This window comes from Acidovorax sp. KPB24-07 (assembly GCF_057543315.1).
In genome coordinates, this window is the sequence record NZ_BAAJYS010000012.1 from 1 (window position 1) to 40,456 (window position 40,456).

38 protein-coding genes and 2 pseudogenes are annotated in these 40,456 nt (G+C 67.2%); 14 read left to right on the forward strand and 26 right to left on the reverse strand.

What is annotated here, in order from left to right; genetic code table 11:
- Window positions 1-486: 486 nt before the first annotated feature.
- Window positions 487-4,666: pseudogene (gene hrpA / locus AC27IQ_RS03330) on the forward strand (ATP-dependent RNA helicase HrpA).
- 262 nt (window positions 4,667-4,928) lie between these two features.
- Here the strand turns inward: hrpA and AC27IQ_RS03335 are convergent.
- Both AC27IQ_RS03335 and lexA read right to left on the reverse strand, forming a co-directional pair.
- Window positions 4,929-5,051 (reverse strand): hypothetical protein, encoded by a 123-nt coding sequence (locus tag AC27IQ_RS03335; RefSeq protein WP_272569070.1) that lies wholly within the window; start codon window positions 5,049-5,051, stop codon window positions 4,929-4,931.
- A gap of 610 nt (window positions 5,052-5,661) precedes the next feature.
- On the reverse strand, window positions 5,662-6,336 hold the full coding sequence (gene lexA / locus AC27IQ_RS03340) for a transcriptional repressor LexA (RefSeq protein WP_284401200.1): 675 nt from the start codon (window positions 6,334-6,336) through the stop codon (window positions 5,662-5,664).
- 84 nt (window positions 6,337-6,420) lie between these two features.
- On the opposite strand from lexA, the gene AC27IQ_RS03345 reads away from it, so the two are divergent.
- The gene (locus AC27IQ_RS03345) at window positions 6,421-7,389 is read left to right on the forward strand and encodes an asparaginase (RefSeq protein WP_317357944.1); all 969 of its coding nucleotides are present in this window, start codon (window positions 6,421-6,423) and stop codon (window positions 7,387-7,389) included.
- A gap of 70 nt (window positions 7,390-7,459) precedes the next feature.
- On the opposite strand, the gene adk is transcribed toward AC27IQ_RS03345, so the two are convergent.
- The 6 genes from adk to AC27IQ_RS03375 form a co-directional block, all read right to left on the reverse strand.
- On the reverse strand, window positions 7,460-8,116 hold the full coding sequence (adk, locus tag AC27IQ_RS03350) for an adenylate kinase (protein ID WP_284412921.1): 657 nt from the start codon (window positions 8,114-8,116) through the stop codon (window positions 7,460-7,462).
- A 140-nt stretch (window positions 8,117-8,256) separates the two neighbouring features.
- Window positions 8,257-9,054, reverse strand: a complete 798-nt coding sequence (gene kdsB / locus AC27IQ_RS03355; RefSeq protein ID WP_284428473.1) for a 3-deoxy-manno-octulosonate cytidylyltransferase — start codon at window positions 9,052-9,054, stop codon at window positions 8,257-8,259.
- Window positions 9,051-9,233: a Trm112 family protein gene (locus tag AC27IQ_RS03360; protein ID WP_272547767.1), complete on the reverse strand. Its 183-nt coding sequence runs from the start codon at window positions 9,231-9,233 to the stop codon at window positions 9,051-9,053. Before AC27IQ_RS03360 ends, kdsB begins: the two co-directional genes overlap by 4 nt.
- A 19-nt stretch (window positions 9,234-9,252) precedes the next feature.
- Entirely contained in the window at window positions 9,253-10,314 is a 1,062-nt protein-coding gene (gene lpxK / locus AC27IQ_RS03365) for a tetraacyldisaccharide 4'-kinase (protein ID WP_487088192.1), read from the reverse strand.
- A gap of 5 nt (window positions 10,315-10,319) precedes the next feature.
- On the reverse strand, window positions 10,320-10,745 hold the full coding sequence (locus tag AC27IQ_RS03370; protein ID WP_284403947.1) for an ExbD/TolR family protein: 426 nt from the start codon (window positions 10,743-10,745) through the stop codon (window positions 10,320-10,322).
- Between the two features lie 32 nt (window positions 10,746-10,777).
- Complete coding sequence (locus AC27IQ_RS03375; protein ID WP_272569077.1) at window positions 10,778-11,407, reverse strand: MotA/TolQ/ExbB proton channel family protein; 630 nt, start codon at window positions 11,405-11,407, stop codon at window positions 10,778-10,780.
- Between the two features lie 375 nt (window positions 11,408-11,782).
- On the opposite strand from AC27IQ_RS03375, the pseudogene xseA reads away from it, so the two are divergent.
- Window positions 11,783-13,101: pseudogene (gene xseA / locus AC27IQ_RS03380) on the forward strand (exodeoxyribonuclease VII large subunit).
- A gap of 147 nt (window positions 13,102-13,248) precedes the next feature.
- Entirely contained in the window at window positions 13,249-13,830 is a 582-nt protein-coding gene (locus AC27IQ_RS03385) for a superoxide dismutase (protein ID WP_272569080.1), read from the forward strand.
- A gap of 97 nt (window positions 13,831-13,927) precedes the next feature.
- Here the strand turns inward: AC27IQ_RS03385 and AC27IQ_RS03390 are convergent, their stop codons facing one another.
- A complete protein-coding gene (locus tag AC27IQ_RS03390) occupies window positions 13,928-14,416 on the reverse strand; it encodes a DUF192 domain-containing protein (RefSeq protein ID WP_317357961.1) in 489 nt (162 codons plus the stop codon).
- Window positions 14,417-14,546: 130 nt separating this feature from the next.
- Entirely contained in the window at window positions 14,547-14,681 is a 135-nt protein-coding gene (locus tag AC27IQ_RS03395; RefSeq protein ID WP_372588240.1) for a hypothetical protein, read from the reverse strand.
- Between the two features lie 283 nt (window positions 14,682-14,964).
- Between AC27IQ_RS03395 and icd the strand changes: the two genes are divergently transcribed.
- Complete coding sequence (gene icd, locus AC27IQ_RS03400) at window positions 14,965-16,224, forward strand: NADP-dependent isocitrate dehydrogenase (RefSeq protein WP_487088196.1); 1,260 nt, start codon at window positions 14,965-14,967, stop codon at window positions 16,222-16,224.
- A gap of 128 nt (window positions 16,225-16,352) precedes the next feature.
- On the opposite strand, the gene AC27IQ_RS03405 is transcribed toward icd, so the two are convergent.
- From AC27IQ_RS03405 to AC27IQ_RS03450, 10 genes are all read right to left on the reverse strand, one after another.
- A complete protein-coding gene (locus tag AC27IQ_RS03405; protein ID WP_487088198.1) occupies window positions 16,353-17,672 on the reverse strand; it encodes a S8 family serine peptidase in 1,320 nt (439 codons plus the stop codon).
- Window positions 17,669-18,346 carry an anti-sigma factor family protein gene (locus tag AC27IQ_RS03410; protein WP_487088200.1) on the reverse strand — a complete coding sequence of 226 codons (678 nt, stop codon included), beginning with the start codon at window positions 18,344-18,346 and terminating at the stop codon, window positions 17,669-17,671. The genes AC27IQ_RS03405 and AC27IQ_RS03410 overlap by 4 nt, the downstream gene beginning before the upstream one ends.
- Window positions 18,347-18,355: 9 nt before the next feature.
- Window positions 18,356-18,934 (reverse strand): RNA polymerase sigma factor, encoded by a 579-nt coding sequence (locus AC27IQ_RS03415; RefSeq protein WP_284428466.1) that lies wholly within the window; start codon window positions 18,932-18,934, stop codon window positions 18,356-18,358.
- Between the two features lie 85 nt (window positions 18,935-19,019).
- Window positions 19,020-19,730: a TorF family putative porin gene (locus AC27IQ_RS03420; protein ID WP_284428465.1), complete on the reverse strand. Its 711-nt coding sequence runs from the start codon at window positions 19,728-19,730 to the stop codon at window positions 19,020-19,022.
- A gap of 27 nt (window positions 19,731-19,757) precedes the next feature.
- Entirely contained in the window at window positions 19,758-21,092 is a 1,335-nt protein-coding gene (locus AC27IQ_RS03425) for an enolase C-terminal domain-like protein (RefSeq protein WP_487088203.1), read from the reverse strand.
- A 49-nt stretch (window positions 21,093-21,141) separates the two neighbouring features.
- A complete protein-coding gene (locus AC27IQ_RS03430) occupies window positions 21,142-22,110 on the reverse strand; it encodes a 2-hydroxyacid dehydrogenase (protein WP_487088205.1) in 969 nt (322 codons plus the stop codon).
- A gap of 130 nt (window positions 22,111-22,240) precedes the next feature.
- Window positions 22,241-22,696 carry a nuclear transport factor 2 family protein gene (locus AC27IQ_RS03435; RefSeq protein WP_487088207.1) on the reverse strand — a complete coding sequence of 152 codons (456 nt, stop codon included), beginning with the start codon at window positions 22,694-22,696 and terminating at the stop codon, window positions 22,241-22,243.
- 103 nt (window positions 22,697-22,799) lie between these two features.
- On the reverse strand, window positions 22,800-23,711 hold the full coding sequence (gene kdgD, locus AC27IQ_RS03440; protein ID WP_272569093.1) for a 5-dehydro-4-deoxyglucarate dehydratase: 912 nt from the start codon (window positions 23,709-23,711) through the stop codon (window positions 22,800-22,802).
- Between the two features lie 42 nt (window positions 23,712-23,753).
- Window positions 23,754-24,725 (reverse strand): Bug family tripartite tricarboxylate transporter substrate binding protein, encoded by a 972-nt coding sequence (locus tag AC27IQ_RS03445; protein WP_272547750.1) that lies wholly within the window; start codon window positions 24,723-24,725, stop codon window positions 23,754-23,756.
- 153 nt (window positions 24,726-24,878) lie between these two features.
- The gene (locus AC27IQ_RS03450; RefSeq protein WP_487088210.1) at window positions 24,879-25,706 is read right to left on the reverse strand and encodes a FadR/GntR family transcriptional regulator; all 828 of its coding nucleotides are present in this window, start codon (window positions 25,704-25,706) and stop codon (window positions 24,879-24,881) included.
- 65 nt (window positions 25,707-25,771) lie between these two features.
- Between AC27IQ_RS03450 and AC27IQ_RS03455 the strand changes: the two genes are divergently transcribed.
- The 9 genes from AC27IQ_RS03455 (at window position 25,772) to AC27IQ_RS03495 (ending at window position 35,349) form a co-directional block, all read left to right on the forward strand.
- Window positions 25,772-26,584: an NAD-dependent epimerase/dehydratase family protein gene (locus AC27IQ_RS03455; RefSeq protein ID WP_487088212.1), complete on the forward strand. Its 813-nt coding sequence runs from the start codon at window positions 25,772-25,774 to the stop codon at window positions 26,582-26,584.
- 5 nt (window positions 26,585-26,589) lie between these two features.
- A complete protein-coding gene (locus AC27IQ_RS03460; RefSeq protein WP_487088214.1) occupies window positions 26,590-27,519 on the forward strand; it encodes an SMP-30/gluconolactonase/LRE family protein in 930 nt (309 codons plus the stop codon).
- Window positions 27,520-27,592: 73 nt separating this feature from the next.
- On the forward strand, window positions 27,593-28,564 hold the full coding sequence (locus AC27IQ_RS03465) for a TRAP transporter substrate-binding protein (RefSeq protein WP_487088216.1): 972 nt from the start codon (window positions 27,593-27,595) through the stop codon (window positions 28,562-28,564).
- A gap of 104 nt (window positions 28,565-28,668) precedes the next feature.
- Window positions 28,669-29,157 carry a TRAP transporter small permease gene (locus tag AC27IQ_RS03470; RefSeq protein ID WP_272569100.1) on the forward strand — a complete coding sequence of 163 codons (489 nt, stop codon included), beginning with the start codon at window positions 28,669-28,671 and terminating at the stop codon, window positions 29,155-29,157.
- 8 nt (window positions 29,158-29,165) lie between these two features.
- A complete protein-coding gene (locus tag AC27IQ_RS03475; RefSeq protein ID WP_487088218.1) occupies window positions 29,166-30,461 on the forward strand; it encodes a TRAP transporter large permease in 1,296 nt (431 codons plus the stop codon).
- 20 nt (window positions 30,462-30,481) lie between these two features.
- Window positions 30,482-31,582 carry a lactonase family protein gene (locus tag AC27IQ_RS03480; RefSeq protein ID WP_487088220.1) on the forward strand — a complete coding sequence of 367 codons (1,101 nt, stop codon included), beginning with the start codon at window positions 30,482-30,484 and terminating at the stop codon, window positions 31,580-31,582.
- 106 nt (window positions 31,583-31,688) lie between these two features.
- Window positions 31,689-32,744, forward strand: a complete 1,056-nt coding sequence (locus tag AC27IQ_RS03485) for an SMP-30/gluconolactonase/LRE family protein (RefSeq protein WP_487088222.1) — start codon at window positions 31,689-31,691, stop codon at window positions 32,742-32,744.
- A 26-nt stretch (window positions 32,745-32,770) separates the two neighbouring features.
- Complete coding sequence (locus AC27IQ_RS03490; RefSeq protein ID WP_317357991.1) at window positions 32,771-33,766, forward strand: Bug family tripartite tricarboxylate transporter substrate binding protein; 996 nt, start codon at window positions 32,771-32,773, stop codon at window positions 33,764-33,766.
- Window positions 33,767-33,969: 203 nt separating this feature from the next.
- Entirely contained in the window at window positions 33,970-35,349 is a 1,380-nt protein-coding gene (locus AC27IQ_RS03495) for a PQQ-dependent sugar dehydrogenase (RefSeq protein ID WP_487088224.1), read from the forward strand.
- 17 nt (window positions 35,350-35,366) lie between these two features.
- On the opposite strand, the gene AC27IQ_RS03500 is transcribed toward AC27IQ_RS03495, so the two are convergent.
- From AC27IQ_RS03500 to AC27IQ_RS03525, 6 genes are all read right to left on the reverse strand, one after another.
- Window positions 35,367-36,410: a phytanoyl-CoA dioxygenase family protein gene (locus tag AC27IQ_RS03500; protein ID WP_487088226.1), complete on the reverse strand. Its 1,044-nt coding sequence runs from the start codon at window positions 36,408-36,410 to the stop codon at window positions 35,367-35,369.
- A 16-nt stretch (window positions 36,411-36,426) separates the two neighbouring features.
- Entirely contained in the window at window positions 36,427-37,740 is a 1,314-nt protein-coding gene (locus AC27IQ_RS03505; protein ID WP_487088228.1) for a type II toxin-antitoxin system HipA family toxin, read from the reverse strand.
- A 20-nt stretch (window positions 37,741-37,760) separates the two neighbouring features.
- On the reverse strand, window positions 37,761-38,069 hold the full coding sequence (locus AC27IQ_RS03510; protein ID WP_272569110.1) for a helix-turn-helix domain-containing protein: 309 nt from the start codon (window positions 38,067-38,069) through the stop codon (window positions 37,761-37,763).
- Between the two features lie 133 nt (window positions 38,070-38,202).
- A complete protein-coding gene (locus AC27IQ_RS03515) occupies window positions 38,203-38,418 on the reverse strand; it encodes a YjfB family protein (protein WP_272569111.1) in 216 nt (71 codons plus the stop codon).
- Window positions 38,419-38,517: 99 nt separating this feature from the next.
- Window positions 38,518-39,930 carry a dihydrolipoyl dehydrogenase gene (locus AC27IQ_RS03520; RefSeq protein WP_487088231.1) on the reverse strand — a complete coding sequence of 471 codons (1,413 nt, stop codon included), beginning with the start codon at window positions 39,928-39,930 and terminating at the stop codon, window positions 38,518-38,520.
- Window positions 39,931-40,028: 98 nt separating this feature from the next.
- A partial coding sequence (locus AC27IQ_RS03525) for an IMPACT family protein (protein ID WP_487088233.1) occupies window positions 40,029-40,456 on the reverse strand: 428 nt, incomplete at its 5' end.

Here is a 40,456-nt window from a genome sequence, read left to right on the forward strand (position 1 = left end):
GGTGCCGCGCGCCGCCAGCGCGCGGGCCACCGGGTTGCGCGGCGGTGCGCTGGCTTCGAGGTGCAGCACCATCGGCTGCTTCATGCGGCGCAAGGCCTTGACCCGGCCTTGCTGGAAGGCGCGGGAACGTTTCTGAGCACTCATGTGCGATTCCTGAAAAGCAAAAAGCCCCGGCTGAGCAAGCCAGGGCTTTCGTGCGGCGCACCCCCATTCGAATGGGCGGGGGAGCGCAGCCACCTTGGCTGAAAGGTGTGTGAGCGACACGGTTCAGCCGGGGCGAGGAACCGTGTTCAGTGAGGGGGGGTGAACAAATAAGGCATGGAAAGACAGCTCCTGAAAGGTGCGCCGCAAGGGTGCTCGTTGCGGCGCTGGTGAAGCGAAGGCGCGATTATCGAAGCGGCTTCGCGGGCGTGGCAAGGCCTGCTGCGGCCCCTGGCGGCCCTTGTTGTGCAGGGCCAACGGCGGGCTCGGATAATGCAGCCCTTCATGACCGAATCCGCGCCTTCCTCTTCTTCCCCTTCTTCCTCCACCGCCGGGGCGCCCAGCGCGCCGTTGCGCATCACCTTCCCGCCGTCGCTGCCCGTCTCGGCGCGGCGCGACGAAATCATGGCGGCGATGCGGGAGCACCAGGTCATCATCGTGTGCGGGGAGACCGGCTCGGGCAAGACCACACAACTGCCCAAGATCGCGCTGGCACTGGGGCGCGGCAAATGCAACGCCGCGCCGGGACAGAAAGGCCAGCTCATCGGCCACACGCAGCCGCGCCGCATCGCCGCCAGCAGCGTGGCCAAGCGCATCGCCGAAGAGCTGCAGACCCCACTGGGCGACGTGGTGGGCTACAAGGTGCGGTTCCAGGACCGGCTGTCGCGCGACGCCTCGGTCAAGCTCATGACGGACGGCATCCTGCTGGCGGAGACCCAGACCGACCCGCTGCTCAAGGCCTACGACACGCTCATCATCGACGAAGCGCACGAGCGCAGCCTGAACATCGACTTCCTGCTGGGCTACCTGCGGCAGATCTTGCCGCGCCGGCCCGACCTGAAGGTGGTCGTCACCTCGGCCACCATCGATGCCGACCGCTTTGCCAAACACTTCGCCTTGCCGCGGCGCCTGCCTACCCGCTCCAAGTCCGGCGAGGGGCCGCAGGGCGATGCGGCGCAGGCAGCCGGGCCGCAGGGCGCGGAGCTGATTCCCGCGCCGATCATCTATGTGTCGGGCCGGACCTTTCCGGTCGAGCAACGCTGGCGTCCGTTCGAAGAGTCGCGCGACTACGGCCTGAACGAAGCCATCGCCGACGGCGTGGACGAGCTGTGGGCCGGCAACGCGGGCGGCGACATCCTCGTCTTCCTGCCCGGCGAGCGCGAGATCCGCGAGGCCGCCGACCACCTGCGCAAGCACCTGGCGCACCAGCCGGTGATGCGCAATGCCGAGGTGCTGCCCCTGTTCGCGCGGCTGTCGCAGGCCGAGCAGGACCGCATATTCGACGGGCACACGGGCCGGCGCATCGTGCTGGCCACCAACGTGGCCGAGACCTCGCTCACCGTGCCCGGCGTCCGCTACGTGATTGACGCCGGCACCGCGCGCGTGAAGCGCTACAGCTTCCGCAGCAAGGTGGAACAGCTGATGGTCGAGCCCGTCAGCCAGGCCGCCGCCAACCAGCGCGCGGGCCGCTGCGGCCGCGTGGCCAACGGCATCTGTATCCGGCTCTACGACGAGGCCGACTTCAACGGCCGGCCCCGGTTCACCGACCCAGAAATTTTGCGGTCATCGCTGGCCGGCGTCATCCTGCGCATGAAGTCGCTGCACCTGGGCGACGTGGCGCAGTTCCCTTTCATCGAGGCGCCTTCGGGCCGTGCGATCGCTGACGGCTACCAGTTGCTGGGCGAGCTGGGTGCGGTGGACGACTCCAATGAACTCACGCCGATGGGCCAGGAGCTGTCGCGCCTGCCGCTCGACCCGCGCGTGGGCCGCATGATCCTGGAGGCGCGCGAGCGCCAGGCGCTGGACGAGGTGCTCATCATCGCCAGCGCCCTGAGCGTGCAGGACGTGCGCGACCGCCCCATGGATGCACAGCAGCAGGCTGATCAGGCCCACGCCAAGTTCGACGACGAAAAGAGCGAGTTCAGCGGCTACCTCAAGCTGTGGAAGTGGATCAACGAAGCGCGCGGTGGCGCGCCCACCCTGCCGTCGGCGCGCATGCAGAAGCAGGCCGCGCGCAAGGGCGCGCCCTCGCAGGCCGTGCTGCCCGTGGGACAGCGCATGGCCGCGGCGGCCGTGGCTCCGCCGGCGGCCACCGAGGCCGCAGCGGCTGCGCCCACCCACAAGCTCAGCAACCGCCAGTACGAATCGCTGCTGCGCCAGAACTTCATCAGCGTGCGCCGACTGCGCGAGTGGCGCGACATCCACACGCAATTGCTGACCGTGGTGACCGAACACCGCTGGCGCATCAACGACCGCCCTGCCAGCTACGAGCAGATCCACCTGTCCATGCTGGCCGGGTTGTTGGGCAACATCGGCGTCAAGAGCGACGAGGACGACTGGTACCTGGGCGCACGCGGCATCAAGTTCTACAAGCACCCGGGCGCGCACCTGTCCAAGAAGCCCGGGCGCTGGATCGTCGCGGCCGAGCTGGTGGAGACCACGCGCCTCTTCGGCCGGGGCATCGCGGCCATCGAGCCGCAGTGGATCGAGCAATTGGGCGGGCACCTGCTCAAGAAGCAGCTGCTCGACCCGCATTGGGAAAAGAAGGCGGCCGAGGTCAACGCGCTGGAGCGCGCCACGCTGTACGGCATCGTCATCTACAACAACCGGCGGGTGAACTTCGGCAAGGTGGACCCTTATGCGGCGCGCGACATCTTCATCCGCGAGGCGCTGATCGGCGGGCAGTGGGAAACCCGTCTGCCTTTTCTGGCCGCCAACCACAAGCTCATCGCCAAGGTCGAAGAGCTCGAACACAAGTCGCGCCGACAGGACGTGCTGGTGGATGACGAACTGATCTATGCCTTCTACGACCAGCAGTTGCCGGCCGACGTGTGCAGCGGGTACAGCTTCGAGGCGTGGTACCGCGAGGCGAGCGCGTCGAAGCCCGACCTGCTCAAGCTGACGCGCGAAGAACTCATGCGCCACGAGGCCGCGGGCATCACCGGCAATGCCTTCCCGCGCACGGTGCGGCTGGGCGGCGTGGATTGCGCCGCGAGCTACCTGCACGAGCCGGGCGATGCGCGCGACGGCATCACGGTCACCGTGCCGCTGTTCGTGCTCAACCAGGTGAGCGACGAGCGCTGCGAATGGCTGGTGCCCGGCATGCTGCAGCCCAAGATCCAGGCCCTGCTCAAGAGCCTGCCGCAGCGCCCCCGCAGCCGGTTCGTGCCGCTGCCCGACAGCGCTGCCCGGCTGGCCGGGCTGCTCGGCACGCCCGAACGCTTCGGCCACGGCAGCCTGGTCGAGGTGCTGCTCAAGCAGGTGCGCGATGAGACCTCGCTCGACGTCAAGCGGGCCGATTTCAAGCTCGACATGCTGAGCCCGCACCTGTTCATGAACTTCCGCGTGGTGGACGAACACGGGCGCCAGCTCGGTCATGGGCGCAACCTGGGTGCCCTCAAGGCCGAATGGGGTGCGAAGGCGCGCGGCGCCTTCCAGGCCCTGGCAGGGCTCAAGCTGGGCGGTGATGCCAAGGGTTTTGAAGAAAAACAGGCTCCAGCGCAAGAAGTACTAGGGCATTCTGCTATCAAAAATGAAGCACCTCCCGCTGCAGCGGGGGGGCCGCGGCCCTGCGGCGGTGACGGCGCCGGCCGCTGCGGCCCGGCAGGCGCCCGCCGGCCAGCGCCACACCGCATGGACCTTTGGCGAGCTGCCCGAGCTGATGGAGATCCGCAAGGGCGGCCAGACGCTGATCGGCTTTCCCGCGCTCATCGACGGTGGCGATGCCGTCACCATCGAGGTGTTCGACGAGCCCGAACTGGCCGCCGCCCGGCACCGTGCTGGCCTGCGCCGCCTGTTCGCGCTGCAGATCAAGGACGCGCTCAAGTACCTGGAAAAGAACATTCCCGACCTGCAGAAGATGGCCGTGGCCTACATGCCGCTGGGCACGCAGGAAGAACTGCGCAGCCAGATCATCGACGTGGCGCTGGACCGGGCCTTCCTGCTCGACCCGTTGCCCACCGATGAGGCCGCGTTCAAGCGCCGGGTGGACGAGGGACGCGGCCGGCTCACCCTGATCGCCAACGAGGTCGCGCGGCTCGCCGGCACGATCTTGCTGGAGTACGCCGCCGCGGCGCGCAAGATCAAGGACACCAAGAACGCACCCGAAGCCGTGCAGGACGCGCAGCAGCAGTTGCAGCGCCTCATGCCCAAGGCGTTCCTGGCTGCGGCACCGTGGGCGCAACTGGCGCACTTTGCCCGCTACCTCAAGGCGATCACGCTGCGGCTGGACAAATACCGCGCCGATCCGGCGCGCGACGCCACCAAGCTGGCCGAACTGCGCCCGCAGGAGCAGCGCTACTGGCGCCTGGTAGCCGAACGCAAGGGCGCCGTGGATGCGCGCATGCAGGAGTTGCGCTGGCTGCTGGAAGAGTTGCGGGTGAGCTTTTTCGCCCAGGAGCTGCGAACCCCGCAGCCGGTGAGCGTGAAGCGGTTGGACAAGCTCTGGGCGCAACTCAACAGTTGAGGCCGGCAGCCAGGCTGCGCGGCGCTTCGCATCGACATCGGCACGGTGGGCGGCGGGGCACGGGGACCCATGGTGGAAGACTTGCCCAACCCTGCTCGGCCCCATTCATCGCGTAGCGGCTTCCCCCGAGCACCCACCAGGCACCCACCAGGCACCCACCAGGCACCCACCAGGCACCCACCAGGCACCCACCAGGCACCCACCAGGCACCTCCGGGTGCTTCAGGGTTGCCGGGCTTTGATTGCGGCTGGGATGTGCGGCCTCAATGCGGCGCCTGCAAGGCCGCCTCGGCCCGCACGAGGCGGTCCAGTTCCGCGCACACATCGGCCATGCGGCCGGAGATCAGCACGCGCGCCGCCGCACCGGGGCCGCGGCGATCCAGCACCCGCAGCGGGCGCGCAGCAGGCCGGGGGCGGCTGCAACCTGCAAATGCCCCACTGTCATTGGCGCTGGTGCTGGGCCATGACCGTGCAGACGGGGTTACCGCCAGTGTGGGGGGACATGCTGAAAAGGGCTGGTCGGGCGGTGCCTGCCGCGGCCGAACCACCACGAAGCGCCGTGGCAGGGGCGCGAGCGCTGGAGGACACGGCAGGCCCTCTGCCGCCGCAATTTCCAAGGCGGTGCATGGCAGCGGTTCGATGGCAGCCGGCCGCGTGGCGGACGGGCCGATGGCGTCGGCATGGAGGCCCGGGGTAACGGCATGCACCGTGCCTCTGCCGCTGGCGCCGCCGCCTGGCTGGCCTGCGACGGCCCTGCGGTCTTGGCGCGGAGGGCGGCAGGCGGGCGCGCGCAGCCACCGTGCCAAAGCATTCAGCGGTTGCGAAAAGGAAGAAAAAGCGAGCAGGGCAAATCCCATGTGAAAACTCCAGCGAAGTGCGAGGGGGTTGAACACAGGCAGGATTGCCGAGGAAAAACACACTGCCGCAGGGTTGGCTGACCAGGGCTTCTTGCCCCTGGCCGCCAGACGCCCGCCACCTGCGGCGGTGTGCAGCGGGCTACATCAGCATGGTGTTGCGGATCAGGCCCACTGCGAGCCCTTCGATTTCGAAAGGCTCGCCCGGATGCACGGTGATGACGGGGTAGTCGGGGTTTTCGGGCAGCAGCTCGATGGCGGTGGCCGTGCGGCGCAGGCGCTTGACGGTGACGTCGTCGCCCAGCCGGGCCACGATGATCTGGCCGTTGCGCGCCTCGCGGGTGGATTGCACGGCGAGCAGGTCGCCGTCCATGATGCCCGCATCGCGCATGGACATGCCGCGCACCTTGAGCAGGTAATCCGGCTTGTGCTGGAACAGGCTGCCCTCCACGCTGTAGGTTTGGTCGACGTGTTCCTGCGCGAGAATGGGCGACCCTGCCGCCACCCGCCCCACCAGGGGAAGCGACAGCTGCGACAGGCCCGGAATGGGCAGGTTGAACTGGGTGCCGCGGGCGGCATTGATGGAGCGCACCGTGTCGCTGCGCAGCCGGATGCCGCGCGATGTGCCGCTGACCAGTTCGATGACGCCCTTGCGGGCCAGGGCCTGCAGGTGCTCTTCGGCCGCATTGGCGGACTTGAAGCCGAACTCGGCGGCGATTTCCGCCCGGGTGGGGGGCGCGCCGGTGCGGGAGATGGCGGTCTGGATCAGATCGAGGATCTGTTGCTGACGGGCGGTGAGCTTGGGACTGTCGAACATGAGTGACTCCGGTGCTGAACGGATAGGCAGGGAGAGGCCTGTTTTTTAATCCAGTCACTGTATTTTTAACCAGTTTTTTGGAGCGTGCAAGTGGGCACAGGAAAAATCGTGGTGCTGGGCACCGGCGGAACCATCGCGGGCAAGGCCGCCAAGGCCGGAGACAACATCGGCTATACCGCCGGGCAGGTGAGCGTGGGGCAGTTGCTGGAGGCGATTCCTGGATTGGCGCAGGCGGCCCGTGGCCGGATCGAAGCCGAGCAGATCGCGCAGATCGACAGCAAGGACATGGATTTCGCCGTATGGCGGCAACTGGCCCACCGATGCACGCAGTTGCTGGCCGATCCCGATGTGCGCGGGGTGGTGGTCACGCACGGCACCGACACGCTGGAGGAGACGGCGTGGTTCCTGGACTCGGTCCTGGACACTGCCGAACGCCCCGTGGTGCTGGCCTGCGCCATGCGGCCGGCAACGGCGATCGCGCCCGACGGTCCGCAGAATCTGCTCGATGCGGTGGCGGTAGCGGCCACGCCCGGGGCGCGCGGGGTGCTGGCGGTGGTGGCAGGCACGATCCACACCGCGCGCGACGTGCAGAAAGTGCACCCCTATCGCGTGGATGCCTTCAGCTCAGGAGACGCCGGGCCGCTGGGCTGGGTGGAGGAGGGCGCGGTTCGCCTGGCCCATGGCTGGCCGGCCCCTTCGGTTCCGCGATTGGATGCGCTTCACCACATCGCCAACACTTACCTGTGGCCGCGGGTGGAGGTGCTCATGAACCATGTCGGCGCCGACGGCCGCATCGTCGACCTGCTGGTGCTCGACGGCGTGGATGGCCTCGTGGTGGCGGCGACGGGCAACGGCACGCTGCACCATGCCCTGGCCAAGGCGCTGGAGCGCGCGCACGAGAGCGGTGTGGAAGTGCGCGTGGCCACCCGCTGCCCGCTGGGCCGGGTGCTGCCCAAGCCGGGGGACGCCTTGCCCCACTCGGAGGGGTTGAGCCCGGTGAAGGCCCGGATCAGCCTGCTGCTCGATCTGCTCGCCCGGCCTCGGCGCCCCTGAAATGGCAACGCCCCGCAGAGGGCGGGGCGTTCCAGGCACGGCCGAGGTGCCGTGCGGGTTCAGTCGGCAATCAGCCGGCCAGTGCGGCCAGCGCGCGCTGGGTGATCTCTTCCACGCTGCCCGTGCCGCTGATGGCGCGGTATTTGGGAGCGCCGGCCGGATCGGCCTTGGCCCAGCTGGAGTAGTACTCCACCAGCGGACGGGTCTGGGCGCTGTACACATCCAGGCGCTTCTTGACGGTGGCCTCCTTGTCGTCTTCGCGCTGGATGAGGTCTTCGCCGGTCACGTCGTCCTTGCCTTCCACCTTGGGCGGGTTGAACTTGACGTGGTACGTGCGACCGCTGGCCGGGTGGGAGCGGCGGCCGCTCATGCGTTCGATGATGGCATCGAAGGGCACGTCGATCTCGAGCACGTAGTCGAGCTTGACGCCCGCGGCCTTCATGGCGTCGGCCTGCGGGATGGTGCGGGGAAATCCGTCGAACAGGAAGCCGGACGTGCAGTCGGGCTGTGCGATGCGCTCTTTCACGAGATTGATGATGAGGTCGTCGCTGACCAGCGCCCCCGCATCCATGACGGCCTTGGCCTGCTGCCCCAGCGGCGTGCCTGCCTTGACGGCGGCGCGCAGCATGTCACCGGTGGAGATTTGCGGAATACCGTATTTCTGGCAAATGAATGCGGCCTGCGTGCCCTTTCCGGCGCCGGGTGCGCCCAAAAGAATCAGTCTCATGGATGTCCTCTAAGTGTTGAATTCGGCTGGCGCCACTGGCCACGGGCTTGCCTCCGGCCCGGGATGCGGCGCTCTGATCGCGGGCAAGGATAGCACGCGGGTCCACGCGCTTTCCTGACACGGCGGGGACTCTGAAAACGCTAGGAAAACAGCGCTCGCACGCGTTCCAGATCCTGGGGGGTATCCACGCCGGGGCCAGGTGCCGAAGCGGTCACATGCACGGCGATGCGGTGGCCGTGCCACAGCGCCCGCAACTGCTCCAGTGCCTCGACCGCTTCAGTGGGCGCGGGCGGCAGGGCCGGAAACTGCCGAAGGAATGCGGCGCGGTAGCTGTAGAGGCCGATGTGGCGCAGCGGCGCATACCCTTGCGGCACGCCGGTGGCCGCGCCATCGGGCCCCTGCGTCCACCAGGCAGCGCCGGCATGGTCGCGTGCATGCGGAATGGGCGCCCGGCTGAAGTAGTGCGCGAGACCGCGCGCATCGAGCACGACCTTCACGACATGGGGGTTGGTGTAGTCGGCCAGCGTGCCGATGGCATGGGCGGCGGTCCCCATGCTGGCGTCCGTGCGGGCCGGCAGCAGGGCGGCCACGGCATCGATCAGCGCGGGGTCGATCAGCGGCTCGTCGCCCTGCACGTTCACCACGATGTCGTCGCCTGCCAGGCCCAGCTGTTCGCAGGCCTCGGCCAGGCGGTCGCTGCCGCTCGGATGGTCGGGCCGCGTGAGCAGGGCCTGCACGCCATGCGCCTGGCAGGCCGCGAGGATGCGGGCATCGTCCGCCGCCACGATGACGCGCGTGGCCTGGCTTTGCGCCGCGCGTTGCGCCACGCGCACCACCATGGGCAGCCCGGCGATGTCGGCCAGCGGCTTGTCGGGCAGCCGCGTGGAGGCCAGCCGCGCCGGTATCAGGATGGTGAAAGGCGTGGCGGGCGCGGTCACGCCTCCAGCTCCTCGTCCGTCAGGGTGCGTGCTTCGTTTTCGAGCAGCACCGGAATGCCGTCGCGCACCGGGTAGGCCAGGCGGGCGCTGCGCGACACCAGTTCCTGCCGCTCCCGGTTGAAAGTGAGCGAGCCCTTGGTGACGGGGCAGACCAGCAGTTCGAGCAGTTTGGGATCCATGGCGGTAGTGGCTTCGGGGTCAGTCGGAGGGCGATGATAGCGAGCGGCGTGCGGCAGCCCGCAACCGCTCGTCCAGCAGGGAGAAAAAAGCGCTGTCGATTTCCAGGTGCAGCGGCACGGCCAGCGCCTGGGGGTGGAGTCGCCACAGCTTGGTGGCATCTTTTTCGGTGCAAACCAGCGTCATGCCGGTGTTTTGATTGTCTTTCCAGCTATCAAAATCATAGTGATCGGGCAAGGCGGTGGTCCGCTGCAGCGTGAGTCCTCTTGCCCGCAGCATGGCAAAGAATTCCTGTGGCCTGGCGATGGCGGCCACGGCGTGCAACGGCCGGCCGCGCCACTGCGCCAGGGGCTCGGTGCTGCCGTCCGCACGCATGGCGTCCGGCCCGAGCGAGCGTCTCAGGGAGAATGCCGGCGATGTGCCGGCCGGAGCCGGTCCGGCATGGAGCACGCAGTCGACCTGGCGTGGCCAGGGTTCGCGCAGCGGTCCGGCCGGCAGGAGGAATCCGTTGCCCACGCCGTCGTCGTTGAACACGCAGATTTCGATGTCGCGGGCCAGCGCCAGATGCTGCAGGCCGTCGTCGCAAACGATCACATCGGTGCGGGGATGCTGTGCCAGCAGTGCGCGCGCCGCCTGCGCCCGGTGCCGCGCCACGAACACGGGAACGCCCGTGCGCTTCGCGATCAGCAAAGGCTCGTCGCCCACTTCGGTCGCGCGGCTGTCCGCGCACACTTCGCGGCAGTCGTTGGTGGACCGCCCGTAGCCGCGCGACACCACGCCAGGCTGCCATCCGCGCGCCACCAGATGTCGCACGATGGCCTGCGTGACCGGGGTCTTGCCCGCCCCTCCGGCGATCACGTTGCCCACGACGATCACCGGCACCGCCACGCGCTCGGCGCGCAGGAGGCCCAGCCGATAAAGCGCTCGCCGGATGGCTACCGCGATCCGATACAGACAGGACAACGGCCACAGCGCCCAAGCCAGCGGCCCACGCCGTTTCCAGGCCGCTTGCAGGGTGGATGCCTGGGTATGGGGGGCGGTGGAAGAGGGTGCAGAGGGCGGCTGCGGCCCGGCGGCAGCCATCGCGGCTACTTGCCGGCGCTGGCCGTGGACTGGGTGGCGAAGGTGATCTGCGACAGGCCCACGCGGCGCGCGGCTTCCATGACGGTGACCACCGCCTGGTGCGGTGAATTGGCGTCGGCACTGATGATGACGACGCTGTCCTTGCCGGCGCTGGCCGCCGCGGCCAATGCCTGGGCCACCACGTCCACGCTCTTGCCCTCGACCGCCAGCTTGTTGATGGCATAGCGGCCATCTGCGGCGACGGCCACGATCACTTCCTTGGGGTGATCGCGCTGCTGCTCGGCATCGGCCACGGGCAGCGTCAGTTGCAGCTCGGTGAACTTGCTGTAGGTGGTGGACAGCATCAGGAAGATGAGCACCACGAGCAGCACGTCGATGAACGGAATCAGGTTGATTTCCGGCGCTTCGGTGGGGCGGGAGCGAAAGTTCATGTCCGTTCAGCCGATGGGGTGTGGGCCATGATTCACTTGCGAAGCCGGCTGATGTGCCGCACGAACTGCTCGGAGGCCAATTCGAGGGTCAGCAGATAGGCGTCCACGCGGCTGCGGAAGTACCGCCAAAAGATCAGCGCCGGAATGGCCACGATCAGCCCGAACGCCGTGTTGTACAGCGCAATGGAAATGCCCTGTGCCAACTGGGCCGGGTTGCCGCCGCCGGACTGGCCGGCCCCCGCTTGGGAGCCGAAAATCTCGATCATGCCGATCACCGTGCCCAGCAGGCCGAGCAACGGGGCGGCGGACGCGATGGTGGCCAACGCACTGAGGTATTTTTCGAGGCGGTGCGCCACGGCCCGGCCGGAACTCTCCATCGCAGCGCGCACGTCGGCCTCGGTGCTCTGCGGATTGCTGTTGAGCGTCCGCAGGCCGCTGGCCAGCACCTCACCCAACGCGGAGTTCTGCGCCAACTGGTTCACCACATCGGGCGTGGGAACGGAGCGGGACGACACGGTGATCGCTTCATCCAGCAGCTTGGGAGGTGCGACCCGGGCGGTTTTGAGGGCGATGAAGCGCTCCACGACGAGTGCCAGCGCCAGGACGGAGCAGGCTATCAAAGGCCAGATCGGCCAGCCTGCGGCTTGTATGATCGACAGCAATTCTCTCTCCGCGCAGATGGAAGCAATCCGCGATTATGGCCCAGTTGACGTGGTGGCCCGTGGCGGAAAACGGCCGGGCGGCCCGGCGCGTTCTGCACCTTCGCATCCCCTGTCGTCACCCACATTTTCTGTGGATAACTTTGTGGGCAACCGGGCTGCGATGGCCCGCCAAGCGGCTCCAGCCCGTGAATTTGACAGATTGATGAAAAATAACGCACCAAAAAAAACGTTTGAAATCAAGGGGTTGCACGTATCTGCTAGCGATGCGCGGGGATGGGCGCCTGTGTACAGGGCCAATCGGCCATCCTCGCGCGCTGTGGACTAGTGCCTCCTGGCAATGGCCTGCAATCCCTTGCTCCATCGGTGTCTGAGGCCATGAACCTCGCAACGGCGCCACGTATCTGGCAGGTTGGGGCGCTATGCCGCGCCATTGCTGACACCCTGGAGGCCCGGTTCAATCCCGTGGCCGTGCAGGGCGAGATCACGGGCTTTTCGCGCGCGTCCAGCGGGCATTGCTATTTCACGATCAAGGACGGCCAGGGCCAGATCCGCTGCGCCATGTTCCGCCGTGCCGCCCTGTTGCTCGACTTCGCTCCGCGGGACGGGGAACTGGTCGAGTTGCGCGGCCGCCTGGGGGTGTACGAGGCGCGCGGCGATCTGCAGCTCATCGTCGAAAGCATGCAGCGGGCCGGCAGGGTGCCTTGTTCGAGCAGTTCCTGCGGCTGAAGTCGCAACTGGAGGCCGAAGGGCTTTTCGACAGCGCGCGAAAGCGGCCCTTGCCTTTGATGCCGCGTGGCATCGGCCTGGTCACTTCCCCGGGCGCGGCGGCCCTGCACGACGTGGTGACCGCCCTGCGCCGGCGCGTGCCGCACATTCCGGTCACGCTGGTGCCCGCGCTGGTGCAGGGCGCCAATGCGCCGGCGTCGATGCGGGCCGCGCTGTCCAAGCTCTACGCACTGGTGGACGCGGGCAACGGGGCGCAGGGCACGGCGTCCCGCCAGCCCCCGTGCACCATCGATGTCATCCTTCTGGTGCGGGGCGGCGGGTCCATGGAGGACCTGTGGGCATTCAATGACGAGCAGTTGGCTCGCACCATCGTCCAGAGTCCGGTGCCGTTGGTTTGCGGTGTCGGGCACGAAACCGACTTCACGATTGCTGATTTTTGCGCCGATCTGCGCGCACCGACGCCGACCGCCGCCGCTGAACTCATCTCCCAGCCACGGGCCGTCTGGCTGGGCGCCATCGATCTGTTGGCCGATCGCTTGTCGGACGGTGTTCAGGCGCAGTTCGATGTGCGCCATCAACGCCTGGACCTGGTGGCCCAGCGCCTGGGCCGGCCTTCCGGCCTGGTGGCGCGCCAGCAGACGCGTCTGGCACGGCTGGCGGAGCGCATGCGCCACAGTGTGCTACTGAAAATGCAGCGCCTGACTCAGCAGCAGCAAGCGCTGGAGGCACAGTTGCCGCAAACCCTCCAGCGGCGAATGGGCCGCCAGTCCGAACGGCTGGAGCGTGGGGCGCTGCGCCTGCAGTTGCTGGATCCGCATCTCGTCCTGCAGCGGGGCTATGCACTGCTCACCGATGCGCAAGGCCAGCCGGTGACGAAGGTGGCCCAGGTGCGGCCAGGCGACGCCGTCCGGGCGGCGTTGACCGATGGTGAGATCGATCTGCAGGTGTCACCGCGCCGGTTGCTGTGAATGGAGCGGCTGGAGCGCTTTTTCTGCCATTGGCCCTCGCCTACAGCAGGCGCTGCTATTACTTTCTACAATGCCCGTTCGGACCGCGCCAGCCCCTGGAGGGCAGTGGTCCCATTCCAAGAATTTCAACCCACGAAGGACTGCACCATGGAACATACCCTGCCACCGTTGCCCTATGCGATCGACGCACTGGCGCCTCACTACAGCCAGGAAACCCTGGAATACCATCACGGCAAGCACCACAACGCCTACGTGGTGAACCTGAACAATCTGCAAAAGGGCACGGAATTCGAGAGCATGACGCTTGAGGAAATCGTGAAGAAGTCCAGTGGCGGCATCTACAACAATGCAGCCCAGATCTGGAACCACACCTTCTTCTGGAATTGCATGGCTCCCAGCGGCGGCGGCGAGCCGTCCGGCGCCCTGGCCAATGCCATCAACGCCAAGTGGGGCAGCTATGCTGCCTTCAAGGAAGCTTTCGTGAAGAGTGCCGTGGGCAACTTCGGCTCTGGCTGGACGTGGCTCGTGAAGAAGGCTGACGGCAGCGTCGATATCGTGAACACCGGCGCGGCCGGCACCCCGTTGACCACGGCCGACAAGGCCCTGCTGACGGTCGACGTGTGGGAGCACGCGTACTACATCGATTACCGCAACCTGCGCCCCAAGTTCGTCGAAACCTTCTTCGACAAACTGGTGAACTGGAAATTTGCCGAAAGCAACTTCGCCTGAGCGTTCCGCGCCCAATAAAAAAACGGCCCTTTTGGGCCGTTTTTGTTTTGGCATGTCCCCTGTCCGTAAGGGCAGGCTTGCGGGCGTGCTCCGCCGGTCAGCGGCGGGCAAAGGGCGTGCCGGACAGTTTGAAGCCCGCCTTGATTCCCTTTTTCGAGAACCAGCCCTGGTTCATTTCCAGCACGTAACGCACCGGCTTCTCAGAGCAGTGAGAGTCCTCGGTCTGCGGCTTCATGTCCGCCAGATTGACGATGGTGCCGTCGTCCGCGACGAAAGCGGCGGTCAAGGGCAGGATCGTGTTTTTCATCCAGAAGCACTGGACGGCAGGCGCTTCGAACACGAACAGCATGCCTTCCTGCTGGGGCATCTCCTTGCGATGCATGAGGCCGATCTGCCGCTCTTGCGGAGACACCGCGACCTGTGCGTCGATGCGGTGCATGCCGGCACCCAGTTCAACGCGCTGCAGGTTCATCTGGGGTGATTCCTGGGCGCCTGCCGCCGTACAGACGGAGAGGACGAGCGCAGCCAAAAGCGGGGCAAGGGCTTTTTCAGAGCCGTCCGCCGCGCGCACGAGAAAGGATTTCATCATCCGGCTTTCCATAAATGCAATGGGAATCGAAAGGGTAGCAGCCAAAGGCAAAAAAGCCCGCGGAGGCGGGCTTTTTTGGAGGGCGTCGGCGCGGGCTGAAGGCCTTGCCGACGATGGTGCTTACTCTTTAGGCAGCCGTCTTGGCGTGCTTCTTGGTGGCCTTCTTGTGGGCGACCTTGTGGGCTGCCGGCTTCTTGGCCTTGGCCTTGGCGTGCGCCTTGGGGGCGGGGGCGGCTGGCTCGGCGCTGGGGGCGGAAGTCACGGCGGGGGTTGCCGGTGCGGCTGGCGTTGCGCCTTGTGCAAAAGCACCAGCGGCGAACAGACCAGCAACCAGGACAGCGAGGAGTTTTTTCATATATGCCAATTCCTTGAAGAGGTTCGGATGGGAGCCGCGCGAAGTGCCGCGAAGCACCTCCACAACGGCGCCGTCACGGAGGCCGTTGACAGGAAATATGTGATTTTTTTAAGGCTTAGAATTGCCGGCTGTACCGCGTTTGCCTAACCAGCTGAAGCCCCTTCATCGTTTCACCGGAGAGACCCGTTCAATGAGCAGCTACCAGCACATCAAGGTGCCAGCCGAAGGCCAGAAAATCACCGTCAACGCCGACATGTCATTGAACGTGCCGGATCAGCCCATCATTCCGTACATCGAGGGCGACGGCACTGGTTTCGATATCACGCCCGTGATGCTCAAGGTCGTGGACGCTGCTGTGGCAAAGGCCTATGGTGGCAAGAAGAAGATCCACTGGATGGAAGTGTTCGCTGGCGAAAAGTCAACCAAGGTCTACGGCCCCGACGTGTGGCTGCCGGAAGAGACGCTGCACGCCGTGCGCGACTACGTGGTGTCCATCAAGGGCCCGTTGACCACGCCCGTGGGCGGTGGCATCCGTTCGCTGAACGTCGCGCTGCGCCAGGAGTTGGACCTGTATGTCTGTCTGCGCCCCATCCAGTACTTCAAGGGCGTGCCCTCGCCGGTCAAGGAGCCCGAAAAGACCAACATGGTGATTTTCCGCGAGAACTCGGAAGACATCTACGCCGGGATCGAGTTTGAAGCCGAGTCCGAAAAGGCCAAAAAGCTCATCAAGATACTGCAGGAAGAGTTCGGCGTCAAGAAAATCCGCTTTCCTGACACTTCCGGCATTGGCGTCAAACCCGTGTCCCGCCAAGGAACCGAGCGACTGGTGCGCAAGGCGATCCAGTACGCCATCGACAATGACAAGCCCAGCGTGACCATCGTGCACAAGGGCAACATCATGAAGTTCACCGAAGGTGGCTTCCGTGACTGGGCCTACGCGCTGGCGGCAAAGGAATTCGGTGCCGAGCTGATCGACGGCGGCCCCTGGATGAAGTTCAAGAACCCCAAGACGGGCAAGGACATCACCATCAAGGACAGCATTGCGGACGCTTTCCTGCAGCAGATCCTGTTGCGTCCCGCCGAGTACAGCGTGGTGGCCACGCTCAACCTGAACGGCGACTATATCTCTGACGCGCTAGCGGCCCAGGTGGGCGGCATTGGCATCGCTCCTGGCGCCAATCTGTCCGATACGGTGGCGATGTTCGAAGCCACGCACGGCACCGCGCCGAAGTATGCCGGCAAGGACTATGTGAATCCCGGCTCTGAAATCCTGTCGGCCGAAATGATGCTGCGTCACATGGGCTGGACGGAAGCTGCCGACCTGATCATCCGGTCCATCGAGAAGTCGATCGCCAGCAAGAAGGTCACCTATGACTTCGCCCGTCTAATGGAAGGCGCGACGCAAGTGAGCTGCTCTGGCTTTGGCCAGGTCATGATCGACAACATGTAATCACTTGGGCGGGTGCCGAGAGGCATCGGCTTACTGGTGCGGAAACCCTCGAAGTCCTGTCCGGATTTGGAGGGTTTTCTTTTGGCCAGGGCGCGTTTCTGGCAGATGAATGGCTGGTCGGTGACTGGTCAGCGTTTTGCCAGCCGCTGGCCTTGGTTCGGCAGGGATTCCAGCGCCCGCTCGGCATTGACCATCCATGGCCTGCCCACACTTTTTTCGCTGTCCAGCAGGAGGTTCTTAATGGTCGTGAGGTCGAGTTGCGGGGCGCTGGATTGGAGCAATGCAATCATCCCGCTCACGTGGGCCGCAGCCATCGAAGAGCCTGTGGCGAAGTCGTAACGCCCCTGGGGCTGCAGCGTGAGCACGTCTTTTCCGGGCGCAGCCAGAACACCCTTGGCCGCCAGATTGACGTTTTCGGCCATTCCCACGACGATCACGCCGGGCACGCCGGCAGGAAAACCCGTGCGCTCTCCGTTGGACGGAAGCGCGGCGACCACCGCACGGCCCTGTTTGACCAGTTGGCCCAGCAGCGTGCCGAGCAACGGATCCTCAGGGCCTCCCAGGCTCATGTTGATGGTGCGCGCATCGGACGACATCACGGCCACGAGCGCCTTGGCGAGAGTGAACGAATTGCAGCGTGCGCCGGCTGCTGGCTGATGTGCCGGATACCAGCAGGCTTTGTAGAGGCTCACCTTTGCCTCGGGTGCGACACCGACGATGCCCTGCAGGTTGTTGCCCGCCGCGGCGATGATGCCCGCGACCTGGGTACCGTGCTGATCTTGCTGAAAGCCCACGGCATTTTCATCGACGAGGTTGTAGGCGGCATCGATCTGCCCGCGCAACTCCGGATGCTCCGTCTGCGCGCCCGTGTCGATCACGGCAATGTGCGCTCCTTTGCCGGTGCTGAGCTTGTGCGCACGTGCCACCTGCATGTCCACAAAGCCCTGTTGCAAGGGCATGTAGGGGTCGTTGTAGGCCACGGCCGAAGTCTCCGGCTCGGGGCTTGCGTTGACCGAAAAGTCCTGCAGGGGCTGCGCCAGTTGCACGCGGGCATCGCGCGAAAGCGCGTGCAGCAGCGCGTCGCGGGACGCGGTGGCGCTGATCTCGAACACCACGCAGTGCGCATTCATCGGCGGGATTGGCCAGGCAGTCACTTCCCGCAGGCCGTAGTCCACGGCGATGGCCTGGACTGTCCTTGCCGCGCGGTTGCCCATGGTGTAGCGCGGCGGGGCGCCGTAGCTGGAAAGGCTGGTGCCCGCGCGGCCCGGTACATGTTCCAGCGGATTGGGAACCGCCACGATGATGTAGCGGGTGCTGTCGGCACGCATGCCCGCCTCACCGGACGGCTGCAGCGTCCTAGCGTCGGGAGGAGGTTCCGCCGGCACGCTGCTGCAACCGGACAGTGTGCATGCCAGCAGCAAGGCCGCAGTCAGAAGACGGGTGGTCATGGCGGGCCTCCGATGGGTTCGACCATCTGCATTCCCGGGGTGCTGCGCAGCCGCTCCAGGGCCTGGGTATTTGATTGGCGCATGTCTTTCGCAGACACCGCATAAGCCCCCATCGCGTTGGGGCCACTGACCACCTGCAGGTTCAGCGAATCCAGCAACGCCTTCCAGTCTGCCAGCGTGATGCGTCCATCGGGAACGACGCGGATGGCGTTTGGCTGGCCAGCGGCCGCAGTGCCCGGGGCTGGGGGGCTGCTCAATGTCTGGAACGCCGATGGTTCCTGTTCGGACAAGCGATGTCCCATGAAGGCCAAGGCAACGGCTTGCAAGACGGCGAAGGTGGCCAGTGCATAGGTGAGGCGGCCACCGTGCCGGCGTGCACCTGCCATGGGTTTAGGCAGCGGTTGATCGCAAAGGGCGTCCATTTCGATGCGCTCCAGCAGTTTGTCCAGGCCCGCCTGTTCATCGGGCATGCGCATGGGGGCCAATGCCATGGCGGCCTGCACCTGCTGCTGCGTCTGGAGTTCGTCCCGGCAGTCGGCGCACTGTGCCAGGTGCTTTTCCACTTCCGCACGCTGCTCATCGCTGGCACGGCCATTGACGATCCAGGGCAGGGCCTCCTGGGTCAGTAGATGGGAGCGGTCCTGGCTTGGGGAATCAGGAAAACGGGAGGGCATGGTGCAATCCTATTGAGCGGTGCTGCGGGTGGCCAAGGCCGGCAGCAAGTTGCGCAACTTCACTCGCGCGTGGAACATGCGCGCTTTGACGGTTCCGACGGGTGACTGGGTGATGACGGCGATTTCTTCCAGCGAATGCCCGCCGGCATAGGCCAGTTCCAGTACCAGCCGCTGGTCCACCGAGAGCCGCTCCATGCCCTTGTCCAGCCAGTTGCGCAGTTCCCTCGCTTCGCCGGGGTCAGTGGCCAGATTGGGCTGGACTTCCAGATCGTCGTCCGCAATGGAGAGCATGTCCGTTCCCCCGTCCTGCCGCAGGGCCTTGAGCCCGCAGCGATAGGCGATGCCCATGATCCAAGTGGAGACTTTCGACTCTTCACGGAAACTGCCCGCTTTTTGCCAGACGATCCAGAAGCAATCGTTGATGACCTCTTCGATCAGGTCGGACCGGCGGGTCAGGCGGGTCAGAAACTGGCAGAGTCGGCGGTGGTACGCCCGGTACAGTGCTGCCAGGGCCGCGCGATCGCCGGACGCGATGCCATGCAGCAGTTCGAGATCGGCTGAATCGTCGGGAAAGGAGAGGGCAGCCATGGCGTAGAAGCGGGCGGATGAGCGTCTTGGAAGGTGGAATCTTGCGACGTGTGTGCCTGCAATGCACCAAAAGGTTGCGGATGCTTCAAAAAGAACGGGCCCACATGAACGACCAGTGGCCTGCAGTGTTGCCGGGGGACAACGGTCGGGCCCGACTGTCGGTTGCCAAATAGCTGAGTGAGGCGCGCCAGGGGCCTTGGCGCCAGGCGGCGCCAACGCTGCCATACGCATAACGGTCTTGCGGGCGGACCTCGGCCAGCCCGATGGTGCCCGTCAAGGAAAATTGCTCGTCGATCGGTAGCCGACCGCCCAGATCCACGGCCCACCGCATGGGCCGGGCGGCATCCCGGGTGTGGGGATATCGAAATACCGACGCACCTGCCGTGATCAGATCGCGATAGCTGAAGCTCAGGGCCGTTTCCAGCCGGTCCAGCAACTGGGCGGTGGGGTTGTCCGGATAGGCGTAGTACTGGGTGACGGCTTGGTACTGCCAGTCATTGGACAGCACACCGTCGTAGGCGAGGCGGACGATCGCCCGGCCATAGCGGCGGCCGTTGGTCTGCATTCCCAGCACGGCGCCGGCCGACCATCCCGTCGCATCGTAGAGCGTGAGCAGCCCCTGGACGATGGGGCGCTTGATGGGCGTCTGGAAACCCCGTTCGGTGAGGTCGCTGCTGACGGCGATTTCACCGGTGACATCACGGGTCTGCGCGCCGCAGCCGGCTGTTGCTCCCAAAAAGATCCAGGGCAGCAGGCTTCGGGCGGTGTTGTCAGGCCATGCGTGTGAAAAAGGCATGACAGCAGTTTAGGCCAGCCTTGCGGGTCAGCGAACGAGGCAAGGGCGCTTGGGGTCGAACTTCCAGCCGGCGTGAAGGTACTGCATCGCGATGCTGTCGTCGCGTGCGCCCAGCCCATGCTGGAGATAGAGCTGGTGCGCGCGCTCCACGGCCGCCATGTCGAGCTGAACGCCCAGGCCCGGGGTGGTCGGCACGGTCACATGCCCGTCCACGATCTGCAGCGGCGATTGTGTCAGGCCCTGGCCATCCTGCCAGATCCAGTGGGTGTCGATGGCCGTGACCTTGCCCGGGGCCGCGGCCGCCACATGCGTGAACATGGCCAGCGACACGTCGAAATGGTTGTTGGAGTGCGAACCCCAGGTCAGGCCCCAGTCGCGGCAGGTCTGGGCCACGCGCACCGAGCCGGCCATGGTCCAGAAGTGCGGGTCGGCCAGTGGAATGTCGACCGACTGGAGCGAGAGCGCATGCACCATCTGGCGCCAGTCGGTGGCCACCATGTTGGTGGCGGTGGGCAACCCGGTGGCGCGGCGGAACTCGGCCATGATCTCGCGGCCCGAAAAGCCGTCTTCGGCACCGCAGGGGTCTTCCGCATAGGCGAGCACGCCGTGCAGGTCCCGGCACAGGAGAACGGCGTCCTTGAGCAGCCAGCCGCCGTTGGGGTCGAGGGTGACGCGCGCCTTGGGAAAGCGCTCATGCAGCGCCCGAATGGCCAGGACTTCGTCCTCGCCGCGCAGCACGCCCCCCTTGAGCTTGAAGTCGTTGAAACCATAGCGTGCGTGCGCGGCCTCGGCCTGGCGCACGATGGTCTCGGGCGTGAGGGCCTGCAGATGGCGCACGCGGCTCCAGTCGCTCTCGGTGGCATCCACATCCTGGGCGCGCACGTAGGGCAGATCGGTTTGGCCGGCATCGCCCACGAAGAACAGGTAGCCGAGCATTTCCACGCGGTCGCGCTGCTGGCCTTCTCCGAGCAGTGCGGCCACCGGCACGCCCAGGTGCTGGCCCAGCAAGTCGAGCAAGGCCGACTCCACGGCGGTGACGGCGTGGATGGCGATGCGCAGGTCGAACGTCTGCAGGCCGCGTCCGCCGCTGTCGCGCCCTGCGAGCGCGGCCTGCACCTGCTGCAGCAGCGCCAGGTGGTTGCCCACCGGCTGCCCGACGAGCAAGGGCCGGACATCTTCCAGGGCCTGCCGGATCTTTTCGCCGCCCGGCACTTCGCCGACCCCGGTGCGCCCGGCACTGTCGGTGAGGATGAACAGGTTGCGCGTGAAGAACGGGGCGTGCGCGCCGCTCAGGTTGAGCAGCATGCCGTCGCGCCCGGCGACCGGAATGACGCGGACTTCGGTGACGGTAGGGGTGTGCATGGCAATGGGCATGGGTGTGGGCTTCGGAGAGTGGCGGAGCGAAGTGGGTTCAAGCCGTCCCGGTGCTGGGCACCGGGGCGCGGACAGCACCCGTGGCGTAGAAGGCGTGCAGGTTGTCCAGCACCATGTCGGCCATGGCGCGGCGGGTTTCATGGGTGGCGCTGGCGGTGTGCGGTGTCAGGACCACGTTGTCCAGCGCCAGCAGCGCGGCTGGTACCGATGGTTCGTTTTCGAACACGTCGAGGCCCGCGCCCGCGATGCGGCGTTCTGCCAGGGCGTCGATCAGGGCGGCCTCATCGACCACGCTGCCCCGTGCCACGTTGATCAGAAAACCTCGGGGGCCGAGGGCCTCCAGCACGGCGCGATCGACCAGATGGCGGGTTTCCGCCCCTCCGGCCACGGTCAGCACCAGGTAGTCGGCCCATCGGGCCAGTTCCAGCAACGAGTCGAAATAGGGCAGGGTGGACTGGGCGCTAGGCCGGCGGTTGTGGTAGCCGACCTCCATGCGAAAGCCCGAGGCCCGTTCGGCCACGGCCTGCCCGATGCGGCCCATGCCGACGAGCCCCAGGCGCTTGCCGGACACCCGGGTCTGGGGCGCGAACCGGGCGGTGGTCCAGTCGCCGCGCCGCACGAAGCGGTCGCTGGCGCTGACGCCGCGCGACACATCCAGCAGCAGGGCAAAGGCCAGGTCGGCCACGCAATCGTTCAAGACGCCGGGCGTGTAGCCCACCTGGATGCCCCGCGCGCTGGCCGCTGCGATGTCCAGCGCGTCGAACCCCACGCCGAAGCTGCTGATGACCTGCAAGCTCGGCAAGGCATCGATCACCTCCCGTTTCAGGCCAATGGAGGCGGAGGTGACCACGCCCGTGAAGTCGGCGCCGCGTTCGGCAAGGAACGCGGCGGGATCGGGTTGGTCGGACAGGCAAACGATGTCGAACTGCGCAGCCAGGTCGGCTTCGAGCGCCGGCAGGGGCAGGCGGGCGATTTGAAGGAGGCGGGGCCGGGGTGTGGTGCTCATGGGCGGGGATGGTACGGCGGCGCATCCAGGGCCTTGGGGTGCAGGCCGGTGTGAAAGCGGTCGCAGGGAGCAAAAAGAATTCGAAGCCCCACGAGAAAGCCGCACGCGCGGCCTCCTCGTCGGGGGGGAATCAGGGCGCTGCGCGGACGGCCTGGCGGGCCAGCAGCTTCCAATCGGCGCCTTGCTTTTGCCAGACGCCCAGGATCTTGATCTGCACCTTGCCGGGCTTGCCCGAATCGTTGGTATCGGCCGTCAGGGTGTGGCGGACGATGGCCGCGTCGCCGACCACCTTGATGGTCTGGTCGCTGATGACGATGGTGACGAAGTCGGACTTGCCGTCGAGCAGGTCGCTGATGAAGCTGGCCTTGGTGTCCACCCGGCCTCCCGAGTGGCCATAGCTCAGGTCGTCGGCCACGAGCTGGTTCAGCGCGGCGGGGGACGGATCGATCATGGCGATTCGCAGGCGCTCGGCCGCAGTGGCGACCGACTGCGGCGCATCGGCGGCGCCGGCCGGTGCCGTGGCGCAGCCGCCCAGGGCCAGCAGGGTGACGGCCGTGGCCGCCGCAAGGAACAGTTTCTTGTACATCTCTTGTCTCCGTTGTGGTGTGGTTTTATGGATGCCCCGTGCGGATGGCTTGACCCACCGGCGCCCGTGCACGGCCGGGCGCCGGATCTTCAGCCGCGGCGCCTTATTGCGGGCCGAGCTTGTCGATGAGTGCCTTGAGTTCCTGCATTTCGCCGGGCTTGAGGTCCGTGAGCGGGGCGCGCACGGGGCCGGCGTCGTGGCCGACGATCTTCGCGCCGGCCTTGACGATGCTGACGGCATAGCCGGCCATGCGGTTGCGCAGTTCGAGGTAAGGCATGAAGAACTCGCGCAGCAGGTGGTGCTGCGTCGCCAGATCGTCGTTGGCCACGGCCTTGTAGAAGTCCATCGCCGTCTTGGGGATGAAGTTGAACACGGCCGACGAATACACCGGCGTGCCCAGTGCCTTGTAGGCCGCGGCATACACCTCGGCAGTCGGCAGGCCACCCAGGTAGGCGAAGCGGTCGCCCATCTTCATGTAGATGGAGTTCATCAGTTCGATGTCGCCCACGCCGTCCTTGAAGCCCACCAGGTTGGCGTTGCGCTCGGCCAGGCGTGCCAGCGTTTCGGGGGTGAAGCGGCTCTGGCCGCGGTTGTAGACGATCACGCCGAACTTCACGCTCTTGCACACCTCTTCGACGTGCGCGGCCAGGCCTTCCTGGCCGGCTTCCGTCAGGTAGTGCGGCAGCAGCAGGATGCCGTGGGCGCCGGCCTTCTCGGCCGCCTGGGCGCACTGGATGGCAAAGCGGGTAGGGCCGCCGGCGCCGGCGATGATCGGCACCTTGCCGCGGCAGGTGTCCACGGCGGTCTTGATGATGCCGGGATACTCGTCCGCCGTGAGCGAGAAGAACTCACCCGTGCCGCCTGCCGCGAACAAAGCGCTGGCACCGTAGGGGGCCAGCCATTCCAGGCGCTCCGCGTAGCCCTTGGCGTTGAATTGGCCCTGGGCGTCGAAGTCCGTGAGCGGGAACGACAGGAGGCCGGAGCCCATGATGGTCTTGAGTTCTTGAGGTTGCATGGCGGTACGGGGTAGTGGGTGGAAAAAGGGAAAAGTGAAAAATCAGTCGAGCCGGATCTGCGCCGCCGACACCACACTGGCCCAGCGTGCGCGCTCCTTCTCGAAGAACTTGTCCTGCTCGGCGGAGGCCATGGTCACGACCTCGGCGCCCTGGCCCGCGAGGCGGGAGCGGATTTCCGGCGTGCGGATGACGGAGATGAGGGCCGTGTTCAGGCGCTGCACGATCGGATCGGGCGTGCCGCGCGGCACGAGGATGCCTTGCCAGGTGCCGGACTCGAAGCCGGGGATGCCCTGCTCTGCAATGGTGGGCACATCGGCCAGCAGCGGCATGCGCGTGGCCTTGGACAGCGCCAGCACCTTGAGCTTGCCGCTTTGCACGTGGGGCAGGGTGGCGAGCATGCCGTTCATCAGCACCTGGGTCTGGCCGGCCATGGTGTCCTGGATGGCGGTCACGCCGCCCTTGTAGGGCACATATTGCCAGCGGGCGCCACTGGCGCGCTCCAGCGCCACGCCGGCCAGGTGCGGTGCGCTGCCCGTGGCGGTGACGGCGAAATTCAGGTCGGCCGTCTTGGACAGGGCGATCAGTTCCTTCAGGTTGTTGGCGGGCACGGACGGGTGCACCACCAGCATGTGCGGCGAGTAGGCCAGCATGGTCGCGCCACGCAGGTCCTTGGAGGGGTTGAATGGCAGCTTGGTATAGACCGAGGGGCTGATGGCCAGCGCCCCCACGTCGCACAGCAGCATGGTGTAGCCGTCGGGCTGCGCCTTGGCGACGAAGTCGGCGCCCAGGTTGCCGTTGGCGCCGGGCTTGTTTTCCACGATGACGTTCTGCTTGAGCAGGTCCGACAGCGGCTGGCTGATGGCGCGCGCAATGATGTCCGAACTGCCGCCGGGCGGGTAGGGCACGATGAGTCGCAACGTTTTGGTGGGCCAATTGGCGGTCTGGCCCATGGCCGTGGTGCTGGCCAGGGCGGCGGCACCATAGACCATGGCGTGGCGGCGGTTCAAAGTCATTGCATGTCTCCTTGCTTGGGTTGGGTCATTTTTTGTTGTACGTCATCATACAACTTAAAAATGGCAAGGCACAAGCGCCGGAGGATGCTTTTCCGCGGCTCTTCGGGTTAACGATGACCCGCGCTGCCCGGCCTTTGGGCGAGTGGCTGGGTTTCAGGCTTCGGGTGTGGCGGCGGGGGCTTGCACCGGAGCCGGCGGTGTTTTGGCCGCCTCCTGCGCCAAGCGCAGGCGCTCGCGGCTGTTGGTGAGGTGGATGCGCATGGCCGCGCGCGCCGACTCGGGGTCCTTGCGGGCGATGGCCGAATAGATCTCTTCGTGCTCGCGGTTCACCCGGCTCAGGTATTCGTGGCCCCGCACTGCGTTGCGGATGCCCGAGATGCGGGTGCGCGGAATCAGCGTGGTGCCCAGGTGGTTCATGATGTCGGCGAAGTACGGGTTGCCCGTCGCCTCGGCGATCTGCAGGTGAAAGCGGAAGTCGTGCCCCACCGTGTCGCCGCCCATGGCCATGTTGCGCTCGAAGTCGTCCAGTGCCTGGCGCATGGCCTGCAGGTGGGTCTCGCTGCGGCGCATGGCCGCAAGGCCGGCCGACTCGGTTTCCAGGCTGATGCGCAGCTCCAGCACGGCCAGAACGTCCACCGACGCCGTGAGTTCGGACGGGTCCAGGCGGAACACGCCGCCGGCGCGCGGGGGCAGAACGAAGGTGCCGATGCCGTGTCGCGTTTCCACGAGGCCGGCGGCCTGGAGCTTGGACAGGGCCTCGCGCACCACGGTGCGGCTCACGTCGTGGGCGCGCATGATTTCCGATTCGGTGGGCAGCTTGTCGCCCGGCGTCAGCAGCCGGTCGCGGATCTTTCCAGAGAAGTCTTCCACCACGGCATTGGCCAGTCCGCGGGCGCGCCGGACCGGAGCCGGGGACAGGTTCGGGGCCGTTGATTCGGTGGGGGCGGGGTATGCGGGTAATCCCTTTATCGGTGCGGCCATGGCGGTGATGATAATCGCTGAACGTTGTATGACAACATATGACAAATACTAGCCAGAGGAGCTTCATGAGCCAGCCGTCCCGTTTACCCCGTCTTCTTTTGACCGGCGCCGCAGGCGGCCTGGGCCAGGTGTTGCGCGAAAGATTGCGCCCGTATGCCGAGGTGCTGCGGCTGTCCGACATCTCCCCCGTGGCCCCTTCGCGTGGCCCCGATGAAGAGGTGGTGCCCTGCGATCTGGCCGACAAGGCTGCGGTGGACGCGCTGGTGGCCGGCTGCGACGCCATCGTGCACCTGGGCGGGGTATCGGTCGAGCGGCCCTTCGAGCAGATCCTGGAAGCCAACATCAAGGGCGTGTTCCACATCTACGAAGGCGCGCGTCGCCACGGCGTGCGCCGCGTGGTATTCGCCAGCTCCAACCATGTGACGGGCTTTTACCGCCAGGACGAGCGCATCGACGCCAACGCGCGCCGCCGGCCCGATGGCTATTACGGCCTGTCCAAGTCGTTCGGCGAAGACATGGCGAGCTTCTATTTCGACCGCTACGGCATCGAGACGGTGAGCCTGCGCATCGGCTCCTCGTTCCCTGCGCCGCGCGACCGCCGCATGATGAGTTCCTGGCTGAGCTACGACGACCTCACCCAGCTCGTCGAAAAGGCCCTGTTCACCCCGGACGTGGGCCACACCGTGGTGTATGGCGCCTCCGCCAACCGCGATCTGTGGTGGGACAACCATGCGGCAGCGCACCTGGGCTTCGCGCCCAAGGACAGCTCCGAACCCTTTCGTGCCCAGGTCGAGGCCCAGCCCGCACCCGCGCCGACCGACCCGGCCGCCATCTACCAGGGCGGGGCCTTCACGGCCCAGGGCCCGTTCGAAGGATGACCGCCGTGAACGCCAGCGCGGAACTGGTGCTGGATGCGCGCTGCGCGACGGGCGAGAGCCCGGTGTGGCGCGCTGCCGGGCAGGCGCTGTACTGGGCCGACATTCCCCAGGGCGTGCTGCACCGCTGGTCCGCGCAGACCGGCGAGCAGGCGCAGTGGAAGGCCCCCGAGATGGTCGCCTGCATCGCTCCCTGGGCCGGGCAGCCCGGCCGATGGCTTGCCGGTTTGGAAAGCGGCTGGTTCCAGCTCGACCTGCCGCAGGGCGGTGCCGCATCCGGACCGCTGCAGGCGCAGCGCCTGGCCACGGCCGAACACGCCCGGGCGGGCATGCGCTTCAACGACGGCCGCTGTGACCGCCAGGGACGTTTCATCGCCGGCACCATGCTGCAGGACATGGGCGCCGCCGCCCGCGTGGGCAAGGTGTACCGGTTCGGTGCGCAGGAGCTGACGGCCGGCGCAGGCACCGACCTGGCGCTGGGCGATTTGATCGTGCCCAACGGCATCGCTTTCAGCCCCGACGGGCGCACGATGTACCTGTCCGATTCGCACCCCCAGGTGCAGGCGATCTGGGCCTTCGATTACGACACCGAGACCGGCACGCCGAGCCGCCGTCGCCTGTTCGCCGACATGAATCCGCTGCCGGGGCGCCCCGATGGCGCGGCGATCGATGTGGATGGCGGCTACTGGATCTGCGGCAACGACGCGGGCCTGGTGCACCGCTTCACCCCCGACGGCCGGCTCGACCGGTCCCTGGCCGTGCCGGTGAAAAAGCCTGCCATGTGCGCCTTCGGCGGCCCGCAGCTCGACACGCTGTACGTCACCTCCATCCGCCCCGCAGGCGTGGACCTGTCGGACCAGCCGTTGGCCGGCGGTGTCTTCGCATTGCGCCCGGGTACGCAGGGCGTGCCGGAGCCAGAATTCACCGCCCCTGTCTGAACGGGGCCTGGGTCCCTCTACCGATTTCTCCCCCAAAACGTATTTCCAACAGCAAAAGAGACGAGGCAGACAAATGAAATTCCTGAAGACCACCCTGGCCACCCTGGCCGCGCTCACACTGGGCTTCGGCGCCGCGCAGGCGACCGAGCTGCGCTCCGCGGACATCCACCCCGACGACTACCCGACCGTGACGGCGGTCAAGTTCATGGGCGAGCGCCTGAAAGCCCTGTCGGGCGGCAAGCACACCATCAAGGTGTTCAACAACGGCGCCCTGGGCAGCGAGAAGGACACCATCGAGCAGGCCAAGATCGGCGCGCTGCAGCTGGTGCGCATCAACATCGGCGCGATGAACAACATCTGCCCCGAGACCGTGGTGCCCACGATGCCGTTCCTGTTCCGCTCGGTCGAGCATCTGCACAAGGTGCTGGACGGCCCGATCGGCGAGGAAATCCTCAAGGCCTGCGAAAAGCAGGGCTTCGTGGGCCTGGCCTACTACGACAGCGGCGCCCGCTCGATGTTCACCGCCAAGAAGCCCGTGCGCAGCTTCGCCGACATGAAGGGCCTGAAAGTGCGCGTGCAGCAGTCCGACCTGTGGGTGTCGATGCTGGAGGCCATGGGCGCCAACGCCACCCCCATGCCCATGGGCGAGGTGTACACCGGCCTCAAGACCGGCCTGATCGACGCGGCCGAGAACAACTACCCCACGTACGAGAGCTCGCGTTCGTTCGAAGTGGCCAAGTACTACACCAAGACCGAGCACTCCATGGCCCCCGAGATGCTGCTGTTCTCCAAGCGCGCCTGGGACCGCCTGTCGCCCGAAGAGCAGGGCTGGATCCGCCAGGCCGCCAAGGAGTCGGTGCCCTACATGCGCAAGCAATGGGCCGAGCGCGAGATCAAGTCGCTGGCGACGGTGAAGGCCGGCGGTGCCGAGATCATCGAAATCGACAAGGCCCCGTTCCAGGCCGCGATGAAGCCCGTGTACGACAAGTTCATCCCGGACGCCAAGCTCAAGGACCTGGTCAAGCGCGTTCAGGAAACCCAGTAAGTCCCTTTCTGCCCACTTCCTGAAGTGGGCTTTTTTTGCTCTTAAATCAATAGCATGGTGCCCTAGTGGATATTGCGCCAGGGGCCTTTTTTACTCATAACAACATGTATACCCAAATTTGCCGCACGCTCGCCCGCGTCTGCATGTGGCTGGGCATCCTCGGCCTGGTCGCAGTGATCTGCGCCGTGAGCTGGCAGGTGTTCGGACGCTATGTGCTCAACAACACGCCCACCTGGGCGGAAAGCCTGGCCCTGCTGCTGGTGATCTACGTCACCATGTTCGGCGTGGCGGTGGGCGTGCGCGATGCCGGCCACATCGGGCTCGAATCGTTCCTGGTGCTGGCGCCCGACTGGCTGCGCCTGAAGATGGAATACCTCATCCATGCGCTGGTGCTCGTGTTCGGCGCCGTGATGGCCTACAGCTGCGCGTCGCTCGCGCAGTCAGTGTGGGACTACCGGCTACCCACGCTGTGGATCTCCGAAGGTTGGAAATACGTGCCGGCCGCGATCGCGGGCGTCCTGATCGTGATGTTCTCGATCGAACACATCATCGCGCTGGCCCAGGGCCGCGAAGTCGAACCTGCCTGGGGCTGAGAAAAACCATGACCGTGCCACTTTTGATCCTGAGCGTGTCGTTCACGCTGTTTCTGCTGCTGGGCGTGCCCGTGGCGTTTTCCATCGGCCTGTCGGCCCTGGCCACCCTGCTGTACGAAGGCCTGCCCCTGGAGGTCGGCTTCCAGCAGATGACCTCGGGCATGGGCATCTTCTCGTTCCTGGCGATTCCATTCTTCATCTTCGCGGGCGAGCTGATGCTGTACGGCGGCATCGCCGACCGCATCGTCAACTTCGCGCGCAACCTGGTGGGCCACGTGCGCGGCGGGCTGGGCATGTCCAACGTGGTGGCTTGCACGCTGTTCGGCGGCGTCTCGGGCTCGCCGGTGGCGGACGTGTCGGCCATGGGCGCCGTGATGATCCCGATGATGAAGAAGGAGGGCTACCACGCCGACTACGCCGTCAACGTGACGACGCACGCGGCGCTGGTGGGGGCGCTCATGCCCACCAGCCACAACCTCATCATCTATTCGCTGGCGGCCGGCGGCAAGGTGTCCATCGCGGCGCTGATCCTCGCGGCGCTGATTCCCGCGCTGGTGCTCACCATCAGCAACCTGGCCGCGGCCTACCTCGTGGCCGTCAAGCGCGGCTACCCCGCGGGCACGTTCCCGGGCTGGCAGATCGTCGGGCGTTCGTTCGCCGCCGCGCTGCCGGGGCTGTTCATCGTCGTGCTGATCCTGGGGGGCATTCTTTCGGGCATCTTCACCGCCACCGAATCGGCGGCCGTGGCCGTGCTGTATGCGCTGGGCCTGACCGTGTTCCTGTACCGCACGCTGAAGTGGGAGCACTTCATCAAGGCGGCCTCGAAGGCGGTGCGTACCACGGGCGTGATCCTGCTGCTGATCGGCATCTCCAGCACCTTCGGCTACCTCATCAGCCTGTACGGCGTGGCCGAACTCACGGGCCAGATGCTGTCGCAGGTGACCAGCACGCCGTGGGTGATCTTCCTGCTGATCAACATCATCCTGTTCGTGCTGGGCACGTTCCTGGACATGGCGGCCACCATCTTGCTGTGCACGCCGATCTTCCTGCCCATCGCCCAGCACTACGGCATGAGCTCGGTGCAGTTCGGCATCGTCATGCTGATCAACTGCGCGCTGGGCCTGAACACGCCGCCCGTGGGCACCACCCAGTTCGTGGGCTGCGCAATCGGCGGCGTGTCGGTGGGCACGGTGATGCGCACGATCTGGCCTTTCTACGGCGCGCTGATCTTCGCGCTGGCCCTCGTGACCTTCGTGCCGGGCTTCTCGACCTGGCTGCCCAGCATGTTCATGGTGGTCAAGTGACCCCGGAAAGAGAGCGATCCATGGCGATTTCTTCTTCCTTCCTGCGCGCGGTGGCGCTGGCCCCCGTGGCCGCCGCCGCGCTGATGGCGGCCAGCGGCGCGGCCTCGGCCGCCACCTGGGTCTATGTGTCGAACGCCGACAGCCAGGACGTGTCGGTGTACGAACTGGATCGCGCCGCCGGCAAACTCCAGCCGGTGGAGACCGTGACCGTGGGCGGCCAGGCCATGCCCATGGCGGTCTCACCCAACAAGCGCCAGCTGTACGTGGCGCTGCGCTCGCAGCCTTTTCGCGTGGTGACGCTGGCCATCGATCCGGCCAGCGGCCGCCTGAAGAAGCAGGGCGAGGCCGCCCTGGCGGACAGCATGGCCAACATCGACACCGATGCCACCGGCCGCTGGCTGTTCGCCGCGTCCTACCCGGGCCACAAGATCACCGTCAACAGCATCGACAAGGACGGGCTGGTGGGCGCGGTGCAGCAGCTCATTCCCACGGCGCCCAACGCGCACGCCATCCATGCCGACGCGGCCAACCGCTACGTGTTCGCCACCAGCCTGGGTGGTGACCATCTGTCGAGCTGGCGCTTCGACGCCACCACCGGAAAGCTGACCGCCAACGAGCCGGCGCTGACCGCGGTGGCCCCGGAAAAGGCCGGCCCGCGCCACTTCGTCTGGGACAAGGCGCAGCGGTACATGTACGTGGTGGACGAGCTGGACGCGGCCCTGCACGTGATGGCGTACGACGCCGAGCGCGGCACGCTGCGCGAGGTGCAGCGCACCACCACCTTGCCGCCGGGCTTCGCCGGCAAGCCCTGGGCGGCCGACCTGCACCTGTCGCCCGATGGGCGCACGCTGTATGCGTCCGAGCGCACGTCGAGCACGCTGTCTACCTTCCGCGTCGATGCGGCCACCGGGCAGCTCGAGCCGCTCGGCCAGGTGCCGACCGAGAAGTCGCCGCGCGGCTTTGCCGTCGATGCCTCGGGGCGCTTCCTGATCGCGGCGGGGCAGGACTCGCACAGCGTGTCGCTGCACCCCATCGATCCAGCCACCGGCGTGCCGGGCACGCCCACGCGCGTGGCGGCGGGCAAGAACCCCAACTGGGTCGAGATCGTCGACCTGCCGTGAAGCATCGACGCCTTGGTGCGTGGGTACGCATGCGCCTGCCCGCCCGCGCGGCTTTGGGGTCTGGGGCCCGCCGCGCTTCCTGAAAACACGACCGGAGACAAAACCCATGCAAAGAGCGACACAAGGCGCCACCCCCCAGACCCCGCCATCGCGCCGCCGTTTCATGGCCGGCGCGCTGGCCGCCACGGCCACGGGCCTCGCGCAGGCCCAGGCGTTCGACTTCAAGCCGCAGCAGCGCTACCCCGATCCCTCGGTGCAGATCCTGGATCCGTCATTCGCCAAGTACCGCCTGTTCAGCAGCAGCGTGGAGCAGATCGCCACCGGCTTTCGCTGGGTCGAAGGCCCGGTGTGGTTCGGCGATGGGCGCTACCTGCTGTTTTCCGACATTCCCAACAACCGCATCCTGCGCTGGGACGAGGCCACGGGGCAGACCGGCGTGTTCCGCCAGCCCTCCAACTTCTCCAACGGCCTGGGCCGCGACCGCCAGGGCCGGCTGCTGGCGTGCGAGCACCTGACCCGCCGCGTGACCCGCACCGAGTACGACGGCAGCATCACCGTGCTGGCCGACCGCTTCGAGGGCAAGCGCCTGAACTCGCCCAACGACATCGTCTGCCCGAGCGACGGCTCGGTCTGGTTCACCGACCCGCCGTTCGGCATCGGCGGCCACTGGGAGGGCGACAAGGCCGTCTCCGAGCTTCCGCATGCGCTGTACCGCATCGATCCGTCCGGCCGGCTGGATCGCGTGCTGGAGGCGCGCTTTCCCAACGGTCTGGCGTTCACGCCGGACGAAAAGCAGCTCTACCTCGTGGCGCGCACGGCCGACAACCGCCGCCAGATCGTGCGCTACGACGTCACCGCCCGCCAGGGTCTGGCCAACCCGACTGTGCTGATCGAGGGCGGGGCGGGCGCGCTGGACGGATTCAAGGTCGATGAAGACGGCAACCTGTGGTGCGGCTGGGGCAGCACGGGCGCGGCCGACTCGGTCGCCGCGGACCTGGACGGCGTGATGGTGTTCAACCCGTCCGGCAAGGCCATCGGCCATATCCGCCTGCCCGAGCGTTGCCCGAACCTCGTGTTCGGCGGCCCCAAGAAAAACCGCCTCTTCATGGCCAGCAGCCACTCGATCTATTCGCTCTACGTGGAAACGCGCGGAGCGGTCTGATTTTTCAAAACCAGGAGACAACGCACATGCAACGCAGAACCTTCATCGCCGCCGCGGCCGCTGCGGCCGCCGCCGGCAGCTTCATCGGCCTGCCCGCTTTCGCGCAGGGCACCTGGCCCACGGGCAAGACCATCACCTACCTTGTACCGTTCGCGGCGGGCGGCACCACCGACACGCTGGGCCGGCTGATCAGCCAGCAGCTGGGCACCGCCCTGGGCACGACCGTGGTGGTGGACAACAAGGGCGGGGCGGGCGGCAGCGTCGGCTCGGAAATCGCGGCCCGCGCGGCACCGGACGGCTACACGCTGCTGGGCGGCACCATCAGCTCGCACGCCATCAACGTGAGCCTGTACCCGAAGCTGGGCTACGACCCGGTGAAGTCATTCGCGCCCGTCACGCTCATCGGCACCAACCCGGTGGTGCTGGTGGTGGCGGCCAGCAGCCCCTACAAAACCCTGAAGGACGTGCTGGACGCGGCCCGCGGCAAGTCGGGCGGCCTGTCGTCCGCCTCGGCCGGCACCGGCACCTCGCAGCATCTGGCGCTGGAGCTGCTGGCCTACAAGTCGGGCGTGAAGTTCACCCACGTGCCTTACAAGGGCAGCGGTCCGGCCATCCAGGACGTGATCGGCGGGCAGGTGGACATGATGTTCGACACCACCGTCGTGGCCGCGCCGCACATCCAGAGCGGCAAGTTGCGCGCCATTGCCGTCACCTCGGCCAAGCGCCTGGGCTCGATGCCCGACGTGCCCACCGTGGCCGAATCCGGCTTGAAGGACCTGGCCGACTTCGAGGTGCAGTCGTGGCAGGCCATCTTCGTACCCGCCGGCACGCCCGAGCCGGTCGTGACCCGCCTGCACACCGAGATCCGCAAGATCCTCGCGCAGCCGGACATGCAGACCCGCCTCAAGAGCTTCGGCATGGAGCCGGCCGACATGACGACCGCGCAGATCGCCACCTTCCAGAAGGCCGAAGTCGCCAAGTGGGCGCAGGTGATCAAGGCCGCCAACATCAAGGTGGACTGACACCGCGCGGTGGCATGACGCGGCCCGGTGCCCTGGCGCCCGGGCCCGCTGCATGCCGGAGAGGGGAGGGGATGGGAGACCCGTCCGGCGCGTTCGCGCCCATGGCTGACAGGGGCGGTGGTGCCAGCGCGGCACACTGGCCCGCATCGCGGCGCATCCGCCGCGATCGGCACCCCAACACAGCACAGAAGGCAGGTTCTCCCATGCACGCGCGACGCTCCCATCTCCCCCCGTTTTCAACCGCCCGCTGGCCTGTCGCCGTCCTGGGCTGCGCGCTGGCTGGGGCCCTGGCCGGCTGCGGCGATACGGCACGGCTGCCGCCCGAGGCCGGCGTGGGCCCGTCGCCCACGCTGCCCGAACCCCACAAGACCCTGATCCCCACCGTTCACATCGCACCTGCCAAGGGGTGGCCCGACGGCATGCAGCCCACGCCCATGGCGGGCATGCAGGTCACCGCGCTGGCCAAGGGGCTGGACCATCCGCGCTGGGTGTACGTACTGCCCAACGGCGACGTGCTGGTCGCGGAGAGCAACACGCCGGCCAAGCCCAAGGAAGACCAGGGGCTGGTGAAGAACGTGCGCAACTGGGTCATGGGCAAGGTCATGGGCCGCGCGGGCTCGGGCGCGCCGTCGGCCGACCGCATCACCTTGCTGCGCGACACCGACGGCGATGGCTTTGCGGAAACGCGCAGCGTGTTCCTGCAGGGCCTGCATTCCCCGTTCGGCATGGCGCTGGTGGGGGGCGATTTCTACGTCGCCAACACCGATGCGGTGGTGCGCTTTCCCTACACGGCGGGCCAGACCACCATCACCGCGCCCGCCACCAAGGTGGTGGACCTGCCCGGCCTGCCGTTCAACCACCACTGGACCAAGAACCTCATCGCCAGCCCTGACGGCCGCAAGCTCTATGTGACCGTGGGCTCCAACAGCAACGTGGCCGAGAACGGCATCGAGGCCGAGCAAGGCCGCGCCGCCATCTGGGAGGTGGACCGCGCCAGCGGCACCCACCGCATCTTCGCCAGCGGCCTGCGCAATCCGAACGGCCTGGGCTGGGCCCCCGGCAGCGGCGCGCTGTGGACAGTGGTGAACGAACGCGACGAGATCGGCAGCGACCTCGTGCCCGACTACCTCACCTCGGTGAAGGAGGGCGCGTTCTACGGCTGGCCCTACAGCTACTACGGCCAGCATGTGGATGTGCGGGTGAAGCCGCCCCAGCCGGACCAGGTCGCCAAGGCCATCGCACCCGACTATGCGCTGGGCAGCCACGTGGCGCCCCTGGGGCTGGCCTTTTCGGGCCCGCCCTCGGCCGGCAACGGGTTGCCGCAGCAACTGGCCCAGGGGGCCTTCGTGGGCCTGCACGGCTCGTGGAACCGCAAGCCGCGCAGTGGCTACAAGGTGGTCTTCGTGCCGTTCGAAAACGGCCAGCCCAAGGGCCAGCCGATCGACGTGCTGACCGGATTCCTCAGCCCCGAAGGCGATGCCTATGGCCGTCCCGTCGGCGTGGCGCTGGATGCGCGCGGCGGGCTGCTGGTGGCCGATGACGTGGGCAACGCCATCTGGCGGGTTTCGGGCACGCCCCGATAGGGGATGGTGGAGGCTGCTCAGCGCCAGATCGCCTGAATCGGCACGTCGGCGGGCATCATGTTGATGTACTGCACCAGACGGGGCCGCGCACCGCGGTTGGGGCTGGCGCCGTGGGGCAGCGCCTGTTGCCAGATCACCAGATCGCCGGCCCCTGCGCCGATGGGCCGGGCGCCCAGCGCCTGGAAATCCTGCCTGCGCGGATCGGCGTTCGGCGGCAGTCCGGCCAGCCACCCTTCCACCTGGCGGTGAAAGCCCGGCACCACGGTGAGCGCGCCCTGTTCGGGCGGCGTGTCCGTGAGGTACAGGATGCCCTGGGTGCAAAACGGAATGGGTGGCTCCAGGCTCACATCCCAGTGCAGCCCCTGCGCCTGGTAAGGGTGGCCGGGGCGCTCCGGCACATTGAAACCGCAACGGTCCGTGCTGCGCCACAGGTCGGCGGTGCCCCACAGTTGCGCGAACGCCTTGTGGATGCGTAGCGCCCGGCGGTTCGCGTCGAACGCGGGGTGCTGGAACAGTTGCACCATGATGTTGCGCGGGGCGTTGCGGTACCACGATTCGACATCGTCCGGCGTGGCGCCCACCGCCTCCCACACCACTTGCGCCGCGGCGGCGCTGTCGTCGGGCGCCACGGCCTGCCGCACGATCACGTAGCCGTGCTCGTCCCAGTGCGCCAAGTCGTCGGCATCCAGCACGGGTGGCATGGTGTCGACCTGGGCATGCAGCCGGGCTGCGGCGTCAGGCACCGGCCCGCCGTCCACCAGCGCCTGGATGCGGGCGATGGTGGAGGCATCGGGCGCCCCGGCGGTGCGCACGATCCAGTCCTCGAAGTCCGCGAACTCCGGCGCATGCCACAGCACGTGCTGCATGGTCTGCTCCAGGCCCAGGCCCATTGCCGCGAGCACGATCTGCGTGCGATGGGATTCCGCGTACTCGCCCGTGGGCAGGCCCTGGCGCGCCGCCATCCAGCGGGACCAGCAGCGCTTGAGGTAGGGCACCTGCAAGGCACCGCGCTCGCCGGGCGGGCAAAGGGGATCGGCTGGGTTCAATGATGGGGTGGTCATGCTGGGAGTTGTGCTTTCAGTTCCGTGTGAGCGCGACACCGCCTGCCAGGCGCTCCGCGACCGACCGGCGCATCGCGGGCGGTGCGTCGGCGATGCGCTCGGGCCATGCCTGCTGGGCCAGGCGCACCGAATCGCGCAGCAGCGCAAGATGGCGCGGCGCCCGCAGCAGGCCGGCGGCCTTGATCAGCCCTTCCATGTCGTCCCATGAAAAGGCGCGCAGGGTTTTGTCGATGGCCCGGTTCACCGCGTACTGGCTTTCGGGCATGCCCTCGAAGAACGCGGCGACGCACACGGGGTCGTACAGCGGCGACAGCTGCGGTGCGCGCCCGTCAGGGTAGACCAGCGCCCAGTTCTTGAGGTGCGCATCGGTGTTGCCCATGAGGATGAAGGCGACCATGCGGGCGAGGAACTCGCGGGTGTCGTGCACGGGCTGGTGGCTCAGGCGGTCCAGCACGCGCAGCATGGTGGCGTAGTCCTGCAGGATGCCCTTGCCGTACTTTTGCCGCGGCGTGTAGCCCAGCACCTGGTTGAACTCTTCCATGTGCACCCGCTGGCCGCCGGGCAGGTGGTCGAACCGCTGCACGGCCAGGATCTCGTCGAAGGGCACGGCATCGGGCAGATCGGCCTCGGCGCGGGTGATGACATCCGCCTGGGCGCAGTCCAGGCCGAGCGCCCGGCACAGCTGGTAGCCGGCGTGTTCGTTGGCCACCAGGTCGGGGTGGGCGGTGGTGGGCAGCTTCAGGATCACGCTGCCGGCCGCGCCCTTGCGGTGCACGGTGTAGCGTCGCCCTTCCTGCACCGCGCTGAACTTGGTGACCACGCCGGGCAGCGAGGCCGCGTCCTCCACGGGGTATTCGACGAAGCCCGGCTCCAGCACGTCCAGGCCCTGGGTGGTGTGCCAGTGGCGAACCACGTCGGGCACGCCGTCCTGTGCGGGCACGGGCTCCACCTCCAGCGCGCCCATCAGATCGTGGCCCGCGGCGGCCAGCAGCTCGAACTCGTCGTCGGGCGTGCAGCCGCGCTCGCGCGCGAGGCGCTCGCGGTTGTGGCCTTCGGGCAGCAGGTTCTGGAAGTACACCGGCCAGCGGCCATCGGTGCGCACCAGCCGGGCGTCGCGCGCCGAAGCCAGGATCTGCTGCGTGGCGGCCTCGGTCTCGCCCTGAAAGCTGAGCGACAGGGTGGGGCGGCCGGGGTCGTTGATGTAGCTGGCATCGAACGACACGCGCAGGATGTCGCCGTACTGCGAGAGGTAGCCGATCGCCATGCGGCCGGCACCCTGGCCGGCCGGGCGATGCAGGTACAGGCGCAGGTAGCGGATGGAGGTGCTCATGGCGGGTCAGCCGGCCGCGCTCAGCCTTCTTTGCGCAGGCTGTCGATCACCGAAGGCGGGGCATCCACGCCCTGGGGCTGTCCCAGGAATTTGCCGCCCGACTGGATGAAGGCCTGCAGGCTCGGCCGAAGGGTGCTGGGCACGGCGATGATGTCCATTCCCAGCACGCGGGCCATTTCCGTCAGGGTGGAATAGCGGGGGTCCAGGTCGCCCCCTTCGGTGCGCTGCACCGTCATGCGCGAGAGGCCGGCCCGTTCGGCCAGCTCCGCCTGGGTGAGCTGGCTGGCCTTTCGGGCCACGGTCAGGCTGTGGATCAGATCGTTGGTCATGATCCTGTTTATACTCTTTTTTGGCTAAAAGAGTATTCTAAGTTTCACCTGCCGGTGGTTTGGGTGAATCAGATCGCGGCTTTCACCATAAGACCGCCTCCCCGTAAAGCGCAGGCCCCTCGGGGCCGCCGGCTCAGGCGAACGTGTTGACCTGGGTGCCCAGCGCGCCGGAGGTGGCCAGTGCCGGTTGGGGCATCGATTGCTTCATCGATTCGATCAGCAAGGTGGCGGAGGCCTCCTGCGTGTCCAGCGCCTTTTTCAGCACCCGGATGTTCAGGGCATCGGAATTCTTCTGGCTGGCCATGGCCGTTGCGGTGTTGACGACCGACTGGGAAAGCGCGACATCCATGGGGTGCTCCTGTTGGGGCCTCGGGGCGAGGCGAAGGCAAAGACCCCTCCTTTTTCGGCACCCCCGCCCGGAACTGAAGCCCGGGCGGAGGCGAAATATTCAATCGAGCGCGCTGGCCCCATAGGCGGAGCAGGCCGACAGGTCCGAAGCGCTGCCGCTGGGCAGGTGCGAAGCCGCATCGCGCAGCGCGGTGCGCAGTCCTTCCTCCAGGACCGGGTGGTAGAACGGCATGCGCAGCAGGTCCTGCACCGTGAGCGACCGGTCGATGGCCAGCGCCAGCAGATGCGCCATGTGCTCTCCGCTGGGGGCGCAAAGCTCCGAGCCCAGGATGCGGCCGCTTTCGCGCTCCGCATACACGTTCAGGCGGCCCTGGTTGTGCTGCGCCGCGCGTGCGCGGCCCTGGCGGGAGAAATCCACCGAGCCCGTCACGAATTCGCCGTCTTTCAGGTCCTTCCAGGCCTGGCCGATCACCGCCGCGTTGGGCTGGGTGAACACGATGGACAGCGGCGTGCGCCGGCGAAAGCACTGCGGCTCGGGTGCCATGGCGTTCAGTGCGGCCATGTGGCCCTCGTCGGAGGCCTCGTGCAGCAGCGGCCGGCGGTCGTCGGCATCGCCGGCCATGAACACGGGCAGGTCCGCGATCTGCATGGTGCGCGCATCCACGGGCGGCTTTCCGTGCGCGTCCAGGGGGATGCCCAGGGTATCGAGGCCGAGGTGTTCGATGTTCGGCCGCCGCCCCATGGCCGCCAGCACCTGGTCCACCACCACCGTGGTGCTGCCGTTGCTGACCTCGATGCCGCCCGGAACTTCGCGCAAGCGGGCCTCCTCGCCCACGCTGACGACGAATTCGTCTTTCAGCACGCCCTGGAGCGCACCGAGGATGTCGGGATCGGACAGCCCGGCCAGCGATGGCCCGGTCGAGAACGCCGCCACTTCCACGCCCAGCCGCGACAGGGCCTGCGCCAGTTCCGCGCCCAGCGGTCCCAGCCCGATGACCGCCACGCGCGGCCCCAGGGTGGGCTGCTCGAAGAGGGTGTCGGTGGTCAGGATGCGGTCACCGAACGCCAGCCATTCCTCGGGAATGATGGGGCGCGAGCCGGTGGCGATGATGACGCTGCGGGCATGGTAGGTCTTGCCTCCCACTTCCACCGTGCCCGGGCCGCGCAGCCGCGCGTGGCCCGAAATGCCCTGGTCGCCGACCGCCGATGCCTTCTCGGTGCCCGCCACGAACTCGTCGCGCAGGGCGCGCACGCGCTCCAGCACGGCAGGCATGTCGACGGAGAGGCCGTCCCCGCCGCGCAGGCCGAAGGTGTCGAATGCGTGGCGCCGGTGGTAGGCGTTGGCCGCTTCGATCAGCATCTTGGAGGGCATGCAGCCCACCCGCGCGCAGGTGGTCCCCCAGGGGCCATCGTTGACGATCCGCACGCGGTCGGTGCGTTTGCGAACCTCGCGCAACGCGGCAAGGCCTGCCGATCCCGCGCCGATGATGATGGCGTCCAGGGGTGGGCTCATGGGTCGATCTCCTCAGGGGTGGCGAATGGCTGAGTGTCCCCGGGCCGCAGGGTGGGGCCTGTAGGTGCAGGGCACTTTCGGCGCAGGCGATGGCGGCGCTACGGCGCGATCCAGCCGATCCGGCCCTGGCAGGCGTCGTTCAGCCGCTGCACGAACGCCGCCTCCTGCGGCTGAGGCAACTGGATGCGCACGGCCACCAGCGAGCCGTGGGCCACCTCGCCCAGCGTGGCGCCGGCCGCCTCGACCTCGCGGCGCACCAGGCCCTCCAGGGCGTAGGGCACCTCGCACTGCAGCACCACCATGCGCTGCAGCGGCACCTTCTCCGCCGGCAGCAGCGCCTGCGCGATGGTGTCGGTGTAGGCCCGCACCAGCCCGCCCGCACCCAGCTTGACGCCGCCGAAATAGCGCACCACGGTGGCCAGCACGCCTTCGAGGTCTTGGTGGCGCAGCACCTCCAGCATCGGCCGGCCCGCGGTGCCGCCGGGTTCGCCGTCGTCCACCGCGGCCGACTGGCCGCCCGCCAGCA

Excerpts from the sequence above, each read along its gene's own strand:
- lexA (WP_284401200.1), bottom strand. The coding sequence starts at position 6,336 with ATGTTCGACAGTCCCAAGCTCACCGCCCGTCAGCAACAGATCCTCGAT.
- adk (WP_284412921.1), bottom strand. The coding sequence starts at position 8,116 with ATGAGACTGATTCTTTTGGGCGCACCCGGCGCCGGAAAGGGCACGCAG.
- AC27IQ_RS03360 (WP_272547767.1), bottom strand. The coding sequence starts at position 9,233 with ATGGATCCCAAACTGCTCGAACTGCTGGTCTGCCCCGTCACCAAGGGC.
- lpxK (WP_487088192.1), bottom strand. The coding sequence starts at position 10,314 with ATGGCTGCCGCCGGGCCGCAGCCGCCCTCTGCACCCTCTTCCACCGCC.
- AC27IQ_RS03370 (WP_284403947.1), bottom strand. The coding sequence starts at position 10,745 with ATGAACTTTCGCTCCCGCCCCACCGAAGCGCCGGAAATCAACCTGATT.
- AC27IQ_RS03385 (WP_272569080.1), top strand. The coding sequence starts at position 13,249 with ATGGAACATACCCTGCCACCGTTGCCCTATGCGATCGACGCACTGGCG.
- AC27IQ_RS03390 (WP_317357961.1), bottom strand. The coding sequence starts at position 14,416 with ATGAAATCCTTTCTCGTGCGCGCGGCGGACGGCTCTGAAAAAGCCCTT.
- icd (WP_487088196.1), top strand. The coding sequence starts at position 14,965 with ATGAGCAGCTACCAGCACATCAAGGTGCCAGCCGAAGGCCAGAAAATC.
- AC27IQ_RS03405 (WP_487088198.1), bottom strand. The coding sequence starts at position 17,672 with ATGACCACCCGTCTTCTGACTGCGGCCTTGCTGCTGGCATGCACACTG.
- AC27IQ_RS03410 (WP_487088200.1), bottom strand. The coding sequence starts at position 18,346 with ATGCCCTCCCGTTTTCCTGATTCCCCAAGCCAGGACCGCTCCCATCTA.
- AC27IQ_RS03415 (WP_284428466.1), bottom strand. The coding sequence starts at position 18,934 with ATGGCTGCCCTCTCCTTTCCCGACGATTCAGCCGATCTCGAACTGCTG.
- AC27IQ_RS03420 (WP_284428465.1), bottom strand. The coding sequence starts at position 19,730 with ATGCCTTTTTCACACGCATGGCCTGACAACACCGCCCGAAGCCTGCTG.
- AC27IQ_RS03425 (WP_487088203.1), bottom strand. The coding sequence starts at position 21,092 with ATGCACACCCCTACCGTCACCGAAGTCCGCGTCATTCCGGTCGCCGGG.
- AC27IQ_RS03430 (WP_487088205.1), bottom strand. The coding sequence starts at position 22,110 with ATGAGCACCACACCCCGGCCCCGCCTCCTTCAAATCGCCCGCCTGCCC.
- AC27IQ_RS03435 (WP_487088207.1), bottom strand. The coding sequence starts at position 22,696 with ATGTACAAGAAACTGTTCCTTGCGGCGGCCACGGCCGTCACCCTGCTG.
- kdgD (WP_272569093.1), bottom strand. The coding sequence starts at position 23,711 with ATGCAACCTCAAGAACTCAAGACCATCATGGGCTCCGGCCTCCTGTCG.
- AC27IQ_RS03445 (WP_272547750.1), bottom strand. The coding sequence starts at position 24,725 with ATGACTTTGAACCGCCGCCACGCCATGGTCTATGGTGCCGCCGCCCTG.
- AC27IQ_RS03450 (WP_487088210.1), bottom strand. The coding sequence starts at position 25,706 with ATGGCCGCACCGATAAAGGGATTACCCGCATACCCCGCCCCCACCGAA.
- AC27IQ_RS03455 (WP_487088212.1), top strand. The coding sequence starts at position 25,772 with ATGAGCCAGCCGTCCCGTTTACCCCGTCTTCTTTTGACCGGCGCCGCA.
- AC27IQ_RS03465 (WP_487088216.1), top strand. The coding sequence starts at position 27,593 with ATGAAATTCCTGAAGACCACCCTGGCCACCCTGGCCGCGCTCACACTG.
- AC27IQ_RS03470 (WP_272569100.1), top strand. The coding sequence starts at position 28,669 with ATGTATACCCAAATTTGCCGCACGCTCGCCCGCGTCTGCATGTGGCTG.
- AC27IQ_RS03475 (WP_487088218.1), top strand. The coding sequence starts at position 29,166 with ATGACCGTGCCACTTTTGATCCTGAGCGTGTCGTTCACGCTGTTTCTG.
- AC27IQ_RS03480 (WP_487088220.1), top strand. The coding sequence starts at position 30,482 with ATGGCGATTTCTTCTTCCTTCCTGCGCGCGGTGGCGCTGGCCCCCGTG.
- AC27IQ_RS03485 (WP_487088222.1), top strand. The coding sequence starts at position 31,689 with ATGCAAAGAGCGACACAAGGCGCCACCCCCCAGACCCCGCCATCGCGC.
- AC27IQ_RS03490 (WP_317357991.1), top strand. The coding sequence starts at position 32,771 with ATGCAACGCAGAACCTTCATCGCCGCCGCGGCCGCTGCGGCCGCCGCC.
- AC27IQ_RS03495 (WP_487088224.1), top strand. The coding sequence starts at position 33,970 with ATGCACGCGCGACGCTCCCATCTCCCCCCGTTTTCAACCGCCCGCTGG.
- AC27IQ_RS03500 (WP_487088226.1), bottom strand. The coding sequence starts at position 36,410 with ATGACCACCCCATCATTGAACCCAGCCGATCCCCTTTGCCCGCCCGGC.
- AC27IQ_RS03505 (WP_487088228.1), bottom strand. The coding sequence starts at position 37,740 with ATGAGCACCTCCATCCGCTACCTGCGCCTGTACCTGCATCGCCCGGCC.
- AC27IQ_RS03510 (WP_272569110.1), bottom strand. The coding sequence starts at position 38,069 with ATGACCAACGATCTGATCCACAGCCTGACCGTGGCCCGAAAGGCCAGC.
- AC27IQ_RS03515 (WP_272569111.1), bottom strand. The coding sequence starts at position 38,418 with ATGGATGTCGCGCTTTCCCAGTCGGTCGTCAACACCGCAACGGCCATG.
- AC27IQ_RS03520 (WP_487088231.1), bottom strand. The coding sequence starts at position 39,930 with ATGAGCCCACCCCTGGACGCCATCATCATCGGCGCGGGATCGGCAGGC.